Below are 57,237 nucleotides of genomic sequence, written 5' to 3'. Positions count from 1 at the left end.
TCACACGAATCGGAACAGGCGGGATGAAGATCTCCGAGGGGAGAGGGTGCGGCATGCTCCCCGGCCAGGGCTGCGCCGCATCCCGCTCCCGAGGAAGACGATCCCCCCAGGGCTGAAGCACCTGCCGCTCTGCGAGACGGCGCCCACCGGCGATGACCGGAGTCACGACCGCCCGGTGACCGAGCAGAGCCTGCACCCGCGAGACGACATGGTGCAGGCGCTGCTCGGGCCCCTGCCCGAAGAGCCCCGGCTGATGGTTCGCACTGTCATCGATCCGGGTCGGGGTGATCCGCACCTCGCAGATCCCGGCCCCGACACGCACTTCCGTCGATGCGGAAGGGGCCAGCGCCTCCAACTGCCAGCGCACCCGATCCACCAGATCGCCGGAATCGAAGGACGTCGGATGCAGCCACTCGCGTGAATCGAGAGAACCATCGTCATCCGTCATGTCGATGCGCACCTCGGTGCACACCTGTGAGCGCTCGGCGAGAGCAGCGATGACGGCATCGGCGGTCTGTCTGACGGCGAAGGCGATCTGATCCGCCTGGGTCAGCGGGGCATCGAAGTCGACCCGACGGGCAAGATCGGGCTCGGGCGGCTGCGGCTCCCCGGCCCGCGAATCCGCACCGCCCGCCAGAGCATGCAGCCGTGCGCCGCGCTGGCCGAGGCGATCGAAGACGGCGCGCGCATCGAGCGCTGCCAGATCTCCCAGAGTCCGAACGCCGAGCTTCTCGAAGAACGCGGCGGCATCCGGCTCGGACAAAGCCTCCACGGGGAGCGGTGCGAGGAAGGGGCGCGCCTCACCGGGAGGGACCACGAGCATGGGATCGGCGAGACGGGCGGCCTGCTCGGCGGTGAAGAGACCATCCGCGACACCGGCACGTGCCGAGGGATGCCCGTTCTCTGCGAGCACCTCGATGAGGTGCATCGCGGCCTCGCGCTCGCCGCCGTAATAGCGCGCCGCGCCCCGTGCCCGCAGAGCCACGAGCCCCGGACGCAGCGGATGGATTCCCGGCACCCGCTCCTCCAAGATCCGCAACAGAGGGAGGAAGAGTCGTTCATCCCGCATCGGGTCCGCCGGGAGCATCCGCAGATCCGGCGCCTTCATCTGCGCGGCCCGGCGCCGATCCCCGCGCCGCACGCCCCGCTGCCTGGCCGCACCCGAACAGGCCACGACGACGTTCGCCTGCACGATGGCCACCGGTTCCGTCGCTGCCTCGGCCCCGAACGCCGCGCGCACGGGCCAGTCGGGTACCCAGAGCACGAGATGCCGCTGCGGACCGCTCATCCGGCCGCCGCCCAGCGGCGCTCGGCCTCAAGCTCCGCCGAATGCGGGCGAGCAGCGAGAGGGCGAACCGGTTCGGGGACGGCATCGACCCGGCCGAGAGCACTCGGCAGATGCACCTGGATGCGTCGGGGTGACTCCTGACGCCGCCCCGAGGAGCGCAGCGTCACCGTGCGCTCGGCGAGCAGGCCCCAGCCGGAGCCGAGGCCGCTCCACTCGGTCTTCTCGACCGTGATCGTCGCCTCGCTCTGCGGCCAGCGGGCCGTCACCAGCAGGGTGCAGCCGCGGTCCCGCAGACGGGCATTCAGCCGCGAGATCTCCGCATCGGAAACACGGCTGCGCGGATGAACGGCGATGAGCGGTACGACTTCGGACAGCGTCGTCGCAACCGTCAACCAGCGCGGCCCCGGCTCGGGAACGAGGATCACCCGCTCCAGATCGACACCGAGAGCCTGCAAGGACTCGACACCGAGGGTCGGCATGCCGATCACGGCGCACCAGGTTCCTCGTTGCGAGGGTGCGGAGAGCAAAGCGCCGAGCAGGCTGGGGGAGGGGGAGAGCGAATAGGACGACCCCGTCCGCAGGCCCGCATCCGGCAGCAGCCCCTCGAGAGCGGGATCGAGGGCATGGAAGGGCACGTCGCTGCGCCTGCGCTGCATTCGCGCGATCTCGCCGCGCAGACGGTTCACCTCATGAGCGCGGGAGAGCGCGCTGCCGGGAGAAAGCGCCGACGGGGCGATAAATGCGGTGCCCATGCATCCATCCTCGAATATATCTACGAATAAAGCAACATTGATGAAGATGCTAATTCGTACATCCGACATTCGCTCTGGTGCGCATCGAAGGGGTTATCCACAGCGAAGAATCACCGCGACCCGGCATCTCGTACCCTTCCGGCATGCCACTCGACCTCCGGGAAATCCTCATCGTCATCGCCCATGCCGCGCTCGCCGCGGTGGGCCTCTGGTTGGTCGCGATCGACGCCCGAACGCATCGGCTGCCGAACCGGATCGTGCTGCCGGCGACGGCCGTGGCGCTCGTCCTCATCGCGGTCGATGCGGCGTTCGGCGGATCCTCCGCACAGCTGCTCGGGAGCCTCCTCGGGATGTTCGCACTCGGCGGCTTCTACCTGCTCCTGCGGGCGATCAGTCGGGGCGGCATAGGCGGCGGCGACGTCAAGCTCGCCCTGCTGATCGGCCTCGTGCTCGGATGGAACGGCTGGGCCGCGCTCGTGATCGGAGCCGCCGCAGCGTTCGTCCTCGGCGCCGTTTACGCGCTTCTCCTCATGACGATGCGGCGGGCCGATCGCACCACCCGCATCCCGTTCGGCCCCTGGATGATCGCCGGCGCGATCATCGGCCTCGCGGCGGCATGACGGCTCGGGGAGGGGCACGGGATTAGGGTGAGAACATGGCAGCACTTCCCGGGAACGACGTATCCGACGAGCCCATCCGCACATTCGAGATCGAACGCAAATACGATGTCGATGTCTCGACGCCGCTTCCCTCCTGGGAGACGATTCCGGGTGTTCTCACGGTGAGCGAGGGAGAGCTGCGCGAGCTCGACGCGCGCTATCTCGATACCGCCGACGTCGCCCTGTCGCGCGCCGGTGTGGCGCTTCGCCGACGCACGGGCGGCCCGGATGCCGGGTGGCACATCAAGGGCCCGCGTGAGGGCGATGGCCGGATCGAGCTGGGTTGGCCCTTGGGTGAGGAAGGCGATCTGCCGGATGCTGTGGCCGAGGCCATCGCGCGCTGGACCACCGAACCGCTGACGCCCCTGGCGCGCATCGAGAACAGCCGCACCGCCTACTTCCTCGCCGGGGCATCCGGTGTCATCGCTGAGTTCGTCGACGACCGGGTCCGCGCAACGGATCTGCGCACTGGCATCCAGCGCGAATGGCGCGAGTGGGAGATGGAGCTGGGGCCCGCAGCCGCGACCGATGAAGGCGGTCGGGAAACCTTCTTCGCCGCCGTGGATGAGGCGATCGCGGCCGTCGGCGGGCGGGACGCGCGCTCCGACTCGAAGCTGGCCCGCGCCCTGGGCGTCTGACTCGGAGCGAGCACCGGCACAAGCCCCTTCCCCCGGAGCATCCGGTCGTGCTTGCCTATCGGCATGACACGACCCGTCCGGCTCCGCTCCCTGCAGACCCTCGTTCCGGAGATGGCACTTGCGCAGAGCAGGGTGCGCGACCTCTTCGCCGCCCAACCGGGCCTGGGCCGCCTCGCGCAGCGGATCATCGCGACGTCCTTCGAATCCTCGGGAATCGAACCCGGCACACGGTTCTCGCCGAGCTCGCCGGCGGGGTCCCGGATGCGTGCTTCGTGGACTCCGAGACCGGGACATTGCGCGATCCGGGAACCCGGATGCGCAACGCGATCTACACGTGGGAGGCAGGACTGCTGTTCGTCGAGGCCGCACGGCGCGCCCTCGACGGCGACAGTGCGATCAACCCCGTCGATGTCACCCACGTCATCACCGTCTCGTGCACCGGCTTCTACGCGCCGGGACCGGACCACGAGATCGTGCGTGCACTGGGCCTTCGGGACGATGTGCGCCGGCAGCACCTCGGATTCATGGGATGCTACGCGGCGCTGCCCGCTCTGCGGATCGCGCGGGACTTCTGCCTCGCCGACGCGGATGCCGTGGTGCTGGTCGTCTGCGCGGAGCTGTGCACGCTGCACCTGCGGTCGTCGGAGGATCCGGAATCCATCGTGGCGATGTCGCTGTTCGCCGACGGCGCCGCAGCGGCGATCGTGACTGCGCGTGCGGTACCTGATGAGAGCACGGGGCTTCTCCTCGACGGGTTTCATACGGCGTCCATCCCTCAGGGACGCGACGATATGGCCTGGACGATCGGCGACCACGGATTCGAGATGGTGCTCTCGCCGGCGGTGCCGCGTGCGTCGCGGACGGCGTCGCGCACTGGGCGATCCATCCGGGCGGCCGGAGCATCGTGGACCGCACAGCCGCGGCGCTCGGGCTGGACGAGACGCACGCGGCACCGGCGCGGGATGTGCTGCGCCGCTTCGGGAACATGTCCAGCGCCACGGTCCTCTTCGTGCTGCGGGAGATCCTCGACGGCGCAGCGAAGCCGGGGGAGCGCGTGACGGCCATGGCGTTCGGGCCGGGACTGACGGCCGAGACCGCACTGATGACGGTGTCTCCGACGGTGCCGGCATGATCGGGGACCTCTCCCGTCGTGCCATCCACGAGCGCGAACTCATGGACGACCCCGATGCCGACCTTGACATGCTCGAACGCACCTATCGGCGCTTCGCCATCGTGAACGCCGTCGTCTCGCGTCGGCGGAGGGTCTATCGCCGGGAGATCCGCCCGCGGGTCGCACGGAACTCTCCGGTCCGCGTGCTCGATATCGGATCAGGCGGCGCTGACATGGCCCGGGCGATCGTCCACTGGGCGCATCGGGACGGAGCATCCGTCGACGTCACGGCTCTCGATCTCGACCCGCGCGCCGTCTCCTGGGCGCGCGCGAACGATACCGGCGACGCGGTGCATCACCGGTGCGCCTCCTCGAGCGCACTGGCGGATGCCGGAGAGAAGTTCGACGTCGTGCTCTCCAACCACCTGCTGCATCATCTCGACGAGACCGATCGTGCCGCGCTCCTCGACGACTCGGAACGGCTCGTGGCGCCCGGCGGCGTCGCGCTGCACTGCGACATCGAACGCAGCCGACTCGCCTATGCCTCCTACGACCTCGGGACGGCGCTGTTCGCGCGCACCGTGCTCGCGGGCTCATTCATCCGCGCGGACGGACTGACCAGCCTCCGGCGGTCCTATACGGCCGCCGAACTCGTTGCCGTCGCCCCGCCCGGATGGCACGTTGAACGCACCTTCCCCGCTCGTCTGGCGCTCCGACACGAACAGCCCGCATGATTCTTCGGAAACGCCGAAGGCCCGGCCGCGCATTCGCGTGACCGGGCCTTCGGGGTGACAGGTGTCAGAAGTTGATCATGTGCCCTGCGAGGCCGTGGAAGCCCTCCTGCAGAGCCTCCGACAGCGTCGGGTGCGTGTGCACGTTGCGCGCCAGCTCCAGAGCGGTGAGGTCCCACTTCTGCGCCAGCGTCAGCTCGGGCAGCAGCTCGGAGACATCCGGTCCGATCATGTGTGCGCCGAGGAGCTCGAGGTGCTCGGCGTCCGCGATCATCTTGACGAAGCCGACGGGCTCGCCGAGGCCGTGCGCCTTGCCGTTGGACATGAACGGGAACGAGACGACCTTGATCTCGCGTCCGGTCTCCTTGGCCTGTGCCTCGGTGAGACCGAAGGATGCGACCTGGGGCGAGCAGAACGTCGCGCGCGGCATCATGCGGTAGTCGCCCAGCGTCTGGGTCTCGGCGCCGCCGATGGTCTCGGCGGCCACGACGGCCTGCGCCTCGGCCACGTGGGCGAGCTGCAGCTTCGCGGTGACGTCGCCGATCGCGTAGATGCCGTCGACGTTCGTGCGCATGTGGTCGTCGATGTCGATCGCGCCGCGCTCGGTGAGCTTGACACCGGTCTTCTCCAGGCCGAAGCCCTCGACGTTCGGGGCGAAGCCGACCGACATGAGCACCTTGCCGGCGTCGATGGAGGCGCGGTTGCCGTCCTTGCCGGTGTAGGTGACGGTGACGGACGAGCCGTTGTCGACGATGGTCTCGACCTTGGTGGAGGTCAGGATGTCGACGCCGTAGTTCTTGTACTGCTTGGCGATCTCCTTCGACACATCGGCGTCCTCATTGGGAAGCGCACGGTCGAGGAACTCGATGATGGTGACCTTGACGCCGTAGTTCGTCAGGACGTAGGCGAATTCCATGCCGATGGCACCGGCGCCGACGATGACGATCGACTCGGGCAGCTCGCGGCTGAGGATCTGCTCCTCATAGGTGACGACGTTCTCGCTGAGCTCGACGCCTGGGAGCAGGCGCACCTTCGAGCCGGTGGCGATGATGACGTTGTCGAAGGTGACCTCTTCGGTCGAGCCATCGGCCTTCGCGACCGAGATGGCCTTCGGGCCGGTGAACGTGCCGCGACCGTTGTACTCGGTCACCTTGTTCTTCTTCATGAGGAAGTGGATGCCCTTGACCCGGCCCTCGGCGACCTGACGGCTGCGGTCGAACGCTTTGCCGAAGTCCATCGTGATCTCGCCGGAGATCCCGAAGAAGTCGGCCTTGTGGTTGAGGGTGTGGGCGAGCTCGGCGTTCTTCAGGAGAGCCTTGGAGGGGATGCAGCCCACGTTGAGGCAGACACCGCCCCAGTACTTCTCTTCGATGATCGCGGTGGAGAGACCGAGCTGCGCGCTACGGACCGCAGCGACATAACCGCCGGGGCCCGCGCCGAGGATGACGACGTCGTAATGAGGCATGTTCTCAGCTTATCGCTCCGACGGGGCGTTCGACGCGGAATTTCCGCGGCCTCGTCGGCGCAGCAGCACCACGAGAACGACGATGCCGACGAGGACGATGATGATGACGGCGATCCACAGCGGTGACAGGGATGCCGCGTCCTCTGCGACGGGCGCCTCAGACGGTTCCTCCGCAGAGGTCGCGTCGTCCGCGGGCGTCTCGGGAGAGGCCGTGGCTTCCTCCTCGGCAGGCTCAGCGGTCGGCTCGACGATCGTGCTCTGCTCGACCGTGAACGAGAACTCGCCCGAAGTCGGGTGCCCATCGCTGGAGACGACCTTCCACAGCACCCGGTAGGCGCCGGCGGATGCCTCGGAGGCCAACTGCTGCGTGACGATCGCGCCGTCGATCGTCGCCTCGCCGTCCGAGACGGACGTGCCGGACTCGTCCAGCACGACGATCTGCGTGGAGCCCTCGCCGCCGATGAGTGCGGCGCTGAAGGAGAGCGAGATCTCCGCCGGCAGCGTCTCGACGCTCGAGTCGGCATCGGGGGAGGAGCCGATGAGCGCATCATGCGCCGCGGCCGGAGACGGGGCGGAGAACAGGAGGAGGGCGGCGGCGAGAAGAACGCCGATGAAGGCGATCGCCGGGGACAGCGGAGTCAGGAGTCGAGTGCGCACGCCCCCACCATAGGAAAAATTCCGATGCATGGGCGGTGAGTGCTCCGCGGCCTCGCTCGAGCGCCCGGGAATCCGATAGTCTGAGGGAAGAGGAGGGCCACCGTGACAGATAACGAAGACCGATCCGCACGCGAATCGGCTATTCACCGCAGCGGAGAGCAGCGACACGACGCCACACAGACGTTCGGACACGACTCCGATCTCTCGTTCGTTCCGTTCGGGGTCGAGCTCACCGACGTGGAGCAGTCGGCGATCGCCGCGCTTCCGGCGGGTGCGGCGCTCCTGCTGGTCCGCTCCGGCGCGTTGGCCGGCGCGCGCTACCTGCTCGACACCGATGTCACGACGATCGGTCGTCACCCCGAGGCCGACATCTTCTTCGACGATGTCACCGTCTCGCGACGTCATGCGGAGATCACCCGTTCCGGCGAATCCTTCGAGATCGTCGATCAGCGCTCCCTCAACGGCACCTACGTCAACGGCGAGCGGGTCGATCGCAGCGCCCTGGCGAACGGCTTCGAGCTGCGCGTCGGCAAGTTCCGCCTCAACTTCTTCGCATCACCGGTGGATCTCGCGGCGGCGAATTACTGATGGCGTCACTCCATGCCCGCGACCGCTCTGCGACCGCGGGGCTTCTGAGCATCGGTCAGGTGCTTGCGAGGCTGACGCCGGAGTTTCCCGATCTGACCTCCAGCAAGCTCCGATTCCTCGAGGTGCAGGGAATCGTTTCCCCCTCGCGGACGGAATCGGGCTACCGCAAGTTCTCGGCATCCGACATCGATCGCCTGCGCCTCGGACTCACCCTGCAGCGCGACCATTACCTGCCGCTGAGCGTCATCCGCGAGCAGCTCGACGAGGCGGAGGCGAACGGCGATTCCAGCGCCGCGCTGACGCCCCCGCCGTCGATCGCCCCGGCGCCGCGGCGGTACCGTCGTGACGAGCTGCTCTCCGCGGCCGGTGCCGGTCCGCAGATCCTGAACGATGCGATCAGCACGGGGATCATCGCTGCGGCCGAGACGTATCCCGAGTCCACGGTAACGCTGCTGCGCGGACTCGTCGCATTGGACCGTCACGGCATCGAGCCTCGCCACCTGCGCACTCTGCGCCAGAGCGCCGAGCGCGAGGTCTCGTTGATCGAGTCCGCCCTGTCGTCGATCCTGCGCCGCACGGATGCGACATCCCGCGGAAAATCTCGTGAGATGGCTCCGGAGCTGGCCACGAAGATCGACGAGGTGCGTTCGATCTTCGTGCAGGAAGCGCTCGCCCGAGTGCTTTCGTAACGAACTGATTGCGACACACCTTCGCCCCGTGCCGGATATCGTTGCCGGTGCCCGGGCTCTGCCCTAGCGTGGAGGTAAGCGCTCCAGAGAGGACTTCATATGAATGCGGATGAGCTTGCAGGCGACCCGCGGTTCGTGAGCGAACTCCTCTTCACGGACGGCTTGCCCGCGATGGATGACGAGGTCGGTTATCGCGGAGCCGTCGCGGCGCGCGCCGCGGGCATCACCTACCGCCAGCTGGACTACTGGGCCCGCACCGAGCTCGTCGTACCCACCGTGCGCGGAGCCAACGGTTCCGGTTCGCAGCGCATGTACGGCTTCCGCGACATCCTCGTGCTCAAGCTCGTCAAGCGACTCCTCGATACCGGAATCTCCCTGCAGCAGATCCGCATCGCCGTCGATCAGCTCCGTGCCGCCGGTATCCGCGACCTCGCGGGGACGACGCTCATGAGCGATGGCGCATCGGTCTACCTGTGCACCTCCAATGACGAGGTCATCGATCTCGTCAGCCGCGGTCAGGGCGTCTTCGGTATCGCCGTGGGCAAGGTGCTCCGCGAGGTGGAATCCACTCTCGTCGAGTTCGACCCGCAGGAGTCCGACCCCGCTGACGAGCTGGCTGTGCGCCGGGCCAAGCGCACGGCCTGAGCCGTCCCTCCGTCCGGCAGGATCAGAAAAAGCGCTCAGCGGATGCTGAGAGCTTTTCTCGTTGGGATCAGGCGGGCTGGCCGTTCTCCGGCACGGGGATGCGCCCGGTGCGGATGATGCGGTCGAGCAGCTGGTCGAAGTCTCCCGCGAGTTCCTGAGCGGAATCTCCCGGCCAGACGTGGAGCGGTTTCGCCGCACCCTGCGCCTGCTGCAAAGATGTGCGCTCGGGCAGCTGCGGGCTGAGGACGAGAGGTCCGAACATGTCGCGCAGCTCCTTGATGCGGAACTGGTGCTCGATCGACTGGGGCCGAACGCGGTTCACGACGATTCCCAGGGGCTGCAGGCGGGGGGAGAGGCCGCGGCGGATCTCCTCGATCGCGCGCAGTGCGCGGTCGGCCGCCGCCACCGAGAACAGTCCCGGCTCGGTGACGACCATGACGCGGTCGGACGCGGCCCATGCCGTGCGGGTGAGCGCGTTCAGCGATGGGGCGCAGTCGATGAGGACGAGATCGTACTCGTTCTCGACCGAGGCGAGGGCCTCCTCGAGCTTCCACACATCGCGCACGCTCGGGTGCGGGCCATCGAAATTGATGGCCGAGGGGCTGCCGATGAGGACATCGATCTTCCCGGGATGGACCTTGGCCCATCCGCTGGAGGTGATCGCCTGGCGGACGACCTTCTCCTTCGGGTTCTCGAGAACGTCGGCGATGTTGAGCCTGCCGGCGATCTGGATATCCATGCCCGTGGACACATCGGACTGCGGGTCGAGGTCGACGACGAGCGTCCGGACGCCCCGGGCGAAGGCCGCGGAGGCCAGGCCGAGAGTCACGGTCGTCTTGCCGACGCCCCCCTTGAGAGAGCTGACGCTGAGTACGTGCACGGACACCACGTTACCGTCCCCTAGGCTTGGAAAACACTCAGCCCCGCCCATGTGCGCGGAATCGCACGTGCATGAGTCAACAACGAGGTGTGCATGTTCCAGAAGATCCTGGTGGCGAATCGTGGAGAAATCGCGATCCGTGCCTTCCGCGCGGCCTATGAGGTGGGGGCGCGCACCGTTGCGGTCTTCCCGTATGAGGATCGCGGCTCCCAGCATCGGCTGAAAGCGGACGAGGCCTATGAGATCGGTGAACGGGGCCACCCGGTGCGCGCGTATCTCGACGTCGACGAGATCATCCGGGTCGCGCTCGAGTCCGGCGCGGATGCGATCTACCCCGGGTACGGATTCCTCTCCGAGAACCCGGAGCTCGCGGCGAAGGCCGCAGCTCATGGGATCGTCTTCATCGGCCCGCCCGCCCGCGTCCTCGAGATGGCGGGGAACAAGGTCGAGGCGAAGCACCATGCGATCGAGGCGGGGGTCCCCGTGCTGCGATCGACCGAGGCATCCGATGATGTCGACCTGCTCGTCTCCCAGGCCGCCGAGATCGGGTTCCCGCTCTTCGCCAAGGCCGTCGCCGGGGGCGGCGGACGCGGCATGCGACGCGTCGAGAGCGCCGGTGAGCTCGCCCCGGCACTGGCCGAGGCGATGCGCGAGGCCGGGAGCGCCTTCGGCGATGCGCGCATGTTCCTCGAACAGGCCGTCGTGCGGCCGAGGCACATCGAGGTGCAGATCCTCGCCGACAAGACCGGGGAGACCGTTCACCTCTTCGAGCGAGACTGCTCCGTGCAGCGCCGGCACCAGAAGGTCGTGGAGATCGCCCCGGCGCCGAACCTCGACGACAGCATCCGCACCGCGCTGCACAGCTATGCCATCGCCTTCGCCCGCTCCATCGGATACGAGAACGCGGGCACCGTCGAGTTCCTCCTCGAGACCGCCGGCGAACGCGCCGGCGAGGTCGTCTTCATCGAGATGAACCCGCGCATCCAGGTCGAGCACACCGTCACCGAAGAGGTGACCGACGTCGACCTCGTCCAGGCGCAGATGCGGATCGCCGCGGGGGCGACCCTGGACAGCCTCGGCCTGCAGCAGGAGGAAATCCACCTGCGCGGCGCCGCTCTGCAGTGCCGGATCACGACGGAGGACCCGACCCAGGGCTTCCGCCCGGACACCGGCAAGATCACGACCTACCGCTCGCCCGGAGGGGCAGGCATCCGTCTGGACGGCGGTACCGTGCACCAGGGCGCCCAGATCAGCCCGCACTTCGATTCGATGCTCTCCAAGCTGACCTGTCGTGGCCGGGACTTCGAAGCCGCAGTCGATCGGGCCCGTCGTGCCCTGGCCGAGTTCCGCATCCGCGGTGTATCCACGAACATCCCCTTCCTCCAGGCGCTGTTGGATGACGATTCGTTCGTCTCCGGGGACATCAGCACCTCATTCATCGATGAGCGCCCCGACCTGTTGCGCGGGCGGGTCTCGAAGGACCGCGGCACGAAGCTGTTGAACTGGCTCGTCGATGTCACGGTGAACAAGCCCCATGGCCCGCGCCCGGTTGCCGCGGACCCGATGACGAAGCTCCCGCGCCTCGATCTCTCGGCAGAGCCCGTCGCCGGATCCCGGCAGAAGCTCCTCGAGCTCGGCCCCGAAGGGTTCGCGCGGAGCCTGCGGGAGCAGGCGCCGCTGGCGATCACCGACACGACGTTCCGCGATGCGCACCAGTCGCTGCTGGCCACCCGGGTGCGTACCCGGGACCTGGTCGCCGCCGCCCCCTACCTCGCACGTCTGGCCCCGGAGCTGCTCTCGGTCGAGGCCTGGGGCGGGGCCACCTACGACGTGGCGCTGCGCTTCCTCGGCGAAGATCCGTGGGAGCGGCTCGACAAGCTGCGCGCGGCGCTGCCGAACGTCAACATCCAGATGCTCCTGCGAGGTCGCAACACCGTCGGATACACCCCGTACCCGACCGCGGTCACCGAAGCGTTCGTCGCCGAGGCCGCCCGCAGCGGTGTCGACATCTTCCGAATCTTCGACGCGCTCAACGACGTGGAGCAGATGCGTCCCGCGATCGATGCCGTGCGCGCGACGGGCACCGCGATCGCCGAAGTCGCCCTGTGCTACACCGGTGATCTGATGAACCCCGCAGAGGACCTCTACACCCTCGACTACTACCTCGCCCTTGCGGAGCAGATCGTCGATGCCGGTGCGCACATCCTCGCGATCAAGGACATGGCGGGGCTCCTGCGTCCGGCCGCCGCCGCCCGACTGGTCACGGCGCTGCGCGAAAGATTCGACCTGCCGGTGCACCTGCACACGCATGACACCCCCGGCGGCCAGCTGGCGACGCTTCTCGCCGCCAGTGCGGCCGGCGTCGACGCCGTCGACGCCGCATCCGCGCCGCTGTCGGGCACGACGAGTCAGCCCTCGCTGTCCTCCCTGGTCGCTGCGCTCGCGCACACCGACCGCGACAGCGGTCTCGACGTCGCGGCCGTTTCTGATCTCGAACCGTACTGGGAAGCCGTGCGCAACCAGTACGCGCCGTTCGAGTCGGGGCTTCCCGGTCCCACCGGACGCGTCTACCATCACGAGATCCCGGGCGGTCAGCTGTCGAACCTGCGTCAGCAGGCCAAGGCGCTCGGGCTCGCAGATGATTTCGAACTCATCGAGGACATGTACGCGGCGGCCGACCGCATCCTCGGCCGTCTGCCGAAGGTGACCCCGTCGTCGAAGGTCGTCGGCGATCTCGCGCTGCACCTGGCCGCTGTCCGCGCCGACCCGGCCGATTTCGAGATGAACCCGGAGAAGTACGACGTGCCCGATTCGGTCGTGGCCTTCCTCGCCGGCGAGCTCGGAGACCTGCCCGGCGGATGGCCGGAGCCGTTCCGCTCGAAGGTCCTCGCCGGCCGCACGGCCCGCACCGGGATCACCGAGATCTCCGCAGACGATGAGCGGGCCCTCGCCGGAACACCGGCGGAGCGCCGTGAACGACTCAACGCCCTGCTCTTCCCCGCGCCGACGCGCGAGTTCGCCGAGCGGCGAGAGATCTTCGGCGACCTCTCCGTCCTCGAGACCGGGGACTACCTCTACGGGCTCGTCCCCGGGCAGGAGCACCTCGTCGAGATCGACCGCGGCGTGCAGCTGTACGTCGGCCTCGAGGTGATCGGCGAAGCGGATGACCGGGGCATGCGGACGGTCATGACGACGCTGAACGGGCAGTTGCGGCCGGTCTTCGTCCGGGACCTCGCGATCGCCGTGGATGCGCACGAGGTCGAGAAGGCCGACACCTCCCAGGCCGGTCAGGTCGCTGCTCCGTTCTCGGGAGTCGTGACGCTGAAGGCGACCGTGGGCGATGCCGTCCGCGCGGGCGAACCGGTGGCATCCATCGAGGCGATGAAGATGGAAGCCGCGATCACGGCGCCCGTCGACGGGGTCGTCGAGAGGCTCGCGATCGGGGCCACGCAGCAGGTGGACGCGGGAGACCTTTTGGTCGTCATCACTCCAGCGAAGTAATCTTGTGCGAGCGACACGCTCGCACAAGCTTGGAGTGACACCGTGAATTCGAACAACAGCAGCGACTCGTCCGACGACGAGCAGTTCGGCGTGCTCGACGAGTCCGCCTCGTTGGACACGACGTCTCTCGGCGTGATCGGCATGACCGCACAGGTCAATGTCGTCATCCCGCAGGATGACGACGATGATCTGGTCGATGACGAGGTCGTCGACGGAGAGCTCCCCGCTGAGCTCGTGCTCGACGGCCCCGTCATCGATCCGTCAGCCGGCGAGCAGCCGGTCGCAGCCGATGTCGTCGTCGAATCGTCGGCCGTGGAGTCGGAGGCCGTCGAAGAGCCGCTCCTCGCCCCGATCGTCATCGAGGTCGCGCCGGAGGAGGCTGTCGATGAGCCCGCCGTCCTGGCGGAGCCGGTCATCGAGGACGCGCCTGCGGCGACGGCATCCGAAACCGTTGCTCCGTCGAAGCGCTCCTCCTCGGAGAGTGCGACCTCGGCATGGATCACCGCGGCGATGAAACAGAGCGCTCCGGCGCCTGTGGAGGAGCCCGTCATCGATGAGCCCGTCGATGTCGAACCTGTCGTTGAAGAACCCGTTGCCGACGTTCCCGTCGTCGACGACCCGTCCGTCCCGGAGCGAACCTCCGCGGAATCGGCGGATGAAGAAAAATCCGCGCCGACCGACCCCATCGTGCCGGAATCCCCCCTCGATAATGAGATGACGTACCAGCCCGTGAGCACCCCCTCCGAACGATCCGAGCCCACCGAACGCGCCCTCACCCAGCGCCCGGCGACCCCCCGCCCGGAGGTCGCCATGACGTCGAAGCGTCTGGGGGAGCAGCTCGGACAATCGGCGCGCGAGTCGGCCGACCTGCTGACCGCCGATCGTCTCCTCGACCCTCGTCAGATGACCAAGCCCGAGCCCGAGGGCGGGTGGAGCCACTTCCTCTATTCGATCTCCGGTCACCGGATCAATATCGGCGACGGCAAGCGTGCCCGTGAGCGCAAGGCGCTGAGCGCACGCATCGCCGCGCCGATCGCGGGCGGGGCACGATTCGTGCCGGTGCTCTCGCGCAAGGGCGGCGTCGGCAAGACCACGATCACGACGCTGCTCGGCATGGCTCTGGCCGATGCGCGCAACGACCGCGTCATCGCCGTCGATGCGAACCCCGACCGCGGCACGCTCGCCGATCGCGTCGCCCGCGCGCAGAGCCGCTCGATCCGTGATCTCGCTCGCATCCACGATGAGATCACGGGGTATCACGACATCTCCGCGATCGTCGCCCGTGATACGACGCGTCTGGACGTGCTCGCCTCCGACTCCGATCCTCGGATCGCCGATGCCTTCAGCGACGAGGACTACCGTGACGTCGCCGAGGTCGCCGCACGCTACTACTCGCTCGTGCTCACCGACACGGGAACGGGCATCGTGCACTCGGTCATGGGCGCTACGCTCGACCTGGCGGACCAGATCGTCATCGTGTCCGGCCTCAGCGTCGACGAAGCGCGTCTCGCCTCCGAGACACTCACGTGGCTGGAGAGCAACGGATACGAGGAGAAGGCGCGCAACGCGATCATCGTGCTCAACCAGTCGACGCCGGGCAGTCCGCTCGTGCGTCTGAACGAGCTCGAAGCCCACTTCGGGACGCGTGCGAAGAGCGTCGTGCGGATGCCCTACGACGCGCAGATCGCCGGTGGCGGGCCGATCGTCTACTCGAACCTGCAGGTCGAGACGCGTCGCGCGGCCCGCGAGCTCGCGGCTCTGCTGATCGACGGCCTGCGCACGAGCGGCGTCTGATGGCGGTCCGTGAGATCCGGATCTTCGGCGACCCGGTGCTGGGCACGGTCTGCGCACCGGTCGACGAGATCGATGACGGCGTGCGCTCACTCGTCGCCGATCTTCTCGACAGCGTGAAGCTGCCGGGACGTGCGGGCGTAGCCGCACCGCAGATCGGCGTCGCCGTGCGCGCATTCAGCTACAACATCGACGGCGACATCGGCTACATCCTCAACCCCGTTCTGACCGAGGTGCGCGGCGAGCCCGTGCCCACCGGTGAGGGCTGCCTCTCGGTGCCCGGCCTCTGGCACGATGCGATGCGCCACCCCTGGGCGCGCGTCGAGGGCATCGACCTCAACGGGCAGCCAGTCGTGCTCGAAGGGGAGGGCTTACTCGCACAGGCGCTCCAGCACGAGACCGATCACCTCGACGGGAAGCTCTATCTCACCCGACTGAGCGCCGAGGACCGCAAGGCCGCCATGCGAGAAGTGCGCGAGAGCGACTGGTTCTGACCTCGCATCCCGTGCACATGACGAACGCCCCGACGATGTCGGGGCGTTCGTCATGTGGGGCGCGGGCTCAGCCGATCGCGACGTTGGTGGTCTGCACCGGTTCGTCGTAGATCGCGGAGACCTCATCGGCGAAGTCGGTCATGATGACGTTGCGCTTGATCGACAGCTTCGGCGTGAGATGGCCGCTGGCCTCGGTCCACTCGGAGTCGAGGATGCGGAACTTGCGGATGGACTCGGCCCGCGAGACCGCCTTGTTGGCGATGTCGACGGCGCGCTGCACCTCGGCGCGGACGGCATCGTTCTTCGCGGCATCCGCCAGCGACATGTCGGCGGGCAGAGCGTTGTTCGCCAGCCACGTCGGCAGCATCTCCGAGTCGAGCGTGATCAGAGCCGAGATGAACGGCTTCTGATCGCCGACGACGACCACCTGGCCGACGATCGGGTTCGCTCGGATCGGGTCCTCGAGGGCGGCGGGGGAGACGTTCTTGCCGCCGGCGGTGACGATGATCTCCTTCTTGCGACCGGTGATCGTGAGGAAGCCCTCGGAATCGAAGCTGCCGATGTCGCCCGTGCGGAACCATCCGTCGTGGAAGGACTCGGCCGTCGCCTCGGGGTTGTTCCAGTACTCCTTGAAGACGTTGATTCCGCGGACCTCGATCTCGCCGTCCTCTCCGAGACGGATGCCCACACCGGGCAGGGCCGGACCGACGGTGCCGATCTTCGACTTGTCGGCGAGGTTGACGGTCGCCGGAGCGGTGGTCTCGGTGAGTCCGTATCCCTCGAGGATGACAACGCCGAGGCTGTGGAAGAAGTGCCCCAGGCGCGGGCCGAGAGGCGCGGACCCGGATACCGCGAAGCTGACACGGCCGCCCATGGCCGCGCGCAGCTTGCCGTAGACGAGCTTGTCGAACAGCGCGAATTTGATGCGCAGACCGAGCGGCACCTTCGCGCCCGCCTCGAGCAGGCGGGAGTGCTCGACGGCGGCGGCGGCCGCGGCGCGGAAGATCTTGCCCTTGCCGCCGGCCTCTGCCTTCTGCTCGGCGGAGTTGTACACCTTCTCGAAGACGCGCGGGACCGCGAGGAGGAAGGTGGGCTTGAAGGATCCCAGCGCTGGCAGCAGCTGCTTGGTGTCGGGCTGGTGGCCGGTGCGGACGCCGGCGTGCACGGCGAGGATCGAGATGAACCGTGCGAACACGTGCGCCGTCGTGATGAACAGCAGCGTCGAAGCATCGGGCGCGGAGACGACCGGGTCGAGGGCCTTGGCCGAGTTTCGGGCCAGCTCGACGAAGTTGCTGTGCGTCAGCACACAGCCCTTCGGGCGGCCCGTCGAGCCGGACGTGTAGATGAGGGTGGCGAGGTCGGAACCGACGGCGATGCTGCGGCGGCGCTCGATCTCGGCATCCTCGATGTCGAGACCCGCCGCGGTCAGGGCATCGATCGATCCGAGGTGCATCTGCCAGACCTCGCGGACGAGGGGCAGGTCGCCGCGCACCTCGTCGACCTTCGCGAAGTGGTCGGCGGATTCGACGATGAGGGCGATGGCGCCCGAATCCTCGAGGATCCACTGGATCTGGGCGGGGGAGCTCGTCTCGTAGATCGGAACCATGACGGCGCCGGCATAGAAGAGGGCGAAGTCGACGAGGGACCACTCATAGGTGGTCCGGGCCAGGAATCCGACCTTCTCGCCGGGCTGGATCCCGGATGCGACGAACCCCTTGGCCAGAGCGATGACGGCCGTCTGGAAATCGGCGGCGGAGATGTTGCGCCAGCCCGCGCCGTCGGGGACGGAGAACAGTGCACGATCAGGGGTCGCCTCAACGCGCTTGGCCAGCAGATCGCTGATGTTCGCCTCGGGATCAGCAGGGACGATCGCGGGGACTTCGAATTGAACCACGGCAACTCCTTCGGTACCGGTCGGGTACGGGTTTCTCCAGAGTCTAGGGCACGGAGGGCGCGCTCGATGGGTTGAATTGGGATTCAGTCGCACAATTTCTGGCACTCAGTCACGGTTGGTGAGATCCCTGGCCGGTGCGGTGCGGGGGCGCCGGCCGGGGTGCGGGATAGACTGCCAGACGATGTTCTACTGGCTGATGAAGTACGTCGTGATCGGCCCCGTGATCAAGGCGATCTTCCGCCCCTGGATCGTGGGGCGCGCGAACGTGCCCAAGAATGGTGCCGCGATCCTCGCGAGCAACCACCTGTCGGTGTCCGACTCGATCTTCCTGCCCCTGCTGATCGACCGCCGCATGTCCTTCCTGGCCAAGAGCGACTACTTCACAGGTCGCGGCATCAAGGGCTGGGCCACCCGCAACTTCATGAAGGCCACGGGGCAGATCCCCATCGACCGCTCCGGCGGAAAGGCCTCGGAGGCATCGCTGAACACGGGCCTGCAGGTTCTCGGATCTGGGGACCTCCTCGGCATCTACCCCGAGGGAACGCGCAGTCCCGACGGCAAGCTCTACCGGGGCCGGACGGGCATCGCGCGCATGGCGCTGGAATCCAAGGTGCCGGTGATACCCGTGGTCATGGTCGACACCGATACGGCGATGCCGATCGGCCGGACGATCCCGCGAGTGGTGCGGGTGGGCATCGTGATCGGAGAGCCTCTGGACTTCTCCCGCTACGCCGGCATGGAGAACGACCGCTACATCCTGCGCTCGGTCACGGACGAGATCATGGTCGCGCTGCAGCGCCTGGGTGAGCAGCAGTACGACGACGTGTACGCGTCCTCTGTGAAAGAGCGGATGCCGCGCCGTAACTGACGGTCCGCAGCCCGCACGGCGCCCAGTAAGCTGGGGCAATGCATCAGCAGCACGACGCCCTGGACGCCTGGCGCACCCTCCCGATCAAGCAGCAGCCCACCTGGCCCGACACCGACCGCGTCGCGGACGTGTCGCGTCAGATCGCGGCGCTCCCGCCGCTCGTCTTCGCAGGAGAGGTCGACAACCTCCGCGACCGCCTCGCGCGTGCAGCATCCGGTGGAGCATTCCTGCTGCAGGGCGGCGACTGCGCCGAGACCTTCGCCGGCGCGACCGCCGAGCAGATCCGCAACCGGATCAAGACGGTTCTGCAGATGGCCGTCGTCCTCACCTACGGCGCATCCATGCCGGTCGTGAAGATGGGCCGGATGGCGGGGCAGTTCGCCAAGCCCCGCTCGAGCGACAGCGAGACGCGCGGCGATGTGACGCTGCCCGCGTACCGCGGCGACATCGTCAACGGCTACGACTTCACCGAGGCATCGCGCACGGCCGATCCCGGCCGTCTGCTGCAGGGGTACCACACGGCGGCATCCACGCTGAACCTCATCCGGGCGTTCACACAGGGCGGTTTCGCAGACCTGCGCGAGGTGCACTCCTGGAACAAGGGCTTCGCCACCAACCCCGCCAACCAGCGCTATGAGCGCATGGCGGTCGAGATCGATCGAGCCATCAAGTTCATGGAGGCCGCGGGAGCGGACTTCGACGAGCTCAAGCGCGTCGAGTTCTTCACGGGGCACGAGGGCCTGCTGATGGACTACGAGAGCCCGATGACGCGTATCGACTCGCGCACAGAGACGCCGTACAACACATCGGCGCACTTCCTGTGGATCGGCGAGCGCACGCGCGATCTCGATGGCGCGCACGTCGATTACTTCTCCAAGATCCGCAACCCGATCGGCGTGAAACTCGGCCCGACGACCACACCGGAGACGGCGCTCGCGCTGATCGACAAGCTCGATCCGAACCGCGAACCCGGTCGCCTGACGTTCATCACCCGCATGGGTGCCGGCAAGATCCGCGATGCTCTGCCGCCGCTTCTGGAGGCCGTACGCGATTCCGGCGCTCAGCCGCTGTGGGTCACCGACCCCATGCACGGCAACGGCATCACGACGCCGACCGGTTACAAGACGCGCCGCTTCGACGATGTGGTCGACGAGGTGCGCGGCTTCTTCGAGGCGCATCGCGCCGTGGGCACGTTCCCCGGCGGCATTCACGTCGAGTTGACCGGCGACGACGTCACCGAGTGCCTGGGCGGTTCCGAGCACATCGACGAGGCAGCTCTGGCGACTCGTTATGAGAGCCTGTGCGACCCGCGCCTGAACCACATGCAGTCGCTGGAGCTCGCCTTCCTCGTGGCCGAGGAGCTCGAGAAGCGCTGAGCAGCAGAACGTTCAGAAGCCGTCCGGATGCCGTGGAAGCGGATCCGGGCGGCTTCGTCGTTTTCCCGAGCGGATGCGGGCGAGCGGCGCCGGCTCGTGACGGGAGGGCTCAGAGGCCGCTGCTGCGGATCAGCAGGGTGATCTCGGTGCCCGCGCGGCGCATCGATCCGCCTTCGGGATCGGTGCCGCGCACCTCCGTGAGCCCGTTCGGGAACGGCGTCCACAGGGCGTTCCAGGTCGGCTCGAAGCCAGCATCGCGGATGCGCTGCGCGGCGTCGTCGCGGTTGAGCCCGGTGACATCGGGAACCTCGAAGAGCTGAGGTCCGAGCGAGATCACGAGCGGCATGGTATCGCCGGGGCGCCAGTTGCCGCCTTCTGCACGGTCGCCCGTGCGGATGACGACGCCCTCGGCGATCGAGTCGCTGTACTCCTCGGCGAGGTCGACGGAGATCTGCTTGTCGCCGAGCTGCGCGGTCGCCTCGGCGCGAGAGAGTCCGACGACATCGGGGAGTGCGCCCAGCGACACGACGAGGCGAGCACTATCGGCTTCGAAGATTTCGCAGCCGTCGCCGCACTCATAGGCTTCGCCGCCCGCGCGAGGCGTGATGGTGGCATTGATGACGACATCGGGCTCGGCATCCGAATACAGCAGCAGATCGTCATCGGCGACGTCGACGTGCAGCTCATCGAGATAGGCGCGGGCATCGTCTGCGGTCATGCCGTTCAGCGGATCGAGCCGGTGCTGGGCGGGGCCGGAGGAGACGAAGACGGTGACCTCGGTGCCCTTGTCCTTGCGTTCGCCATCGGCGGGATCCGTGCGGATCGTCAAGCCCGGTTCGATATCGATCGAGCTCTCGTCGGCCGGAACTGCGACGAAGCCGTCTTCGGCCAGTGCGGCAGCCGCGGCGTCATAGTCGAGACCTGCGACGACGGGAACCGCGACAAGCGAACCGGGGCCCGAGCCGAACCACCAGCCCACGCCGCCGGCGATCGTCGCCAGCAAGAACACGAGGGAGAAGACGAGCGCGCCGCGAGCGCGCCGTTTGGCGGTGCGGCGGCGCAGCACGGTGGCGTTGTCGATGGGCTGCGGAATCGGGCCCGTCGGCTCGAGCGTCTGTGCGACCATCGTGGCCGGCATGACCTGGGTGAGGTCGCTGGAGTCGCTCATCGACTTGATGGTCTTGGTCGGTGCTGTCGTCGCCGTCGGGGCGATGTCGAGTTCGCGCTCGATCTCGCGGAGCCGGTCGAGCATCTGCTGAGCATCGTCGGGGCGCTCATCGGGTGCCTTCTCGGTCGACCACAGGACGAGCTCATCGAGCTGCTCGGGAACGGCGGGGTTGCGCACGCTCGGGCGCGGCACCGATTCGGTGGCGTGCTGGAAGGCGATCTGCATGGGCTGCTCGCCCTTGTAGGGCTGCTCGCCGGTGAGCATCTCGTAGAGGAGTATACCGAGCGCGTAGATATCGCTACGGGCATCCGCCGTGCCGCGGGTGACGAGTTCGGGGGCGAGGTAGGCGATGGTGCCCAGCAGCTGCTGCCCGGTGGCGGTGTTTGCGGTCGTGGCGCGGGCGAGTCCGAAGTCCCCGATCTTGATGCGGCCGTCCTCGGCGAGGAGGACGTTCTCGGGCTTCACGTCGCGATGCACGATCCCGGCCTTGTGCGCGGCGGCGAGCCCGGAGAGGATCGCATGCATGATCGTGATGGTCTGCGCGATCGTGAGCCGCCGCTGCTCGCGCATGAGCTCCCGCAGGGTGATGCCGGGCAGGTATTCCATGACGAGGTAGGCGAGTTCGCCGTCCTGCCCCTGATCGAAGACGTTGACCACATTCGGATCGGCGAGCCGGGCCGCGGCTCGGGCCTCCTGGATGAAGCGGCTCTGGAACACCGAGTCGTCGCTGAGGTGGCCGTGCATGACCTTCAGCGCGATGCGTCGCTCGAGTCGGAGGTCGGTGGCGACGTACACGGTGGCCATCCCGCCGCGGGCGATGCGCGCCCGGACCCGGTACCGACCGTCGACGAGCCGCCCGATGAGCGGGTCGGCTTGCTGATTGGTCGTCACGTACGAATTCTATGGAGAAGTGGCTGTGAGGCCCGGGAACGCCTCACCTTTTGCGCGGGGAAAGCCGCGAGAATCAGCCGTACAGCTCGAGCCAGCGGTATGCGGCCTGCTCCCAGAGCCCGTAGCGCTCCGGGTAGGCGGAGATCTGCACCGCCTGGGCGGCATCGCTGAAGGGCATCTCCTGCCAGCCGGGAATGTCGAGGAGGCCGCGTGTGGTGGTTCCGTCGGCGTTGTGCGCGCCGAGGAAGAACGAGCGGATGCTGTGCCCGCGGTCCATGATCTGAGAAGGGTCGCCCCATCCGGTGCTGGGGCGCTGCTGGAAGAGGCCGAGCGAATCGCGATCGCCCCAGTCGAGATTGCGCATCCAGGATTCGACCATCGAGGTGCTCAGGGCGATCGCGATGCCTCGTTCGGGGACGCCGAGCTCGCGGCCGATGCGGATGATGAGGGCGGCGTTCTCCGCCTGGGACGCGTTGAGCGCGGCGGTTGTGTCGGGCGCTGCGGATGCCGCGGGGGCGGCGTCCGCGGACGGCGCCGGGGGAGCGATCCGGAGGATCTGGCCGGGGTAGATGATCGATGCGGGCGTGAGCGAGTTCGCCGCGAGGATCGCCGCGACGCTCGTGCCGTGGTTCTCGGCGATCGCGAAGACCGTGTCACCCGCGACGACGGTGTGCGTCCCCGTCGTCGCGGACTTCGGTGCGGGAGAGGCGGAGGGCGAGTGGGAGGTCAGCCGGATGGTCTGGCCCGGGTAGATGACGGATCTCCAGCTGAGATCGTTCCAGGCGAGGACGTCGGCCGTGGCGAGGCCGAAGGAGGCAGCGATCGCGGCCACGGTGTCTCCCGGGCGCACCGTGTGGAACTCCGGGAGGTTTGTGCCGGTGGCCGCGGCGGTTGGAGCGGATGCGGCCGGGCGGGGCAGCGCTGTGGCGTCGAGCTGGTGCGTGTCGCCGGTGGAAGCCGGTTCGACTGCTGTCGCGGGCGATGCGCTCATCGCGCTCGCTATGACGCCGAGAACCGCAGCGGGGACCCCGATCTGAGCGTGTCGTGGCGTGGTCGTTTTCATGGTTCCCCCGTCTTTTGACTCCTGAAACGCTGACACGCTCGTCAACGCATGTCAACCAATGTGGCGGATGTGGCGGTAGTGAACTGTGTCGCAGGGCGTCTCGTCAGCCGGGAGATGAGATAGTCGGAGGGTGTCTGAGACTGCTCCCGAAACCCCGGCCTTCGACTGGCTGACCATGCCCGACCTCGTCGAGGTGCTCGATGAGCCGCTGGGGCGGGTGCGGCGTCTGATCGCCGAGCAGTACCTGATCGGCTCGCAGCGCCACGGCGCGTTCGCCGTTCCCTCGATCTTCATCGTGAACGGCAGCCCGCTTCCGTCCCTGCGCGGGACCATCATCGTGCTGCAGGACGCCGGTTTCTCGGATGATGAGGCGATCGACTGGCTGCTGGCCGAGGAGGCCGAGCTCGGACGCTCGCCCATGGCGGCGCTTCTGGACGGACACAAGAGCGCGGTCCGCCGCGTGGCGCGCACGCTCGCCTGAGGCCCGACGCTCAGGACGATCGGACGGTCGCCGCTAACCCGAGATCGCGCAGGTCGTCGACTGCGGCCGCTTCGAGGCGCGCCCCGACCAGTGCTGCTTCGGCGGAACGGGCGTGCTCCGTGATCATCTCCTCGACGCGGTCGAGAGCGTCCGCCGCACGGATCACGGACTGCATCCTCTGAACCTGCTGCTCGGTGAGCGACCGATCGCCGAGCATCGCATCGAGCTCCTCGCGCGCCGGCCCGTCGAGCCGTTCACGCGCGAGCGCGATGAGGACGGTGCGCTTGCCCTCACGCAGATCGTCACCGGCGGGCTTTCCGGTCACGGACTCGTCGCCGAAGATCCCGAGCACGTCATCGCGCAGCTGGAAGGCCACGCCGATCGGGTGCCCGAAGCCGCGCAGTGCGGCGATCTGCTCCGCATCGGCGCCCGCCAGGGCCGCCCCGAGCACGAGGGGCTGCTCGATGCTGTATCGGGCGGACTTCAGCGAGACGACGCGCAGGGCGCGCGCGGCATGGGTCGAGGCGTCGTTGACGCGCCACGCGGATTCCTCGGCGATGTCGAGGAACTGGCCGGTTGTGACGACGCGTCGCATGCGGGCGTACTCCTCCCGCACCGCAGCGGCGTGCGGGTGCTCGGCGATCGCCTGCTCCATCAGGTCATCGCTCCAAGCGACCAGCAGGTCGCCGAGCAGGATCGCGGATGCGCGTCCGAACGCCTCGGCGTCGCCGGCCCAGTCCAGATCCCGGTGCTGCTCCTCGAGAGCGCGATGCGCGGCGGGACGGCCGCGACGCGTGTCGGAGTTGTCGATCAGATCATCGTGGACGAGGGCCGCGGACTGGAAGATCTCCAGGGCCGCGCAGAGGTCCCACAGGGCAGCCGTCTCGGCGGCCTCGGGGAGCGCCTCGCGCGCCACGGACAGCCAGCCGCTGTGGCAGAAGCGAGCCCGTAGGCGCTTGCCGCCCAGGAGCGTCCCGCGCGCGGCCTCGAGGAAGAGGGCGGCGTCCGGGCCGTAATCGTCGGACTCCTCTCGTCGCTGGGCGAAGAAGCGCTCCAACCGGTCGGCGACGGCGTCCTGAACGAGTGTCGAAGAAGTCACGATCCTCAGCTTAGGTTCTCAGCCGATGGCTAGCCTCGGGGGACCGGACGCGGCTAGACTGGAGGTCACCGACATGAGGGGAGACGTCATGCCACTGTCAGAACAGGAGCAGCGTCTGCTTGATGAGATGGAACGCCATCTCCTGCACAACGACGCGGACATCGTCAGTGCTCCCTCCGGGGATCGCACGCTCAGCTACCGAAACCTCGTATACGGTGCGCTTCTGCTGCTCGTCGGCATCGCCGCGCTGGTCTCCGCCGTCGCGCTCGGCAGCACGATCGGCGCGGTCGGGAGCATCGTGGTCGGCGTGATCGGATTCGCGGCGATGGTCGTCGGCGTGATCCTCGCGGCCACACCCGTCCGTCGTACCGGCCCGACCGCGGTTCCCTCGGGATCCTCCGCGAAACGACCTGCGCCGGGGTCGGCATCCTTCATGGATCGCATGAACGATCGATGGGATCGCCGCCAAGACGGCCGCTGAGCCTCTCCCTTCCAGAACCCGGATGCCATTGGCATCCGGGTTTTTTGTTTCTTCCGGCGTGCCGTTCGAAACGCCCCATTTCCCTCCACTCGCCCTCCCCGTGGAGATTCCCCGGTATTCCGGGGTTTTTGAGGTGCCAATCATACAGATCATCGAGACCGGTGGAGTCCAGCCATAGGAAAGTGGGGATAAGTGGAGTAAAGTGGGGCAAACCTCGAGGTTGGCCGGACACAGAGGGGGTGATGGCCGATGTTGTTGGGGACGCATACTCCGAAGCTCGATGACAAAGGTCGTGTCATCCTTCCGGCGAAATTCCGTGAGGATCTCGGCGGCGGCATCGTGGTCACCCGCGGCCAGGAGCGATGCCTCTACGTCTTCAGCACCGCCGAATTCGAGGCGATGCATGAACGCATCCGGCAGGCGCCGCTCACCAACAAGCAGGCTCGGGACTTCCTGCGCATGTTCCTCTCGGGAGCGAGCGCGGAAATGCCCGACAGCCAGAACCGCATCACGATCCCCGCTCACCTGCGCCAGTACGCCGGTCTCCAGAAGGAGCTCGTCGTCACCGGCGTCGGCGCGCACGCCGAGATCTGGGATGCCGCCGCCTGGAACGCCTACCTCGAAGCAGGCGAGGAGAACTATTCAGAACTGGAACAGGAGGTGATCCCGGGCCTCTTCTGACCTTCGGCTGTGATGCCCCGCCGCTCCCGCCCCGACACACTTCCCCGGTGCCGGGTCGCGAAGCGGAGGGGAATCAGAGCCGAAGATCACCGGAAAGAATCATGGACATCCGAGACATCCACACACCCGTCCTCCTCGACCGCTGCGTCGAACTCCTCGCCCCCGCGCTCCAGCACGACGGCGCGATCCTCGTCGACGCGACGCTCGGCATGGGCGGCCACTCCGAAGCGCTGCTCGAGCGGTTCCCGAACATTCGGCTGATCGGCCTTGATCGTGACACCGACGCGCTGCGCATCGCAGGACAGCGTCTGGCGCGCTTCGCCGACCGGGTGACCCTCGTCCACACGGTGTACGACGAGATCGCCCTGCACGCGCAGGGAGCCTCCGGCATCCTGATGGACCTCGGCGTCTCCTCCCTTCAGCTCGACGAGGCGGAGCGCGGATTCGCGTACTCCAAGGATGCTCCGCTGGACATGCGCATGGACCAGACCGCCGGCATCACCGCGGCCGAGGTCCTGTCGACCTACAGCGAGGGGAACCTTCGCCGGATCTTCGAGCGCTACGGCGAGGAGAAGCTGGCGGCCCGCTACGCCCGGTTCATCGTCCAGGCCCGCGACGAGAAGCCCCTCGTGCGATCGCAGGACCTCGTGGACCTCCTGCAGGCGGCGACGCCCGCGGCCGCGCAGCGGACGGGGCATCCCGCCAAGCGCGTCTTCCAGGCGCTGCGCATCGAGGTCAACGCCGAACTGAGCGTCCTCGCCGACGCGATTCCCGCTGCCATGGGCTCTCTCGCGGTCAACGGGCGCATCGTGATCATGAGCTACCAGTCGCTCGAAGACCGACTCGTCAAGCAGGCCTTCGCGGCGGCATCCGCTTCGACCGCACCTGCCGGCCTCCCCGTCGAGCTGCCCGAGCACGCGCCGCGCTTCCGCACCCTGACGAAGGGGGCGGAACTCGCCGACGAAGAAGAGAAGGCGCGCAACCCCCGGGCCATCCCGGTCCGCCTGCGCGCCGCCGAGAGAATCCGGGAGTCGATATGAGCCGTGCCACAGCGGCAGCAGCGCTGCCCGTGCCGAGCAAGCCCGCGGCTCGACCCGCGCGTCGGCTCACCACCGTCACGGCCCCGGCCCGCAAGCGCCGGCCGAAGCTCATCTATGCGCTCATCGCGCTCGGGGGAGCGGCGGCGATCGGAGCGGCCCAGGTCGGACTGTCGCTCGCGATCACTCGCGACTCGTTCGTCCTCGCCGACCTCACCTCCCAGCAGCGTGAGCTCGACCTGCGCTCCAGCGCCCTCAGCGACGATCTGGCCGGTCTCGCCTCGCCGCAGCGTCTGGCGACCAAGGCCGATGAGCTCGGAATGATCGTCGCCGGTTCCGCGTCCTACCTCCGGCTGAGCGACTCGGCCGTCCTCGGTGCGGACGCCGGAGCCGGCTGGTACTCCAGCGTCGATCCCACCGGGACCGGCGCGGTCCAGAACGCGCTTCTCGAGGCGAAGGCGGCCGCGGCGGCCGAGAGCAGCGAAGCCGCGGAGGAGGAGACTCCCGCTCCCGTCGAGTCGAACCTCCCGCCCACGCTCGATGACGGACTCCCCAGCCCGACCACCCGCTGACCAGATGATTGAGGGAACCCCATGACGTCACGAGCAACGCGAGGACCCCGGCGCCGGACGGTCTTCGCCCTCGGAACGATCCTGTGCGTGCTGGTCGCCTTCGTCATCCGCCTCGTCGACATCCAGGTGGTCAGCGCCAACGACCACATCGCGGATTCCCTGGAGGTCGGAAAGCTCGGCTCGACGCAGACGCTCACCGGTGCCCGCGGCACGATCGAGGACGAGAACGGCATCGTGCTCGCTTCGAGCGTGAAGATCTACGACGCGCAGCTGAGTCCGAGCCTCATCGAGGAGGTCGACGGAAACGAGAAGAATCCGCCCGAGCACCCCTGGGAGGAGGCATCGGAGCTGATCGCCGAGATCACCGGGCAGGACGCCGCCGATCTGCGCGCCGGTGTCGCAGCGAACCTCGAGAACAATCCCGACTCGCAGTACTACCTGCTCAAGAACGGGCTGAGCACCGCCGACTACTTGAAGCTGCGCGACCTGGGCCTGGTCTACCTGTCGATGACACCGCGCGAGACGCGGCTGTATCCGAACGGGGCCGTCGCCGGAAACATCGTCGGATACCTCGACAGCGCGGGTGAGGCCCAGTCCGGTGTCGAGCAGCTCGAATCCGCCTGTCTCGCGCCCACGAGCGGGGAGCGCACCTATCTGCGCGGGACCGACGGCGTGATCATTCCGGGGAGCGACCGCACGGTTCCCGCGGAGGACGGCGGCACCGTCACCCTGACGATCAACAGCGATCTGCAGTGGTACCTGCAGCAGATGATCGCCGAGGAGGCGCACACCCAGAACGCCAAGGCGGGTTCGGTCACGGTGGTCGAGGTCAAGACCGGAAAGATCCGCGCCGCCGCCGAATGGCCCTCGCTTGACCCGAACGACCTCGATTCCTCGAGCCCGGAGGACTGGGGAACGCGCATCTTCACCCGCACGTTCGAGCCGGGATCGACCTTCAAGGCGATCACGGCGGCCACCCTGCTCGAAGAGGGGGTCGTCAACGGGAACACCACGGTCTCGGCATCCAGTCATGAGAAGTTCGCGAACGGAGCGGTCATCAACGACGCCTTCGTGCACGGCGCCCATCAGTACACGCTCGCCGGATCCATGATCGACTCCTCGAACGTCGCACTGGCGAAGTTCGGCACCATGATCGATGCGCAGACGCGCCGCGAGTATTTGGAGCGGTTCGGCGTCGGAGAGACGACGATCGACTTCCCCCGCGAGGAGCCGGGTCTGCTGCACCCGGTCGAGAACTGGGACAGCCAGTCGCTGTACACGACGACCTTCGGACACTACTTCACCGTCACGGCGCCGCAGCTGGCCGGCGCCTATCAGGCGCTCGCGAACGGCGGCGAGAAGATCGACCTCTCGCTCGTCGAGTCCTGCACGCTCGACGATGGAACGGTCGTGCCCGCTCAGGCCCCCGAGCACGAGCAGATCATCTCCGAATCGACGGCGGATCAGGTCTCCCGCATCCTCGAGAACGTCTCGGTCCAGGGCGGGCTCTCCGACAGCATCAAGGTCCCGGGATACCGTGTGGCGACCAAGACCGGAACCGCGCAGGTGCCCGATGGCAATGGCGGCTACAAGGACGGGATCTACTTCACGAGCATGGCCGGCTTCGCCCCGGTGGACGATCCGGAGTACGTGGTCGTCGTGACACTTGACGAGCCGACTAGAGTTGTCTCGTCAGCAGCGACCGCGGATGCCTTCCAGAAGGCGATGACTCAAGTGCTCAAGGCCTACCGCGTGTCGCCGTCCTCCGAACCGATGGACGAGCTGCTTCCCAAATTCAAGTAGCCGGCACGAGCGTGCCGCACCTGGAGATTTCATGATCGCCCTGTCGCTCGCAGAGATCGCCGCCATCACCGGCGGCGACCTGCGCATCGACGGCACCGACACCGCGCAGACCGTGGTGGACGGGGTCGTCGACACGGATTCCCGAAAGATGGTTCCCGGGGGCGTCTTCGTCGCCAAGCCCGGTGCCGACACCGACGGACATCGCTTCGTCGACGCCGCGGTCGCCGCGGGGGCTGTGCTCGCCCTCGTGGAGCGCCCCGTGGATGCGCCGGTCTCGCAGATCGTCGTGCCGGATGCCGTCACCGCCCTCGCCGACCTGGCGCGCGCCGTCGTTGCACGGGTTCGGGATCAGGGCGATCTGAGGATCGTCGGCATCACCGGGTCCAACGGCAAGACGACGACGAAGAACATGCTGGCCCGCATCCTCTCGGACGAGGGTGAGACGGTCTCGCCGATCGCGTCGTACAACAACGAGGTCGGGGCTCCGCTGACGATGCTGCGCGTCACCCCGACGACGAAGTTCCTCGTGAGCGAGTTCGGAGCGGCAGAGCCGGGGAGCATCGCGCACCTGGCGGGTCTGGTCGAGCCGGACATCGCCGTCGTCCTGATGGTCGGCATGGCGCACGCCGGAGGCTTCGGGGGCATCGAGGCCACGGCGAAGGCGAAGTCGGAGCTCGTGACCGCCGCCCGCTCCACCGGCACGGCCGTGCTGAACATCGACGACCCCCGGGTCGCCGCTATGCGCGAGATCGCCGCCGCGCGCGGCATGAGCGTCGTGGGCTTCGGGCAGGGCGCGACCGCGGACCTCCGAGCCGAGGAGATCTCGGTCGCGGCGGACGGCACGCGCACCGCGATCGTCGTCGACGGCGAGACGCTGCCGCTCCACCTGCAGGTGCTCGGCGCGCACCACGTCAACAATGCCCTGGCCGCGATCGCCGCCGCTCGCGTTCTCGGCGTCGCGCCGGCCGTCGCGGCCGCGCGCCTCGAGACGCTCGAGATCGCGGAGCGCTGGCGCATGCAGCCCCTGGGCAATGATCGGGTGCGCATCATCAACGACGCGTACAACGCCAGCCCCGATTCCATGGCCGCGGCGCTGCGCACTCTGGCGCAGATCAGCGGAGCCGAGGAGCGCACCGTCGCGGTTCTCGGCGCGATGAGCGAGCTCGGCGAGGATGCCGGTGAGGAGCACGACCGCATCGGGCTGCTCGCGGTGCGTCTGAACATCCGCCGGATCGTCATCGTCGGCCCGGAGGCACGCCGGCTCTACCTCGCCGCGGTGGGCGAGGGCTCATGGGACAGCGAAGCCGTCCACCTGCCCGACCAGGACTCCGCATTCGATTACCTGCGCACCGAGCTGCGCGACGGCGACCGTGTGCTCGTGAAGTCATCCAACTCCGTCGGGCTCCGACACCTCGGCGACCGTCTGGGAGAATTGTTCTCGTGAGATCACTCCTCATGGCTGCGGCCATCTCGCTCGCCTTCACTCTTTTCCTGACCCCGGTCTTCCTGCGGCTGTTCCGCCGCTGGGGGTGGGGACAGGTCATCCGCACACCGGAAGACGCGAGCAACCCGAGCCACGAGGCCAAGCGGGGAACGCCCACCATGGGCGGCATCATCTTCATCCTCGGCACGATCGTGGGCTACTTCACCGGCGTCTACGCGGGCGGGAGCACGCCGGCGCTGTCGGCGATCCTCGTGCTGTGGCTCATGCTCGGCTTCGGCATCGTCGGTTTCATCGACGACTACATGAAGGTCAAATCCCAGCGCAGTCTCGGCCTGTCCGGCTGGCGCAAGGTCTTCGGCCAGCTCCTCGTCATGATCCCGTTCGGAGTCGTGGCCCTGAACTTCCCGAACCAGTTCGACCAGACTCCGGCGAGCGGCTACATCTCGCTGTTCCGCGACATCCCCTGGCTCAACCTGTTCGCCTTCGGGGTGATCATCGGCTGGATCGTCTACCTGGTCTGGATCGCGCTCGTCGGCATCGCGACCTCCAACAGCGTGAACCTGACCGACGGGCTCGACGGCCTCGCCGCCGGAGCCGGTGTCTTCGTCGTCAGCGCATACAGCCTCATCGCCTTCTGGCAGTTCAAGCAGTCCTGCTTCAGCGCCACGGGTGCCGAGGCAGATGTCCTCGAGGCATGCTATTCAGTGCGCGACCCCTTCAACCTCGCGATCGTCGCGGCCTCTTTCGCCGCGGGGCTCGTCGGCTTCCTCTGGTGGAACGCACCCAAGGCCAAGGTGTTCATGGGCGATGTCGGATCGATGTCGATCGGCGGCGTGATCACGGCGATGGCGATCCTCACCCGGACCGAGCTGCTTCTGCTGCTCATCGCGGGCATCTTCGTCCTCTCCTCGGGGTCCGTGATCCTGCAGCGCGCGTACTTCAAGATCACCCGGGGCAAGCGCCTGTTCCTCATGAGCCCGTTCCACCACCATCTCGAGATGCGCGGGTGGCCCGAGGTCACGATCGTCGTGCGGCTCTGGATCATCGCGGGTCTGCTCGCGGTGTCGGCGATCGGCCTCTTCTACGTCGAATGGCTCAGCCTCGCATGAGCAGCCGCCTCGACTCGCTGACCAGCTGGCGCGCCGACTGGGCGGGGCTGCGCGTCGCCGTCCTCGGACTCTCGGTGACCGGCTTCTCCGCCGCCGACACCTTGACCGAGCTCGGCGCCGAGGTCCTCGTCCTCTCGGAGTCCGCCTCCGAGGAGTACGAGCGCCTCGTCCCCGTGATCGGTGCGCAGCTGGCGATCGGAGAACTGGATGAGGCACCGGCGGCGCTCGTCGCGTTCGCGCCGGACGTGGTCGTCGCCTCGCCGGGCTTCGCGCCCTCGCATCCGCTCATCCGCTGGACGCAGGAGCAGGGAATCGCCCTGTGGGGAGACGTCGAGCTGGCATGGCGGGTGCGCGACAAGGTCGTGCGCGATGACGGAACGCCCGCCGACTGGGTGCTCATCACCGGCACCAACGGCAAGACGACCACCACGCAGCTCGCCGCGACGCTGATGCGCGAGGGCGGGTTGCGGGCGGCGCCGTGCGGCAACATCGGGATTCCGGTCCTCGACGCCGTGCGAGACCCCGCAGGGTTCGATGTTCTCGTCGTCGAGCTCTCCAGCCACCAGCTCTGGTACATCGGACAGAGCAGCGCCGCCGGCGAGCTCGAGCCCCACTCATCGGTCTGCCTGAACCTTGCCGACGACCACCTGGTCTGGCATGGCAGCGCCGACGCGTATCGCGCTGCGAAGGCCTTCGTGTACCGGAACACGCGCGTCGCCTGCGTCTACAACAAAGCCGACATCGCGACGCGGGAGATGGTTGAGGAGGCCGATGTGCGCGAGGGGGCGCGGGCTATCGGATTCGATCTCGGCGTTCCCGGGCCGAGCGACTTCGGCATCGTCGACGGCATCGCCGTCGACCGGGCCTTCATCGAGGACCGGCGCAACAGCGCCCTGGAGCTCACCACGATCGACGATCTGGTCGCCGTGGGCCTCTCGGCACCGCACATCGTGCAGAACATCCTCGCGGCGAGTGCTCTCGCACGCGCCGTCGGCGTCCCTGCCGAGGCCATCCACCGTGCGCTGCAGGGCTTCCGACTCGATGCGCACCGCATCCAGGTCGTCGCCCGCCACGCCGGCATCACCTGGATCGACGACTCCAAGGCGACGAACCCGCACGCCGCAGCATCCTCGCTGCGCGCCTACCCGGGAGCCGTCTGGGTGCTCGGCGGCGATCTCAAGGGCGTCGACCTCTCTGACCTCATCGCGGGAGCCGGACGCACGGCGGGCGCCGCGCTCATCATCGGTGTGGAACGCGCCGAGCTGGTCGCGGCATTCGAGCGACACGCGCCCGACGTGCCCGTGATCGAGGTCGTCAGCGCTGAGACTGAAGAGATCATGACACGCGTGGTCGAAACGGCCGCGGGGATCGTCGCAGACGGGGGCACGGTTCTCCTGGCCCCTGCCGCGGCATCCTTCGACCAGTTCGACAGCTACGCGGATCGTGGTCATCGCTTCGCCGAAGCGGTGCGCAGGTGGATCGACCGGGGGAGTGCTGATGACTCAGACGGCTCGCCCGTCGCGGAGTGAGTCCCGGGGACTCGCCGCGCGGGTCACACTGGGGCGAATCTTCACACCGCCGTCGACCGAGTTCCTCCTCATCGCATCGACCGCACTGCTGCTGACCTGCTTCGGCATCGTCATGGTCATCTCGGCGACGAGCGCCGTCGAGATGGGCGTCATGGACACCGCTCTCAAGCAGGCGATGTTCGCCGCCGTCGGAATCCCACTGATGTTCCTCGTCAGCCGGGTCCCGATCTCGGTGCTGAAGAAGATCGCCTGGCCGGCGCTCATCGCGGGGATCGCGATGCAGCTTCTCGTCTTCACACCGCTCGGCGTGGCCGCTGATGGAAACCGCAACTGGATCAAGGTCGCGGGCATATCGGCGCAGCCGTCTGAATTCCTCAAACTCGCCCTGGCGATCTGGATCGCCTACGTGCTGCTGCGCAAGCGCGCTCTGCTGGGCGTGTGGAAGCACGTGTTCATCCCGGTCGTCCCCGTCAGCGTCCTCGTGATCGGCACGGTCATGGCGGGCCACGACCTGGGCACGAGCATGGTGCTCGTCCTCATCCTGCTCGGATGCCTGTTCTTCGCCGGGGTCAGGCTGCGGCTGTTCGTCATCCCCGTTCTGCTCGGTGTCGTCAGCGTCGCGCTGCTCGCCGTGATGAGCCCGGACCGCATGCGACGAATGACGGCGAGCTGCGAGGACATGACCCTCTACGAGACCGACTGCTACCAGTCGATCCACGGGGTCTGGGGGATGGCCAACGGCGGGATCTTCGGCCTCGGACTCGGCAACTCCCAGGAGAAGTACGGCTGGCTGCCCGCGGCGGCGAACGACTTCATCTTCGCGATCGTCGGTGAAGAGCTGGGATTGATCGGCTGCATCGTCGTGCTCGGGCTCTTCACGTTCTTCGCCATCGGCGCCTTCCACATCATGCGCAAGACCTCCGATCCGTTCATCCGCGTCGCAGCAGGCGGCATCACGGTCTGGATTCTCGGACAGGCACTCATCAACATCGGGGTCGTGCTGCGCATCGTCCCCGTGATGGGCGTTCCTCTGCCGTTCATGTCCCAGGGCGGCACTGCGCTGATCGCGGTCCTGCTGGCGTGCGGCGTGCTGCTCGCATTCGCGCGGACGATCCCGGCGCCCGAGCGGGAACAGGTCGGTGGAAAGGGGTAAGGTCACCTGGTGACCTCGTACCTTCTCGCCGGCGGTGGCACCGCCGGCCACGTGAACCCTCTGCTCGCCGTCGCCGATGGGCTTCGTGCCCGCGACCCCGAGGCGGACGTGCTCGTCCTGGGAACGAAGGAAGGACTGGAAGCGCGTCTGGTGCCCGAGCGCGGCTATGAGCTGCTGATCGTCGACAAGGTGCCGTTCCCGCGCCGGCCGAACCGCCAGGCGCTGGCCTTCCCCGCTCGTTTCCGTCGTGCGATCGCGCAGGTCCGCGGGCACATCCGCCGCCACCGGATCGATGTCGTCGTCGGTTTCGGTGGTTATGCCTCCGCGCCGGCGTACATCGCTGCGCGCCGTGAGGGCGTGCCCTACGTGGTGCACGAGGCCAACGCGAAGCCCGGCTTGGCGAACCGACTCGGTGCGCGGCGTGCAGCCGGACTCGGCGTGGCCTTCGACGGGACCCCGCTCTCCGGCGCCGAGGTCGTCGGGATGCCCCTGCGCCGTGAGATCGTGGAGCTCGACCGGGTCGCGACCCGCGCGGAGGCGGCCGAGCACTTCGGTCTGGACGCCGAGCGCCCGGTCCTCCTGGTCTTCGGCGGCTCCCTGGGAGCGCAGCGCCTGAACGAGGCTCTGGCTGGCTCCTGGGCGGATGTCATTGCCGCCGGCTGGCAGCTGCTGCACGTCACGGGCGAGCGGAGCGAGCTCTCCGATCCCGAGGTGCCCGGTTATGCGCTTCGCCGCTATGTCGATCGCATGGATCTCGCGTTCTCCCTGTCCGATCTCATCGTCTCCCGCGCCGGATCCGCGACCGTCAGCGAGATCAGCGCGCTCGGCATCCCCGCCGTGTACGTTCCCTATGCGGTGGGCAACGGCGAGCAGAAGCTGAATGCGGCCTCCGCCGTGTCCGCGGGAGCCGCGATCCTCATCGAGGACGCCGGCCTCACCGGTGACAGCATCCGAGATCAGGTGATCCCACTGCTGAACGACCGAGAGCGCATCGCCGCGATGGCGAAGGCGGCCGAGGGCGTCGGCACGCGCACCGGCACCGAGAACATGATCGGATTGATCGACCGGGCCGTGGCGCGCTGAGCCTTATCCACAGCCCGGCGTGCCCCGAACCCCCGATCAGGGGCGCGAATTAGAATGAATGCGACATGATCAGACCTGACCTCTCCCTCCCGATCCCGGAGTCCATCACCGCCGCGCACTTCATCGGCATCGGCGGATCCGGCATGAGCGGACTCGCCCAGATGTTCCTCGACGCGGGCATCCGCGTCTCCGGCTCCGACCGCTCCGACAGTGACGCGCTCCGTGCGCTGGAGGCCGCGGGGGCGACCGTCCACGTCGGACACGACGCCGCTCACCTCGGTGAGGCCGATACCGTCGTCCACACCGGAGCGATCTGGCCGGAGAACCCCGAGTTCGTCACGGCGAAGGAGCGCGGCCTGCACGTGATCCACCGCTCGCAGGCGCTGCACTGGCTGATCGGCCGGCGCCGCCTGGTCTCGATCGCGGGGGCCCACGGCAAGACGACCTCGACGGGCATGCTCGTCACATCGCTGCAGGCCCTGGGCGCAGACCCCAACTTCGTCAACGGCGGCGTCATCGAGCAGCTGGGCGCCTCGAGCGCATCGGGCGCCGATGAGCTGTTCGTCGTCGAAGCCGATGAGTCGGATGGCACATTCCTCCTCTACGACACGGCGATCGCCCTGATCACCAATGTCGATCCCGACCACCTCGACCACTACGGCTCCGACGAGGCCTTCCACGATGCGTTCATCCGATTCGCGGATGCCGCCTCCGAAGCCGTCGTCATCTCCAGCGACGACCCCGGTGCGCTCCGCGTGCTGGCCGGGCTGTCGCACGAGAACGTCACGACCTTCGGTCTGGCCGAGGACGCGGATGTGCGACTGACCGAGATCTCGACCGCCGGTCCCGTCTCGGCGACGATCACGTATCGCGGATCCTCCGAGCGGTTGCAGCTGGCGATCCCCGGCGCGCACAACATCATCAACGCCGCGGGAGCCGTCGCCGTGCTGCTCATGCTCGGCTACGAGCTGGCCGAGTCGGTGCGCGCCGTCGAGGGCTTCGCGGGGACCGTCCGCCGCTTCGAGCTTCACGGAGTGGAGCGCGGGGTCAGCGTCTTCGACGACTACGCGCACCACCCGACCGAGGTCAAGGTCGCGCTCGAAGCAGCGCGCAGCGTGGTCGGCGACGGACGCCTGATCGCGATCCAGCAGCCGCACACCTATTCGCGCACTCAGCACATGTACCGGGAGTTCGCGGAGGTCCTCGAGGCCTATGCCGATCACACGGTGATGCTCGACGTCTACGGCGCCCGGGAAGATCCCGTGCCCGGTGTGACGGGCGAGCTCGTCAGCGGTGCTTTTCAGGATGCTGCCAACGTGCACTACGTCGCCGATTGGCAGGAGGCCGCCGACTACACGGCGACCGTGGCCCGCGAGGGCGATTACGTCATCACTCTCGGCTGCGGCAACGTCTACCTGATCATCCCGCAGGTGCTCGACGCCCTCCGCGGCACCGCCGAGGCCTGAGCATGCGTCGCCCGGCACCGCTGCCGTCGACGGCGGAGCGCGAGGAACCGGCCCCGTGGCGGGGCCCGTCGCGCTCCGGTGCCGGTGAGGAGCAGCCGGATACGCCGGACCCCATCGACATCCGGGATCCGGGAGCAGATGAAGCCTCCGGAGAGGCGGCTCCCGATGCGAGCGTCGAGGATGCTCCGGACGACGAGCGAGTTCTGACGAGCCGTGACGTCTGGCGCGCGGCGCGTGCGCGCCGCAAGACCTTGCGGGCCGAGATCCGCCGGTTCACCCAGAGGTCGAGACGGCGGCGGATGCTGTGGCTGGGCGTGACGGGCGCGATCCTCCTTCTCATCGGGGGCAGCGTCGCCGCCGCTTACAGCCCGCTGTTCGCCGTGCGCCGGATCACGGTGGCGGGGGCATCGACGCTGGATGCCGGGCTCATCGAGTCGGCGCTGTTCGAGCAGATGGGAACGCCGCTCGCCCTCGTCGACGAAAGTGAGATCAAGGCGGCGCTGATGGCCTTCCCGCTGATCGAGAGCTACGCGCTCGAAGCCCGCCCGCCGCACGATCTAACGGTCAGGATCGTGGAGCGCACACCGGTGGGGGTGCTGGAATCGGATGCCGGATTCACCCTCGTCGACGCCGCCGGAGTCGCACTCTCGACGACGCCGGACCGACCGGAGGGGCAGCCGATCCTGAACGTCGTGGGCGGGCCGGGCTCGGATGCCTTCGAGTCCGTCGGCCTCGTGGTGCGGTCCCTGCCCGAGGACGTGCGAGCCGGGGTCGTGGAGGTCGCGGCGAGCACACTGGACGATGTCACGATCACGCTGGACAACGGACTGGTCGTCGTGTGGGGGAGCGCGGAGGAGTCGGTCCTGAAGGCGCAGACCCTGAGCGGCGTGCTCACCGCGAAGCCGGACGCCCGGAGCATCGACGTCTCGTCGCCGCTCGCCCCCGTCGCGGGATGACGAGGAGCCCGGTGATACGCCGACACGCCGTGTCGTTGCACGCGCGCGGGCGGATGGCGCATACCTTCGATCTGAGAGAACGCAATACCGGGAAATACTTTACACCTCTAGTTGAGGTTTAAGGTTCACATTCTTCCAGGCTCGACATATCGGAGGCCGGCCATGAGCCAGAACCAGAACTACCTCGCCGTGATCAAGGTCGTCGGCGTCGGCGGTGGCGGCGTCAACGCCGTCAACCGCATGATCGAGCTCGGCCTGCGAGGCGTCGAGTTCATCGCCGTCAACACCGACGCGCAGGCGCTGCTTATGAGCGACGCCGACGTCAAACTCGATGTGGGCCGTGAGCTCACCCGCGGACTGGGAGCCGGAGCGGATCCCGAGGTCGGCCGTCGCGCCGCAGAGGATCACGCGGAGGAGATCGAGCAGGCGCTCACGGGCGCCGACATGGTCTTCGTGACCGCCGGCGAGGGCGGCGGTACCGGCACCGGAGGCGCGCCGGTCGTGGCGCGCATCGCCAAGTCGATCGGCGCACTGACCATCGGCGTCGTCACGAAGCCGTTCTCCTTCGAGGGGCGTCGTCGTCAGAGCCAGGCGGAGGCGGGTGTCGCCAAGCTCAAGGAAGAGGTCGACACGCTCATCGTCGTCCCGAACGACCGCCTTCTGGAGATCAGCGACCGCGGCATCTCGATGATCGAGGCATTCGCGACCGCCGACCAGGTGCTCCTCGCCGGTGTGCAGGGCATCACCGATCTCATCACCACGCCCGGTCTCATCAACCTCGACTTCGCGGATGTCAAGAGCGTCATGCAGGGCGCAGGATCCGCGCTCATGGGCATCGGCTCCGCTCGGGGAGCGGACCGCGCCATCAAGGCCGCAGAGCTCGCCGTCGAGTCTCCTCTGCTGGAGGCATCCATCGAAGGTGCGCACGGCGTGCTGCTGTCGATCCAGGGTGGATCGAACCTCGGCATCTTCGAGATCCACGACGCCGCCGACCTCGTCAAGGAGGCCGCGCACCCCGAGGCGAACATCATCTTCGGAACAGTTATCGACGACACTCTCGGCGACGAGGTGCGGGTGACGGTCATCGCCGCGGGCTTCGACGGCGGTGAGCCGTCTCTGCGTCTGGACCCGATGGTCGTCTCCCGCCCCGCAGCGGCGACGACGCTCCCCGAGATCACGCTCTCGGACGAGACGACCGCCGAGCCGGCGGTCAGTGAGCCCGAAGAGAACCAGCCCGCGCCGCGCATCGCGACGACGAGCCTGGAACCGGCGTTCTCGGACGACGACATCGACATCCCGGAATTCCTGAAGTAAACAGGGGTACAGGAGACGCAGTGACTGACCTCGGCACGCGGCTGTCCGCGATCGATGCTCTGATCGCGGAAGCCGCGCGCACGAACGGGCGCGACCCCGGGGAGATCACCCGGATCGTCGTCACGAAGTTCCATCCTTATTCGGTCGTTCGTGATCTTCACGATCTCGGCGTTCGCGATGTCGGGGAGAATCGGCAGCAGGAGCTGACGGAGAAGACCGCGGAACCGCCGCTGGATGGTTTGCGCTGGCACTTCATCGGCCAGGCGCAGACCAAGAAGGCGGGCGCGATCCGGCGATCCGCCCAGGCCGTTCACTCGGTCGATCGGGAGAAGCTCGCTGATGCGTTGCATCGCGCGGCCGTCGACGACGACCGGCTGGATGTCCTCGTGCAGATCAACCTCACGCAGGATGCCGGTCGGGGCGGAGTCGTACCAGACGAGGCGCAGAGACTCGCCGAATACGTCCTCGGGCTCCCGTCTTTGCGCCTGCGCGGCGTCATGGGAGTTGCGCCGCTCGATGAGGAGCCGGCTTCGGCCTTCGCCCGATTGCGCGAGATCTCCGACGGCATCCGCTCTCTCGAGTCCGGGGCGACATGGATATCCGCGGGCATGACCGGCGACTTCGCCGAGGCGATCGCCGCGGGTGCGACACACCTGCGCATCGGTTCCGCAATAACAGGACCCCGGCCCGACCGGGGATAACCTCGAAACAGTTCAGCCCACGTCGAACACGGAGGACACGATGGGAAATCCGCTCAAGAAGACCATGGTCTACCTCGGTCTCGCCGATGAAGAAGAAGCCTACGAGGAGCAGCTCGCCGCTGAGCCGGTTCGCACTTCGCGAGAGCGGGAGAGCGTGCGCGAGCCCGCGGCACGCGAACAGGACGAGCCGGCTCCGGCGCCGGTCACGCCGTTGCGTCGCCCCGTCGCGATCCGCCAGCCCGCGGCCGGCGCCGTCAACGAGATCCTCACGGTGCACCCCAAGCAGTACCGCGACGCTCAGCTGATCGCGGAGAGCTTCCGCGAGGGCGTTCCCGTCATCATCAACCTCTCGCAGATGTCGGATGCCGACGCGCGTCGTCTCATCGACTTCGCCAGCGGTCTGTCGATCGGTCTCTACGGGCGAATCGAGCGCGTGACGAGCAAGGTGTTCCTGCTCTCGCCCGAGAACATCGCCGTCTCCGGTCAGAGCGGCATCACGAACGCGGATCCGGAGTCTGCGGGCTTCGACCATTCCTGAGCTGTGGGGACTCTGATCTCAGCGATCGCCTCGATCGTTCATCTTCTGCTGCTCCTCTACCTGTTCACGCTGTTCGGACGCCTCATCCTCGAATACATCCCGCTGTTCAATCGCGGTTGGCGTCCGAAGGGCGCAGGCCTTGTCGCCGCAGAGGTCGTCTACACGGTGACGGACCCACCGATCAAGCTGTTCCGGCGGTTCATTCCTCCGTTGCGCCTCGGAACGCTGTCGCTGGACTTCGGATTCACGTTCACAATGCTCGCCGTGCTGATCCTCATGTCGATCGTGCGCGCGTTCATCTGATAGCGTCTCCGACACCCCTGGCGCGATCGACATCGCGCCGCTTGCGAGCGAGGACTATGCTTGCTCCAAGGTGCGCGCCCCGGGTACGCGCCGCATCAATACCGAGCCATACTTCAGTCACTGGCAACAGAACTCATCGAAAGAGGAGCCGAGAAATGGCACTTTCCCCGGATGACGTCGTCACCAAGCAGTTCCAGCACGTTCGATTCAAGGACGGCTTCGACCCGGACGAGGTCGATGACTTCCTCGACGAGATCGTCGTCGAATGGCGCAAGGCCCTCGAAGAGAACGCAGAGCTGAAGGCAAAGCTCGCCTCTTACGAGTCTGGTCAGGCGGCTCCGGCCGCAGCAGCGCCCGTGCAGGCGGCTCCGGTCGCCGCGAGCGCTGATGGAGCGTCCTCCTCCACGGCAGGCATCATCGAGCTGGCTCAGCGCCTGCACGACGAGCACGTCGCCGAGGGTGAGATGAAGAAGAACCAGCTCATCTCCGAAGCGAGCATCGAGGTCGAGCGCATCCGCACCGACGCGCAGATGCAGCAGCGCGAGGAGATGAACCGCTTCGAACGCGAGCGCAATGCACTCGAGGCCCGCATCAGCGAGCTGCGCAACTTCGAGCGCGACTACCGCACTCAGCTGCGCGGCTACATCGAGGGCCAGCTCCGCGACCTCGACGAGAAGGCGAACGTCACCGACTCGACGTCGGTCTCCGCTATCGGTCTGTAAGGCGTCCTCTTGCCAGGACGTCGTCCCTTTCGTCGGTCGGCGGCCGGCATCACCGTCGCGATTCTCGCGATCGTGGTGCTGGCCGCCGATCAGTTCGTGAAGCATCTCACCATCACGCATCTGCCGCTCCACGAGGTCGTGCCCGTCCTCGGCGAGTTTTTCCAGCTGTACTACATCCGCAATTCGGGGGCAGCCTTCTCCCTCGGCAGTAACGTCACGTGGATCTTCACGATCGCTCTGACGCTGGTCGCTGCGGCGATCATCTGGAAGGCCTTCGCGCTGAGCTCGCGTCGGTGGGCCGTGGTTCTCGGCCTCCTCCTCGGCGGTGTGCTCGGCAATCTCACTGATCGTCTCTTCCGCGAGCCCGGATTCGCGGTCGGCCACGTCGTCGACATGATCTCGATGCCGTGGATGATGCCGGCGATCTTCAACGTCGCGGACATCTTCATCGTCTGCGGCATGATCGCCGTCGCGCTCCTCGTCGTTCTCGGCATCCGATTCGACGGCACGCGCGAGAAGGACGACGCGGCCCAGGATGCCGTCTCACCCGTCGGCGGAGAGCAGGAAGTCTGATGGAATCCCGGTCTCTCCCCGTTCCGGACGGGCTGGAAGGCGCACGCGTCGACGCTGCTCTGGCGAAGATGCTCGGATTCTCGCGCACGTTCGCAGCTGAGGTAGCGGAAGCCGGAGGAGTGAGCCTCGACGGCGCCGTGCTCGGCAAATCCGACCGGCTCCGGGCCGGCGGCTGGCTGATGGTCGAGTGGGCGCCGAAGGAGGAGCCGAAGATCATTCCGGTCGTCGTTCCCGAGCTCGGGATCGTTCACGATGATGACGACATCGTGGTGATCGATAAGCCGACCGGCGTCGCCGCCCATCCCTCGCAGGGCTGGGAGGGCCCGACCGTTCTCGGCGCTCTCGCCGGCGCTGGTTTCCGCATCGCGACCAGCGGTGCGGCCGAGCGCGCGGGCATCGTGCACCGTCTCGACGTGGGCACGAGCGGGCTCATGGTCGTCGCCAAGACCGAGTCCGCGTATTCGGCGCTCAAGCACGCTTTCAAGGTGCGCACGGTCGAGAAGATATACCACGCTGTGGTCCAGGGGCATCCCGACCCCCTGGCGGGAACGATCGACGCGCCGATCGGTCGGCACCCGAACCATTCCTGGAAGTTCGCGGTCACCCCGGACGGCAAGGATTCCGTCACGCACTACGAGACGCTCGAGGCGTTCCCCGGGGCGTCGCTGCTGGAGATCCACCTCGAGACCGGCCGCACGCACCAGATCCGAGTCCACATGTCGGCGCACCGGCATCCCTGCGTGGGCGACCCGCTGTACGGCGCGGACCCGACGATGTCGGAACGTCTGGGCCTGACCCGTCAGTGGCTCCACGCACACAAGCTGGCCTTCACGCATCCCGGAACGGGGGAGTGGGTCGAGTTCGAATCGGCCTACCCCGCCGACTTCGTGCACGCGTTGGAGATCCTCCGCGGCGAATAGTCGTTCGGACCCGCGCGAGTCCATACCAAAATTCCAATGTCCTCGCGCCGACGTAGACTCGACTCGTGGCATCCGACTCCTTCGTTCACCTGCACGTGCACAGCGAGTACTCGATGCTCGACGGTGCGGCCAAGATCCAGGCGATGACGAAGGCGGCGGCCGATTACGGCATGCCCGCCATCGCCGTCACCGACCACGGCAACACCTTCGCGGCCTTCGAGTTCTACAACGCCGCGAACAACGCCGGAGTGAAGCCGATCATCGGCCTCGAGGCGTACGTGACTCCGGGCACCCACCGCAGCGACAAGACCCGTGTGCAGTGGGGAACGGCCGATCAGAAGCGCGACGACGTCTCCGGCTCGGGCGCCTACACCCACATGACGATGTGGAGCCAGTCGACCGAGGGCATGCACAACCTCTTCCGACTGAGCTCGCTCTCGAGCATCGAGGGCTATTACTTCAAGCCGCGCATGGACCGCGAGATCCTGCAGAAGTACAGCAAGGGCCTGATCGCGACGACCGGTTGCCCCTCGGGCGAGATCCAGACCCGTCTGCGTCTCGGGCAGTACGACGCTGCGCGCGAGGCAGCAGCGGAGTTCCAGGACATCTTCGGCAAGGAGAACTATTTCGCCGAGATCATGGATCACGGCCTCTCCATCGAGCGGCGCATCATGAGCGATCTGCTGCGCCTGGCGAAGGATCTCGGCATCCCTCTGGTCGGCACGAACGACTCGCACTACACGCACCAGCACGAGGCCGATGCGCACGAGGCGCTGCTGTGCGTGCAATCGGGCTCCACCCTCGACGACCCCAACCGCTTCAAATTCGACGGCGACGGCTACTACATCAAGCCCGCCGCCGAGATGCGCCAGCTCTTCCGGGATCACCCCGAGGCCTGCGACAACACGCTGCTCATCGCCGAGCGCTGCCAGGTCGAGTTCAACACCTCTGCGAACTACATGCCGCGCTTCCCGGTTCCCGAGGGCGAGACGGAGGACAGCTGGCTGATCAAGGAGGTCGAGGCGGGACTGCACTACCGGTACCCGAACGGCATCCCCGACAAGGTCCGCAAGCAGGCCGAGTACGAGACCGGCATCATCCTGCAGATGGGGTTCCCCGGCTACTTCCTCGTCGTCGCAGACTTCATCAACTGGGCCAAGGACAACGGCATCCGCGTCGGTCCCGGCCGTGGCTCCGGCGCCGGTTCCATGGTCGCCTACGCGATGAAGATCACCGACCTCGACCCGCTCGAGCACGGCCTGATCTTCGAGCGGTTCCTGAACCCCGACCGCGTCTCCATGCCCGACTTCGACGTCGACTTCGATGACCGGCGCCGTGGCGAGGTCATCGACTACGTCACGGCCAAGTACGGCGATGAGCGCGTTGCGCAGATCGTCACATACGGAACCATCAAGTCGAAGCAGGCTCTGAAAGACGCCGGGCGCGTGCTCGGCTTCCCGTTCAGCATGGGCGATCGCCTCACGAAGGCCATGCCTCCTGCCGTCATGGGCAAGGACATGCCGCTGACGGGAATGTTCGACACGGCGCACCCCCGCTACAAGGAGGCCAGCGAGTTCCGCGCGCTGATCGAGACCGATCCCGAGGCGAAGACGGTCTTCGACCGGGCGCTCGGGCTCGAGGGGCTGAAGCGCCAGTGGGGTGTGCACGCCGCCGGCGTCATCATGTCGAGCGAGCCGATCATCGACATCATCCCGATCATGAAGCGCGAGCAGGACGGCCAGATCGTCACGCAGTTCGACTACCCGTCCTGTGAGTCGCTCGGTCTGATCAAGATGGACTTCCTGGGGCTGCGCAACCTCACGATCATCTCGGATGCCCTCGACAACATCCGCACCAACCGCGGTGAGGAAGTCGATCTCGAGCACCTCGAGCTCGACGACAAGCCCGCCTACGAACTGCTCACCCGCGGAGACACGCTGGGCGTATTCCAGCTCGACGGCGGGCCGATGCGATCGCTGCTGCGCTTGATGAAGCCCGACAACTTCGAGGACGTCTCGGCCGTCATCGCGCTGTACCGACCGGGTCCGATGGGTGCGAACTCGCACACCAACTACGCCCTGCGCAAGAACGGGCTGCAGCCGGTGACCCCGATCCACCCCGAGCTCGAGGAGCCCCTCAAGGACATCCTCGACATCAGCTACGGCCTGATCATCTATCAGGAGCAGGTCATGGCGATCGCGCAGAAGGTCGCCGGCTTCAGCCTCGGCCAGGCCGACATCCTGCGCCGCGCGATGGGCAAGAAGAAGAAGTCCGAGCTCGATAAGCAGTACGAGGGCTTCGCGGGCGGCATGAAGGAGCGCGGCTTCGGCGAAGCCGCGATCAAGGCGCTGTGGGACATCCTCCTTCCGTTCTCCGACTATGCCTTCAATAAGGCGCACTCCGCCGCCTACGGTCTCGTCTCCTATTGGACCGCGTATCTGAAGGCACATTATCCGGCCGAGTACATGGCGGCGCTGTTGACGAGCGTCGGCGATTCGAAGGACAAGATGGCGCTCTACCTCAACGAGTGCCGTCGCATGGGCATCAAGGTCCTCCCGCCCGACGTCAGCCAGTCGATCAACTTCTTCGCAGCAGTCGGAGAGGACATCCGCTTCGGGCTCGGTGCCGTGCGCAACGTCGGCTCGAACGTCGTCGACGGGATCATCGAGGCGCGCAGGGACGAGAGGTTCACGTCGTTCCATGACTTCCTCAAGAAGGTTCCGCTGCACGTCTCGAACAAGCGCACGATCGAGTCGCTGATCAAGGCGGGAGCGTTCGACTCGATGGGTGATTCGCGTCGTGCGCTGATGGAGATCCATGAGGATGCCGTGGATGCGGCCGTCGGCCAGAAGCGCAACGAGGCGCAGGGAGCCATCGGGTTCGACTTCGACAGCCTCTACGACGAGACCGAAGAGGCGCCACCGGCGAAGGTCCCAGACCGTCCCGAGTGGATCAAGAAGGACAAACTCGCCTTCGAGCGGGAGATGCTCGGCCTGTACGTCTCCGATCACCCTCTGGCAGGGCTCGAGGTCGCCCTCGCCAAGCATGCATCGATCTCGATCCACAACCTGCTCGCCTCGGAAGACCTGCAGGACGGCGACCAGGTGACGGTCGCGGGCCTGGTGACGAGCGTCCAGCACCGCGTTGCGAAGGCCAGCGGGAACCCGTACGGCATGATCACGGTCGAGGACTTCAATGGTGAGATCACGGTCATGTTCATGGGCAAGACTTACACCGAGTTCCAGCACACGCTGCAGCAGGATGCGATCCTCGCCGTGCGCGGACGCGTGTCCCGGCGCGATGACGGAATGAATCTGCACGCGCAGTCGGCGTTCGCTCCGGATGTCGGATCCTTCGACGCCTCGGGGCCGCTGGCCCTCGTGCTCGCGGAACAGCGTGCGACCGAGCGCGTCATGCACGACCTCGCGGAGGTGCTGCGCCGGCACAGCGGCGAGACGGAGGTCATGCTGCGCGTGCACCGCGGTGCCACGGCGAAGGTCTTCGAAGTGCCGATGCCCGTCACCGTCTCCGCCGACCTGTTCGGCGACCTGAAGTCGCTGCTCGGTCCGACGTGCCTGGGCTGATGGAGCCCTGGCTGTGGATAGAGGCTTTTCGGCACCGTTCACGGGGTAATATCGTGACCCATCGATGCCGGACCCGTCGGCGCACATCAGATCTGAAAGGAAACGTCGTTTCATGAGCACGGATTCTTCCCGCGCAGAGAACGAACCGGTCGACGAATGCGCGGCACCCGTGGTCCGCGAGACGCACGACGAGGCGTTCACCGATGACGACGGTGTGCTCTACGACGACGAAGTCACCCCGGAGTACGGGATCCTCGGATTCACGTTGCGCGAGCTCCTGATCGTCGGATTCTGGCTCGTCGCCTTCGTCGCCTCCTTCTTCCCGCTGCACGGAATGCTGAGCCCCACCTCGATCTGGGGCCAGACGCTTAGCTGGATCCAGCCGATCGGCCTGCCCACGCTCGCGGTCTTCCTGATCGTGCTGCGTCGGTTCTCCCCGGACGGCATCCGGAGGGTCGGTTCTCTCGGCATCGACCAGTTCGCCTCGGCGGTGTTCTCCTTCGGCGCGTTCTACTGGGCGATGATCATCGTCGAGCGCCTGATGATCCGGGACGTTTTCCTGGTGTCGTGGGTCATGGTCGTCGAGTTCCTCGCACTGCTCGCGCTCGTCGCGGTCACCGTCTTCGCCCCGCTGATCCCCGGTTTGCAGGAAGACTTCCGCGGTCGTCTCGTGACGCTGGCCCACCGCAACGCGAATCCCGTTCGACCGGTCATCGCGCGCCCCCGTGCGCCGCGTCCCGTCAAGCCCGTGTCGGCTCCGTCGATCGCACCCACAGAGGACGCACCGCACGATGACTCCTCCAGACCGGACGCCGTCGAGGTCGGCTCGTCCGATGACGATGACGACGACGTCGAGATCGTCGAGGTCAACGACACGGACGACATCATCCGTCTGGGAAGCCTGGAGAGCGTGCCCCTGACAGCACATGCCTCGGCCGGGGCGCTGGGAACTTCCACCGCTGCCGATGACTCCGATCCCGATTACGTCCCCGGTTATGCCCGTCGCCGCCGCTCGACCGCGCTGCCCGCCATTCCCGGTGATGCCGAAGCAGCCCGAGTCGCATCCGGCGATGAAGCCGTCGCCGGCGATGCCGACAAGACCGGCATCATCCCGACCGCTGATTCGCAGCCGTTCTGGGCCCTTGCCGCGACCGAGCGTGATGTCCTCGACGAGAGCGGCGAGAAACTGTTCACGATCGGCCCAGACGCTTGGGCCCTGGTAATTGAGGACCGTGGCGGCGCCTACGTCATCCGGAACGATGACGGCCGCATCGGCTATCTGCACGACATCGAAGACATCACGAAGGGCTGACGTGCGCACCATCGATCTGAGGGGCAAGACCCTCTCCGCCGCAGACATGCTCGCGGCCGTCCCGCGCGCCGCGCAGGCACGCGCCGAGGCGCTCGAGACCGCCGCGCGCATCGTCGAAGACGTGCGCACCGGGGGAGAGTCCGCGCTGCGTGCGCAGGCCGAGCAGTTCGACCGGGTCACCGGCCACGCGATCCGCGTCCCCGCTGAGCACATCGCGGACGCCCTCGCCGCCGTCTCGCTCGAGGTGCGCACGGCCCTCGAAGAGTCCATCGCCCGCGTGCGGCAGGGCTCCGAGGCACAGGTGCCCGCACCGCGGGTCACCGAGATCGGCCCCGGCGCGCGCATCACGCAGCGCTGGCAGCCTGTGAACCGCGTCGGCGTGTACATCCCGGGCGGCAAGGCCCCACTCGCCTCGAGCGTTGTCATGAACGTCGTCCCCGCGCAGGTCGCCGGGGTCACCGAGATCGCACTGGCTTCCCCTCCGCAGCACAGCGAGGACGGCCGCATCCACCCGACGATCCTCGCCGCCGCCGGCCTCCTCGGCGTCACCGAGGTCTACGCGATCGGCGGCGCGGGCGCGATCGGAGCCTTCGCGCACGGCGTCGAGGGCATCGGCCTCGACCCGGTCGACGTCGTCTCCGGCCCTGGCAACAACTACGTCGCATCCGCCAAGCGGGCGGTCGCCGGCGTGGTCGGCACCGACTCCGAGGCGGGCGCGACAGAAATTCTCATCGTCGCGGACGGCGAGGCGGATGCGCGCCTCATCGCCGCCGACCTCATCAGCCAGGCCGAGCACGACGAACAGGCATCCGCAGTGCTCGTCACCGATGACGCAGACCTCGCCGAGCGCGTCGCCGTCGAGGTCGCCGACCTCGCGGCCCGCACGCGACACAGCGAGCGCGTCGGCGTCTCGCTCTCAGGCCCCCAGTCGGCGATCGTGCTTGTCGACGATCGAGCCATGGCGACCGCGTTCAGTAACGCCTACGCTCCGGAGCACCTCGAGCTGCACCTCGTGGACGCGGAGGAGGCGGCATCGGCCTTCACCAGCGCCGGCGCGATCTTCGTCGGCGACCAGACGCCGGTCAGCCTCGGCGACTACATGGCCGGCAGCAACCACGTGCTGCCCACCGGCGGTCAGGCGCGCTACGCACCGGGCCTGGGCGCGTACACGTTCCTGCGCCCGCAGCAGGTGATCAGCTACGATCACGCTGCCCTCGCCGCGGTCCGCGCTGGCGTCGTGGCACTGGCGAACACCGAAGTGCTTCCGGCGCACGGCGACGCGATCGAGGCGCGCTTCGGCGCGTCGGAGGGCTGAGCGACTACGCTGACAGATTATGCACTGCCCGTTCTGCCGCCATTCTGATTCCCGCGTGATCGACTCGCGCACGAGCGATGACGGGCTGTCGATCCGCCGGCGCCGGCAATGCCCGGAGTGTGGCGGTCGGTTCACGACGACAGAGACGGCGAGCCTCAGCGTCATCAAGCGCAGCGGTGTGATGGAGCCGTTCAGCCGGGAGAAGGTCATCTCCGGTGTTCGCAAGGCCTGCCAGGGGCGCCCGGTCACCGAGGCCGACCTCGCGGTCCTCGCGCAGCGGGTGGAGGAGGCGGTGCGCCAGACCGGCGTCTCGCAGCTCGACGCGAACGAGATCGGCCTCGCGATCCTCGGGCCGCTCCGCGATCTCGATGAGGTGGCCTATCTCCGCTTCGCGAGCGTCTACCAGGCGTTCGATTCCCTCGAGGATTTCGAGAGCGCGATCGGAGATCTCCGGGCCGACCACATCGCTGCGCAGCGGGAGAGCGCCGACAGGTAATCTGGCAGGGATGTATCCGCTGCTCTTTCGCGCTGTCCTTTCGCGCTTCGACCCCGAGTCCGCCCATCACGCCGGCATGGCGGTGATCCGTGCGCTCGGGGCGCCCCCGTTCTCATGGATCACCCGCGCGGTCGCCGCGCCCGGCCCCGGTCTCCAGGTGCAGGCGCTCGGCCTCACCTTCGACTCACCATTCGGCGTGGCGGCCGGCTTCGACAAGAACGCCATCGGCGTGCGCGGTCTCGCCGCCCTCGGTTTCGGTCACGTCGAGGTCGGCACGGTGACGGCTATCCCGCAGGAGGGCAACCCGAAGCCGCGTCTGTTCCGTCTGGTCGAGGATCGTGCGGTCATCAACCGGATGGGCTTCAACAACGCCGGCGCGGATGCTGCGGTCCGCCGATTGGAGAAGCTGCGTCGACGACGTCCGAAGACGGTCGTCGGCGTGAATATCGGCAAGAGCCGGGTCGTCGACGTCGAGAACGCGACGGCGGACTACGTGTCCAGTGCCCTCGCCCTCGCGCCGCTGGCCGACTATCTCGCCGTCAACGTCTCCTCGCCGAACACTCCGGGGCTCCGGGGTCTGCAGGCGGTCGAAACTCTTGCACCGCTGCTGCGCGCTGTGAAGATCGCGGCCGATCGGACTCCGCTGCTGGTGAAGATCGCCCCCGACCTGTCGGACGACGAGATCCAGGCGATTGCCCGCATGGCTGTCGCCGAGGGGCTCGACGGCATCATCGCCCACAACACGACGATCTCGCGGGATGGCTTGCGCACAGATGCCGCCACCGTCGAGGCAGCGGGTGCGGGAGGGCTCTCCGGCGCGCCGTTGCGGGAGCGCTCGATGGAGGTTCTTCGCGTCGTCCGCGATGCGGTGCCCTCCGACTTCTGCGTGGTCTCCGTCGGGGGAGTGGAGACGGCATCCGATGTTCGCGAGCGCTTGGACGCCGGCGCCACCCTCGTTCAGGGCTACACGGCCTTCCTGTATCGCGGACCGCTCTGGGCTCGCCAGATCAATCGCGGTCTGCGCCGGCGCTGACTCTGCCGTCGGAACCCAGAACGCCCGCCGACGATGTCGGCGGGCGTTCTGCTGTGCTTCGGCGGATCAGGCGGGATACTCGCCGCGTTTGACCTGCGGTTTGGGCAGACGCATGAAGCGCATCTGCAGCGAGCGCATGGCGGCGTACCAGCCCAGGCCCTTCTCGACTTGGTCGGCGCCGAAACGTGCCCGGGCCTTGCGCTTCACGCGGTTGCCGAGGATGATCATGCCGGCCACCGCGACGAAGATGAAGCACCACAGGCCCACGAACGCATAGGTCGAGAACGTCGGGTCGGGGATGAGGGCGACGAGGATCACGACGACCATGAGAGCCATGACCCACTCCGAGATGTGCCACCCGGCGTCGACGTAGTCGCGCACCCACCGGCGCTGCGGGCCCTTGTCGCGCTGGGGCAGGTACTTGTCCTCACCGGCGGCCATACCGGCCTGAGCGCGTTCGCGCTGCTCGCGCAGCTGCGCCTTGGCCGCTGCGCGAGCCTCCTTTGTGTCGGCGACTAGCGGGCGTCGCCGGGCGGCCTCCTGCTCGGCGCGGCTCGGGGTCGGACGACCCTTGCCGGTGGACGGCGTCTCGGGGGAGTCGTCGTTCGTCGACGGGGTGGAAGTGGACACGGCTCTCCTCAGTGACGGATCAAGTTCGGCCTTAAGATTACTCGCATGACATCTGTGCCGCCCAATGCAGACCCCGCCGTCGAATCCGCCGTCACCGAAGCGGTCGCCCTCGGCGTTCCCGCCGCTCTCTCCGACCTGGGCGATCTCGTCCGGATCCCCGGTATCGCCTGGCCGTCCTTCGATCAGACGCAGCTCGTGCGCAGCGCTGAGCACGTAGCGTCGCTGGCACGCGATACGGGCGTTTTTGACAGCGTGGAGGTGCTGCGCGCAGCCATTCCCGGAACGGATGAGGTGGGGCAGCCGGCCGTCCTCGCAACCCGCGCGGCACGTAACGGAAGGCCGACGATCCTGCTGTACGCGCACCACGACGTCCAGCCTCCCGGTGCGGACGAGCTCTGGGAGACCCCGCCGTTCGAGCCGACGGTCCGTGACGGACGCCTGTACGGCCGCGGAGCTGCCGATGACAAGGCCGGCATCATGGCCCACATCGCGTCGCTGCGTGCTGTCGCCGAGACCCTCGGTGACGACTTCGACCTCGGCGTCTCTATGTTCATCGAGGGCGAGGAGGAATACGGATCGCGATCGTTCGGTCAGTTCCTCAGCGACAACGCTGACGCGCTGCGCGCGGATGCGATCGTCGTCGCGGATTCGGGCAACTGGGACTCCGAGACACCCGGGCTCACGGTCTCCCTCCGAGGCAATGCCCGCTTCACCTTGACCGTGCGCACACTGGCGCACGGATCGCACTCCGGCATGTTCGGCGGCGCGGTCCCGGATGCCATGATGGCGACGATCCGACTGCTTTCCTCCCTGTGGGCTGACGACGGCGCCGTGGCGGTCGCCGGGCTCGCAGAGCGCGACACGCCGACGCCGGAATATTCCGAGGCGACCCTGCGGGATGAGGCCGGCCTGCTTCCTGGGGTCTCGCCCGCAGGCCGCGACAGCATCCTCAGTCGAATCTGGAACAAGCCCTCCGTCACGGTCATCGGCATCGATGCGACCAGCGTCGAAGCGGCATCCAACACCCTCGCGCCCGAGGTGAGCGTCGTCGTCAGCGCCCGCGTCGCACCGGGACAGTCAGGGGAGGAGGCCTACGCAGCCCTGGAGAAGCATCTGCGCGAGCGTGCACCGTTCGGTGCGGAGCTGACGTTCTCCGACGTCGATCTCGGCAACGGTTTCCTCGTGGATACGAGCGGCTGGGCCGTGGGACTCGCGCGCCAGGCGATGGCCGACGGCTACGGCGTCGAACCGGTGGACCTCGGAGTCGGAGGCTCGATCCCCTTCATCGCGGATCTCGTTCACGAGTTCCCGGAGGCGCAGATCCTCGTCACGGGCGTCGAGGACCCCCACTCGCGTGCCCACAGCCCGAACGAATCCCTGCACCTGGATACCTTCCGCCACGCGATCGCGACCGAGGCGCTCCTGCTGACGCGCATGAACGCCCTCATCCGCGACGAGCTCTGAGATCCGGCGCGCACCCGCCCTCGTGCGGGTGCGCGCCGGTAGAATCAGAACAACCATCCGCGGTCATCCGCGGCCTGTCACAAGGAGCGACATGAGCGACACCACACTCACCACGGAGACCGAGAACACCGCGCCCCACGGTGTCACCCTCACGGAGGCCGCGGCCAACAAGGTCAAGACCCTGCTTTCGCAGGAAGGCCGCGATGACCTGCGTCTTCGCGTCGCGGTTCAGCCCGGCGGATGCTCCGGCCTGATCTACCAGCTCTATTTCGACGAGCGCTACCTCGAAGGCGACGAGACCGTCGACTTCGACGGCGTCGAGGTGATCGTCGACAACATGAGCGTTCCCTACCTCGATGGCGCGGCCATCGACTTCAAGGACACGATCTCCGAGCAGGGATTCACCATCGACAACCCCAATGCTGCGGGCAGCTGCGCCTGCGGAGACAGCTTCCACTGAACATCCCCTGTGCCGGACCTGCGTGGTTGGCATGAATCAGGTGTGCGCTTGCCCTAGACTGGTAGGTGCCCTGTCCGCGATCTTGAAAGGTGCATCGTGCCCTCGAAACGCCGCCTTCGTTGGGCCGCCATTCCTACGGGAATTGCGGCAGCTGTGGCCCTGGCGGGATGTACTCCCACCCAGCTCCACGGATTCCTCCCAGGCTTCGTGGAAGACGGCACTGCCGCCACGAACCAGACGGATCGGGTTGCCGATCTGTGGGTGAACTCCTGGATCGTCCTTCTGGGCGTGGGAATCATCACCTGGGTCCTGATGGGTTGGGCCGCCGTCGCATACCGCCGCCGCAAGGGGCAGACCGGACTCCCGGTCCAGATGCGATACAACATGCCCATCGAGATCTTCTACACGGTGATCCCGCTGATCCTCGTGATGGGGATGTTCTTCTTCACTGCGCGTGATCAGGCCGCCATCGAAACCCAGTGGGGCGACGATGCCGATGTCGAGATCACCGCGATCGGCAAGCAGTGGGCGTTCGACTTCATGTACGCCGGCGACAACGACGACCTCTCCGACGCCGTGTGGACCATGGGCATTCAGGCCCAGCCCGACGCCGACGGCAACATCGACCAGGAGCAGCTGCCCACGCTGGTCCTCCCGGTCGATCAGAAGGTCCACATCAGCCTGCAGTCGCGCGACGTCATCCACTCCTTCTGGATCATCGACTTCCTGTACAAGAAGGACATGTACATCGGCAAGGACAACGACTGGTCCTTCATTCCGACGCGCGTCGGCGAGTACGCCGGAAAGTGCGCCGAGCTGTGTGGCGAGTACCACTCGATGATGCTCTTCAACGTCAAGGTCGTCGAGCAGGACGAGTACGACGACTACGTCGCTTCGCTGCGTGATCTCGGCAACACCGGAGACATCTCCAAGGCGTACGACCGTCTCAACAACCTTCCCGGAACTGGTGCTCAGTCCGGATCGGGCTCCGAGGAAGAGGGAGAGTAAGCCTCTATGTCCACGAATTCTGCCAACGGTGATCTCCACGGATCACGCCCCAGTGGCACTCCGGCGCGTCAGGCGGCTCTGCTGAGCTCGTCGCGCACGTCGGAGAAGGGCAACATCTTCGTCAAGTGGATCACTTCCACCGACCACAAGACGATCGGGTACATGTACCTGATCTCCTCGGTCATCTTCTTCCTCCTCGGCGGTGTGATGGCTCTTGTCATCCGCGCTGAGCTCTTCGCTCCGGGAATGCAGATCATCCCGACGAAGGAGCAGTACAACCAGCTGTTCACGATGCACGGCACGATCATGCTGCTGATGTTCGCGACGCCGCTCTTCGCGGGCTTCGCGAACGCGATCCTGCCGCTGCAGCTGGGCGCGCCCGACGTGGCATTCCCGCGTTTGAACGCCTTCGCATTCTGGCTTTTCTCCTTCGGATCGATCATCGCGATCGCCGGATTCCTCACGCCGCAGGGTGCTGCGTCGTTCGGTTGGTTCGCTTACCAGCCGCTCGCAAATGCATCGTTCTCTCCGGGAGTCGGAGGAAACCTCTGGATGGTCGGACTCGGAATGTCCGGATTCGGTACGATCCTCGGCGCCGTGAACTTCATCACGACGATCATCACGATGCGTGCACCGGGCATGACGATGTGGCGCATGCCGATCTTCTCCTGGAACACGCTCGTCACGAGTCTCCTGATCCTCATGGCCTTCCCGGTCCTCGCAGCAGCCATGTTCGCTGCGGCATCCGACCGCATCCTCGGCTCGCACGTCTACGACCCGGCGAATGGTGGCGTCCTGCTCTGGCAGCACCTGTTCTGGTTCTTCGGCCACCCCGAGGTGTACATCATCGCTCTGCCGTTCTTCGGCATCGTTTCCGAGATCTTCCCGGTCTTCAGCCGTAAGCCGATCTTCGGCTACAAGACTCTCGTGTACGCGACGATCGCGATCGCGGCGCTGTCGGTCTCGGTCTGGGCTCACCACATGTACGTCACGGGATCGGTTCTGCTGCCGTTCTTCGCTCTGATGACCATGCTCATCGCAGTTCCGACGGGTGTGAAGATCTTCAACTGGATCGGAACGCTGTGGCGAGGTTCCGTAACGTTCGAGACGCCGATGGTGTTCTCTCTCGGCTTCCTCGTGTCGTTCGTCTTCGGCGGTCTGACCGGTGTCATCCTGGCCGCGCCTCCGCTCGACTTCCACATCAGCGACTCGTACTTCGTGGTCGCCCACTTCCACTACGTCGTCTTCGGCACTGTCGTCTTCGCGATGTTCGCCGGCTTCTACTTCTGGTGGCCGAAGTGGACCGGACGCATGCTCAACGAGCGTCTCGGCTACGTCCACTTCTGGATGCTGTTCATCGGCTTCCACATGACGTTCCTCATCCAGCACTGGCTGGGCGTCGATGGCATGGTCCGCCGTTATGCCGATTACTCGGCTGCTGACGGCTGGACGTGGGGCAACCAGATCTCCACCATCGGATCGATCATCCTCGGCGCCTCCATGATCCCGTTCTTCCTGAACGTCTGGATCACTGCCCGCAAGGCGCCCAAGGTCATGGTCAACGACCCGTGGGGCTACGGCGGTTCGCTCGAGTGGGCGACCAGCTGCCCGCCGCCGCGACACAACTTCACGTCGATCCCGCGCATCCGCAGCGAGCGTCCTGCGTTCGACCTGAACCACCCCGAGGCTGCGGAGCACCCCGTCGCCGCACCGGAACCGGCTCTGGCCGGTGCTAGCGGAGAGGCCAAGTAAGCCATGCGTTCAAACGTCGTCATCTGGTGGATCCTCGCGGTCTTCTTCCTGATCGTCGCCGCCGTCTACACGGTCTGGCACGTCCTCGCCTACCCCGAGCTCGTCGGCGCTGCGCGTGTCGAGTGGGTCGGTACGGTCGCGCTGCTTTTCGGAGCAGTCATGGGCGCGATGGTCGCTGTGTACCTCCAGCGCGTACACAAGTCACAGGGCGGCGAGCTGCCCGAGGACATCCTGACGTCGGACATCGACGACGGTGACCCCGAGGTCGGCGAGTTCGCCCCGTGGTCCTGGTGGCCCATGGTCCTCGCAGCATCTGCAGGTGTGTTCCTCGTCGGCATGGCGGTGGGAACCTTCCTCCTGCCGATCGGGCTCGCGATCTTCGTCATCGCGATCGTCGGCTGGGTCTACGAGTTCTACCGCGGCAACTTCGCCCGCTGACTCTCGCATCAAGAACGCCCCGGACAAGATTGTCCGGGGCGTTCTGCGTTGTGGCGGTGCGGTTCACGGCGGGTCTTTGCGGGGTCGAAGCAGAGTGCACCCTTGTGCAGCACAGGCCCGTATGCAGGTGTGTGGGAGAAGGGGATATACACGGCAGATGCCGGCGAGTTTGACCGTCTGAGGCGGGGACGTCCACAGGGGAGAAGCATCCGCGGGCATACCCTGGCGAGACATCGGCGATGTTGAGTGCTCGATCACCTGGACGACAAGCCAGGACCATGGGATCTGAGCGGTAGTCATTTCGGTACTGCGAGCGATCGAGGCAGAACATCCGCCCTTCGTTGATGGCGCTCATCGAAATTCCCCAGAGTTGCTCATCGGAATTCCTCAGGTCGCGTGGTCAGGTTAGCGCAGGTTCGTGCCGGTTGTGGCGCGGCGGAGTTCGTCTGCGGCGGTGGCGTGGTGGCGGAGTCGGTAGGAGGCTCCGTCGAGGGTGATGACGACGGATCGGTGCAGGAGCCGGTCGAGCATGGCTGCGGCGACGGTGGTGTCGCCGAGGATCTCGCCCCAGGCTCCAACGGGCCGGTTCGTGGTGATCACGATCGAGGTTTTCAGGTAGCGCTGGTTGATG

At 67.1% G+C, this 57,237-nt stretch carries 52 protein-coding genes and 1 pseudogene (1 of these 53 only partly in view); 42 read left to right on the top strand and 11 right to left on the bottom strand.

Going from position 1 to position 57,237, the window contains the following annotated elements:
* Window positions 1-1,288, bottom strand: the 5' portion of a protein-coding gene (locus ACWAUG_RS08675; protein WP_460802158.1) for a DNA polymerase Y family protein. It extends 239 nt beyond the left edge of the window; only the first 1,288 of its 1,527 coding nucleotides appear in the window; it begins with the start codon at window positions 1,286-1,288; its stop codon lies off the left edge, out of view.
* Window positions 1,285-2,040 carry a hypothetical protein gene (locus tag ACWAUG_RS08670; RefSeq protein WP_298039330.1) on the bottom strand — a complete coding sequence of 252 codons (756 nt, stop codon included), beginning with the start codon at window positions 2,038-2,040 and terminating at the stop codon, window positions 1,285-1,287. Before ACWAUG_RS08670 ends, ACWAUG_RS08675 begins: the two co-directional genes overlap by 4 nt.
* A 143-nt stretch (window positions 2,041-2,183) precedes the next feature.
* Between ACWAUG_RS08670 and ACWAUG_RS08665 the strand changes: the two genes are divergently transcribed.
* The 4 genes and pseudogenes from ACWAUG_RS08665 (at window position 2,184) to ACWAUG_RS08650 (ending at window position 5,182) form a co-directional block, all read left to right on the top strand.
* Complete coding sequence (locus ACWAUG_RS08665; RefSeq protein WP_298039327.1) at window positions 2,184-2,660, top strand: prepilin peptidase; 477 nt, start codon at window positions 2,184-2,186, stop codon at window positions 2,658-2,660.
* 35 nt (window positions 2,661-2,695) lie between these two features.
* Window positions 2,696-3,337, top strand: coding sequence for a CYTH domain-containing protein (locus tag ACWAUG_RS08660; RefSeq protein ID WP_460802157.1), 642 nt, complete (start codon window positions 2,696-2,698; stop codon window positions 3,335-3,337).
* A gap of 63 nt (window positions 3,338-3,400) precedes the next feature.
* Window positions 3,401-4,469: pseudogene (locus tag ACWAUG_RS08655) on the top strand (type III polyketide synthase).
* Window positions 4,466-5,182, top strand: coding sequence for a methyltransferase domain-containing protein (locus ACWAUG_RS08650; protein WP_460802156.1), 717 nt, complete (start codon window positions 4,466-4,468; stop codon window positions 5,180-5,182). Before ACWAUG_RS08655 ends, ACWAUG_RS08650 begins: the two are co-directional and overlap by 4 nt.
* 64 nt (window positions 5,183-5,246) lie before the next feature.
* Here ACWAUG_RS08650 and lpdA read toward each other — a convergent pair whose 3' ends face one another.
* Both lpdA and ACWAUG_RS08640 read right to left on the bottom strand, forming a co-directional pair.
* On the bottom strand, window positions 5,247-6,644 hold the full coding sequence (lpdA, locus tag ACWAUG_RS08645) for a dihydrolipoyl dehydrogenase (RefSeq protein WP_460802155.1): 1,398 nt from the start codon (window positions 6,642-6,644) through the stop codon (window positions 5,247-5,249).
* A 9-nt stretch (window positions 6,645-6,653) separates the two neighbouring features.
* Window positions 6,654-7,301: a copper resistance CopC family protein gene (locus tag ACWAUG_RS08640; protein WP_298039318.1), complete on the bottom strand. Its 648-nt coding sequence runs from the start codon at window positions 7,299-7,301 to the stop codon at window positions 6,654-6,656.
* Window positions 7,302-7,403: 102 nt separating this feature from the next.
* Here ACWAUG_RS08640 and ACWAUG_RS08635 point away from each other — a divergent pair, with 102 nt between their 5' ends.
* The 3 genes from ACWAUG_RS08635 to ACWAUG_RS08625 all read left to right on the top strand — a co-directional run bounded on the left by ACWAUG_RS08635 (window position 7,404) and on the right by ACWAUG_RS08625 (window position 9,223).
* Window positions 7,404-7,889 (top strand): FHA domain-containing protein, encoded by a 486-nt coding sequence (locus ACWAUG_RS08635; RefSeq protein WP_298039315.1) that lies wholly within the window; start codon window positions 7,404-7,406, stop codon window positions 7,887-7,889.
* Entirely contained in the window at window positions 7,889-8,578 is a 690-nt protein-coding gene (gene ftsR / locus ACWAUG_RS08630) for a transcriptional regulator FtsR (protein ID WP_298039313.1), read from the top strand. The genes ACWAUG_RS08635 and ftsR overlap by 1 nt, the downstream gene beginning before the upstream one ends.
* 99 nt (window positions 8,579-8,677) lie before the next feature.
* A complete protein-coding gene (locus ACWAUG_RS08625; RefSeq protein WP_298039311.1) occupies window positions 8,678-9,223 on the top strand; it encodes a MerR family transcriptional regulator in 546 nt (181 codons plus the stop codon).
* Between the two features lie 67 nt (window positions 9,224-9,290).
* Here the strand turns inward: ACWAUG_RS08625 and ACWAUG_RS08620 are convergent, their stop codons facing one another.
* Complete coding sequence (locus ACWAUG_RS08620; protein ID WP_298039340.1) at window positions 9,291-10,103, bottom strand: ParA family protein; 813 nt, start codon at window positions 10,101-10,103, stop codon at window positions 9,291-9,293.
* Window positions 10,104-10,196: 93 nt separating this feature from the next.
* Between ACWAUG_RS08620 and ACWAUG_RS08615 the strand changes: the two genes are divergently transcribed.
* The 3 genes from ACWAUG_RS08615 to ACWAUG_RS08605 are packed head-to-tail and all read left to right on the top strand — an operon-like array spanning window position 10,197 to window position 15,889.
* A complete protein-coding gene (locus tag ACWAUG_RS08615) occupies window positions 10,197-13,604 on the top strand; it encodes a pyruvate carboxylase (RefSeq protein WP_460802154.1) in 3,408 nt (1,135 codons plus the stop codon).
* Window positions 13,605-13,646: 42 nt separating this feature from the next.
* A complete protein-coding gene (locus ACWAUG_RS08610; RefSeq protein ID WP_460802153.1) occupies window positions 13,647-15,398 on the top strand; it encodes a MinD/ParA family ATP-binding protein in 1,752 nt (583 codons plus the stop codon).
* The gene (locus tag ACWAUG_RS08605) at window positions 15,398-15,889 is read left to right on the top strand and encodes a peptide deformylase (RefSeq protein WP_298039302.1); all 492 of its coding nucleotides are present in this window, start codon (window positions 15,398-15,400) and stop codon (window positions 15,887-15,889) included. Before ACWAUG_RS08610 ends, ACWAUG_RS08605 begins: the two co-directional genes overlap by 1 nt.
* A gap of 67 nt (window positions 15,890-15,956) precedes the next feature.
* Here ACWAUG_RS08605 and ACWAUG_RS08600 read toward each other — a convergent pair whose 3' ends face one another.
* Window positions 15,957-17,783, bottom strand: coding sequence for an AMP-dependent synthetase/ligase (locus tag ACWAUG_RS08600; RefSeq protein WP_460802152.1), 1,827 nt, complete (start codon window positions 17,781-17,783; stop codon window positions 15,957-15,959).
* A 181-nt stretch (window positions 17,784-17,964) separates the two neighbouring features.
* On the opposite strand from ACWAUG_RS08600, the gene ACWAUG_RS08595 reads away from it, so the two are divergent.
* Both ACWAUG_RS08595 and ACWAUG_RS08590 read left to right on the top strand, forming a co-directional pair.
* Window positions 17,965-18,651, top strand: a complete 687-nt coding sequence (locus ACWAUG_RS08595; protein WP_460802151.1) for a lysophospholipid acyltransferase family protein — start codon at window positions 17,965-17,967, stop codon at window positions 18,649-18,651.
* 38 nt (window positions 18,652-18,689) lie between these two features.
* The gene (locus ACWAUG_RS08590; RefSeq protein WP_298039294.1) at window positions 18,690-20,027 is read left to right on the top strand and encodes a class II 3-deoxy-7-phosphoheptulonate synthase; all 1,338 of its coding nucleotides are present in this window, start codon (window positions 18,690-18,692) and stop codon (window positions 20,025-20,027) included.
* Between the two features lie 109 nt (window positions 20,028-20,136).
* On the opposite strand, the gene pknB is transcribed toward ACWAUG_RS08590, so the two are convergent.
* Window positions 20,137-22,086 carry a Stk1 family PASTA domain-containing Ser/Thr kinase gene (gene pknB, locus ACWAUG_RS08585; RefSeq protein WP_460802150.1) on the bottom strand — a complete coding sequence of 650 codons (1,950 nt, stop codon included), beginning with the start codon at window positions 22,084-22,086 and terminating at the stop codon, window positions 20,137-20,139.
* A gap of 73 nt (window positions 22,087-22,159) precedes the next feature.
* Entirely contained in the window at window positions 22,160-23,149 is a 990-nt protein-coding gene (locus tag ACWAUG_RS08580) for a LysM peptidoglycan-binding domain-containing protein (RefSeq protein WP_460802149.1), read from the bottom strand.
* Between the two features lie 130 nt (window positions 23,150-23,279).
* On the opposite strand from ACWAUG_RS08580, the gene ACWAUG_RS08575 reads away from it, so the two are divergent.
* Complete coding sequence (locus tag ACWAUG_RS08575; RefSeq protein WP_366938978.1) at window positions 23,280-23,630, top strand: Rv2175c family DNA-binding protein; 351 nt, start codon at window positions 23,280-23,282, stop codon at window positions 23,628-23,630.
* Window positions 23,631-23,640: 10 nt separating this feature from the next.
* On the opposite strand, the gene ACWAUG_RS08570 is transcribed toward ACWAUG_RS08575, so the two are convergent.
* A complete protein-coding gene (locus ACWAUG_RS08570; protein ID WP_298039287.1) occupies window positions 23,641-24,729 on the bottom strand; it encodes a polyprenyl synthetase family protein in 1,089 nt (362 codons plus the stop codon).
* A gap of 88 nt (window positions 24,730-24,817) precedes the next feature.
* Between ACWAUG_RS08570 and ACWAUG_RS08565 the strand changes: the two genes are divergently transcribed.
* From ACWAUG_RS08565 to ACWAUG_RS08450, 24 genes are all read left to right on the top strand, one after another.
* A complete protein-coding gene (locus ACWAUG_RS08565; protein ID WP_298039284.1) occupies window positions 24,818-25,210 on the top strand; it encodes a DUF3040 domain-containing protein in 393 nt (130 codons plus the stop codon).
* A 249-nt stretch (window positions 25,211-25,459) separates the two neighbouring features.
* Complete coding sequence (gene mraZ / locus ACWAUG_RS08560) at window positions 25,460-25,891, top strand: division/cell wall cluster transcriptional repressor MraZ (protein ID WP_298039282.1); 432 nt, start codon at window positions 25,460-25,462, stop codon at window positions 25,889-25,891.
* A 101-nt stretch (window positions 25,892-25,992) separates the two neighbouring features.
* Window positions 25,993-26,931 carry a 16S rRNA (cytosine(1402)-N(4))-methyltransferase RsmH gene (gene rsmH, locus ACWAUG_RS08555; protein ID WP_298039279.1) on the top strand — a complete coding sequence of 313 codons (939 nt, stop codon included), beginning with the start codon at window positions 25,993-25,995 and terminating at the stop codon, window positions 26,929-26,931.
* Window positions 26,928-27,500, top strand: coding sequence for a hypothetical protein (locus ACWAUG_RS08550; RefSeq protein WP_298039276.1), 573 nt, complete (start codon window positions 26,928-26,930; stop codon window positions 27,498-27,500). The genes rsmH and ACWAUG_RS08550 overlap by 4 nt, the downstream gene beginning before the upstream one ends.
* A 21-nt stretch (window positions 27,501-27,521) precedes the next feature.
* Complete coding sequence (locus tag ACWAUG_RS08545) at window positions 27,522-29,303, top strand: peptidoglycan D,D-transpeptidase FtsI family protein (protein WP_460802148.1); 1,782 nt, start codon at window positions 27,522-27,524, stop codon at window positions 29,301-29,303.
* Between the two features lie 31 nt (window positions 29,304-29,334).
* Window positions 29,335-30,747 carry a UDP-N-acetylmuramoyl-tripeptide--D-alanyl-D-alanine ligase gene (locus ACWAUG_RS08540; RefSeq protein ID WP_298039271.1) on the top strand — a complete coding sequence of 471 codons (1,413 nt, stop codon included), beginning with the start codon at window positions 29,335-29,337 and terminating at the stop codon, window positions 30,745-30,747.
* A complete protein-coding gene (gene mraY / locus ACWAUG_RS08535; protein ID WP_298039268.1) occupies window positions 30,744-31,856 on the top strand; it encodes a phospho-N-acetylmuramoyl-pentapeptide-transferase in 1,113 nt (370 codons plus the stop codon). The genes ACWAUG_RS08540 and mraY overlap by 4 nt, the downstream gene beginning before the upstream one ends.
* A complete protein-coding gene (gene murD, locus ACWAUG_RS08530) occupies window positions 31,838-33,385 on the top strand; it encodes a UDP-N-acetylmuramoyl-L-alanine--D-glutamate ligase (RefSeq protein ID WP_460802147.1) in 1,548 nt (515 codons plus the stop codon). Before mraY ends, murD begins: the two co-directional genes overlap by 19 nt.
* Window positions 33,354-34,538, top strand: coding sequence for a peptidoglycan glycosyltransferase FtsW (locus tag ACWAUG_RS08525; protein WP_298039263.1), 1,185 nt, complete (start codon window positions 33,354-33,356; stop codon window positions 34,536-34,538). Before murD ends, ACWAUG_RS08525 begins: the two co-directional genes overlap by 32 nt.
* 9 nt (window positions 34,539-34,547) lie before the next feature.
* The gene (locus tag ACWAUG_RS08520; RefSeq protein WP_298039261.1) at window positions 34,548-35,621 is read left to right on the top strand and encodes a UDP-N-acetylglucosamine--N-acetylmuramyl-(pentapeptide) pyrophosphoryl-undecaprenol N-acetylglucosamine transferase; all 1,074 of its coding nucleotides are present in this window, start codon (window positions 34,548-34,550) and stop codon (window positions 35,619-35,621) included.
* A 65-nt stretch (window positions 35,622-35,686) separates the two neighbouring features.
* The gene (gene murC, locus ACWAUG_RS08515) at window positions 35,687-37,087 is read left to right on the top strand and encodes a UDP-N-acetylmuramate--L-alanine ligase (RefSeq protein ID WP_460802146.1); all 1,401 of its coding nucleotides are present in this window, start codon (window positions 35,687-35,689) and stop codon (window positions 37,085-37,087) included.
* 2 nt (window positions 37,088-37,089) lie between these two features.
* On the top strand, window positions 37,090-38,043 hold the full coding sequence (locus tag ACWAUG_RS08510) for a cell division protein FtsQ/DivIB (RefSeq protein WP_298039257.1): 954 nt from the start codon (window positions 37,090-37,092) through the stop codon (window positions 38,041-38,043).
* Window positions 38,044-38,205: 162 nt separating this feature from the next.
* Complete coding sequence (gene ftsZ, locus ACWAUG_RS08505; protein WP_460802145.1) at window positions 38,206-39,357, top strand: cell division protein FtsZ; 1,152 nt, start codon at window positions 38,206-38,208, stop codon at window positions 39,355-39,357.
* Window positions 39,358-39,377: 20 nt separating this feature from the next.
* A complete protein-coding gene (locus ACWAUG_RS08500; RefSeq protein WP_298039023.1) occupies window positions 39,378-40,058 on the top strand; it encodes a YggS family pyridoxal phosphate-dependent enzyme in 681 nt (226 codons plus the stop codon).
* A gap of 40 nt (window positions 40,059-40,098) precedes the next feature.
* The gene (locus ACWAUG_RS08495; protein ID WP_460802144.1) at window positions 40,099-40,596 is read left to right on the top strand and encodes a cell division protein SepF; all 498 of its coding nucleotides are present in this window, start codon (window positions 40,099-40,101) and stop codon (window positions 40,594-40,596) included.
* 3 nt (window positions 40,597-40,599) lie between these two features.
* A complete protein-coding gene (locus ACWAUG_RS08490; protein ID WP_298039028.1) occupies window positions 40,600-40,899 on the top strand; it encodes a YggT family protein in 300 nt (99 codons plus the stop codon).
* Window positions 40,900-41,054: 155 nt separating this feature from the next.
* On the top strand, window positions 41,055-41,621 hold the full coding sequence (locus ACWAUG_RS08485; RefSeq protein ID WP_298039030.1) for a DivIVA domain-containing protein: 567 nt from the start codon (window positions 41,055-41,057) through the stop codon (window positions 41,619-41,621).
* 69 nt (window positions 41,622-41,690) lie between these two features.
* Entirely contained in the window at window positions 41,691-42,194 is a 504-nt protein-coding gene (lspA, locus tag ACWAUG_RS08480; RefSeq protein WP_298039128.1) for a signal peptidase II, read from the top strand.
* Window positions 42,194-43,114: an RluA family pseudouridine synthase gene (locus ACWAUG_RS08475; protein ID WP_298039033.1), complete on the top strand. Its 921-nt coding sequence runs from the start codon at window positions 42,194-42,196 to the stop codon at window positions 43,112-43,114. Before lspA ends, ACWAUG_RS08475 begins: the two co-directional genes overlap by 1 nt.
* A gap of 65 nt (window positions 43,115-43,179) precedes the next feature.
* Complete coding sequence (gene dnaE / locus ACWAUG_RS08470; protein ID WP_298039035.1) at window positions 43,180-46,698, top strand: DNA polymerase III subunit alpha; 3,519 nt, start codon at window positions 43,180-43,182, stop codon at window positions 46,696-46,698.
* Between the two features lie 112 nt (window positions 46,699-46,810).
* Window positions 46,811-48,010, top strand: a complete 1,200-nt coding sequence (locus ACWAUG_RS08465) for a hypothetical protein (RefSeq protein ID WP_460802143.1) — start codon at window positions 46,811-46,813, stop codon at window positions 48,008-48,010.
* 1 nt (window position 48,011) lies between these two features.
* Window positions 48,012-49,325 (top strand): histidinol dehydrogenase, encoded by a 1,314-nt coding sequence (gene hisD, locus ACWAUG_RS08460; RefSeq protein ID WP_298039039.1) that lies wholly within the window; start codon window positions 48,012-48,014, stop codon window positions 49,323-49,325.
* A gap of 19 nt (window positions 49,326-49,344) precedes the next feature.
* On the top strand, window positions 49,345-49,821 hold the full coding sequence (gene nrdR, locus ACWAUG_RS08455; RefSeq protein WP_298039042.1) for a transcriptional regulator NrdR: 477 nt from the start codon (window positions 49,345-49,347) through the stop codon (window positions 49,819-49,821).
* Window positions 49,822-49,831: 10 nt separating this feature from the next.
* Window positions 49,832-50,854, top strand: coding sequence for a quinone-dependent dihydroorotate dehydrogenase (locus ACWAUG_RS08450; protein ID WP_298039044.1), 1,023 nt, complete (start codon window positions 49,832-49,834; stop codon window positions 50,852-50,854).
* A 66-nt stretch (window positions 50,855-50,920) separates the two neighbouring features.
* On the opposite strand, the gene ACWAUG_RS08445 is transcribed toward ACWAUG_RS08450, so the two are convergent.
* Window positions 50,921-51,484, bottom strand: a complete 564-nt coding sequence (locus ACWAUG_RS08445; protein ID WP_460802142.1) for a DUF3043 domain-containing protein — start codon at window positions 51,482-51,484, stop codon at window positions 50,921-50,923.
* A gap of 45 nt (window positions 51,485-51,529) precedes the next feature.
* Here ACWAUG_RS08445 and ACWAUG_RS08440 point away from each other — a divergent pair, with 45 nt between their 5' ends.
* From ACWAUG_RS08440 to ctaF, 5 genes are all read left to right on the top strand, one after another.
* Window positions 51,530-52,948 (top strand): dipeptidase, encoded by a 1,419-nt coding sequence (locus ACWAUG_RS08440; RefSeq protein ID WP_298039050.1) that lies wholly within the window; start codon window positions 51,530-51,532, stop codon window positions 52,946-52,948.
* A 91-nt stretch (window positions 52,949-53,039) separates the two neighbouring features.
* Window positions 53,040-53,408, top strand: coding sequence for an iron-sulfur cluster insertion protein ErpA (gene erpA, locus ACWAUG_RS08435; protein WP_298039052.1), 369 nt, complete (start codon window positions 53,040-53,042; stop codon window positions 53,406-53,408).
* A 96-nt stretch (window positions 53,409-53,504) separates the two neighbouring features.
* The gene (gene ctaC, locus ACWAUG_RS08430; RefSeq protein ID WP_298039055.1) at window positions 53,505-54,416 is read left to right on the top strand and encodes an aa3-type cytochrome oxidase subunit II; all 912 of its coding nucleotides are present in this window, start codon (window positions 53,505-53,507) and stop codon (window positions 54,414-54,416) included.
* Window positions 54,417-54,422: 6 nt separating this feature from the next.
* Window positions 54,423-56,168: an aa3-type cytochrome oxidase subunit I gene (gene ctaD, locus ACWAUG_RS08425; protein WP_298039057.1), complete on the top strand. Its 1,746-nt coding sequence runs from the start codon at window positions 54,423-54,425 to the stop codon at window positions 56,166-56,168.
* A gap of 3 nt (window positions 56,169-56,171) precedes the next feature.
* On the top strand, window positions 56,172-56,606 hold the full coding sequence (gene ctaF / locus ACWAUG_RS08420) for an aa3-type cytochrome oxidase subunit IV (RefSeq protein ID WP_298039063.1): 435 nt from the start codon (window positions 56,172-56,174) through the stop codon (window positions 56,604-56,606).
* A gap of 405 nt (window positions 56,607-57,011) precedes the next feature.
* Here the strand turns inward: ctaF and ACWAUG_RS08415 are convergent.
* Window positions 57,012-57,237 (bottom strand): ATP-binding protein (locus ACWAUG_RS08415; protein ID WP_460802140.1); only part of this gene is annotated, 226 nt, incomplete at its 5' end.

The sequence above is a fragment of the Microbacterium sp. GXF6406 genome (genome assembly GCF_054798215.1).
The sequence above is the reverse complement of the archived record's forward strand: the minus strand, read 5'-3'. Positions and strand labels throughout refer to the sequence as shown.

What these genes read in the sequence shown, in the direction of transcription:
- ACWAUG_RS08670 (WP_298039330.1), bottom strand. Translation starts at nt 2,040, where the DNA reads ATGGGCACCGCATTTATCGCCCCGTCGGCGCTTTCTCCCGGCAGCGCG.
- ACWAUG_RS08665 (WP_298039327.1), top strand. Translation starts at nt 2,184, where the DNA reads ATGCCACTCGACCTCCGGGAAATCCTCATCGTCATCGCCCATGCCGCG.
- ACWAUG_RS08660 (WP_460802157.1), top strand. Translation starts at nt 2,696, where the DNA reads ATGGCAGCACTTCCCGGGAACGACGTATCCGACGAGCCCATCCGCACA.
- ACWAUG_RS08650 (WP_460802156.1), top strand. Translation starts at nt 4,466, where the DNA reads ATGATCGGGGACCTCTCCCGTCGTGCCATCCACGAGCGCGAACTCATG.
- lpdA (WP_460802155.1), bottom strand. Translation starts at nt 6,644, where the DNA reads ATGCCTCATTACGACGTCGTCATCCTCGGCGCGGGCCCCGGCGGTTAT.
- ftsR (WP_298039313.1), top strand. Translation starts at nt 7,889, where the DNA reads ATGGCGTCACTCCATGCCCGCGACCGCTCTGCGACCGCGGGGCTTCTG.
- ACWAUG_RS08625 (WP_298039311.1), top strand. Translation starts at nt 8,678, where the DNA reads ATGAATGCGGATGAGCTTGCAGGCGACCCGCGGTTCGTGAGCGAACTC.
- ACWAUG_RS08615 (WP_460802154.1), top strand. Translation starts at nt 10,197, where the DNA reads ATGTTCCAGAAGATCCTGGTGGCGAATCGTGGAGAAATCGCGATCCGT.
- ACWAUG_RS08605 (WP_298039302.1), top strand. Translation starts at nt 15,398, where the DNA reads ATGGCGGTCCGTGAGATCCGGATCTTCGGCGACCCGGTGCTGGGCACG.
- ACWAUG_RS08595 (WP_460802151.1), top strand. Translation starts at nt 17,965, where the DNA reads ATGTTCTACTGGCTGATGAAGTACGTCGTGATCGGCCCCGTGATCAAG.
- ACWAUG_RS08590 (WP_298039294.1), top strand. Translation starts at nt 18,690, where the DNA reads ATGCATCAGCAGCACGACGCCCTGGACGCCTGGCGCACCCTCCCGATC.
- ACWAUG_RS08580 (WP_460802149.1), bottom strand. Translation starts at nt 23,149, where the DNA reads ATGAAAACGACCACGCCACGACACGCTCAGATCGGGGTCCCCGCTGCG.
- ACWAUG_RS08565 (WP_298039284.1), top strand. Translation starts at nt 24,818, where the DNA reads ATGCCACTGTCAGAACAGGAGCAGCGTCTGCTTGATGAGATGGAACGC.
- mraZ (WP_298039282.1), top strand. Translation starts at nt 25,460, where the DNA reads ATGTTGTTGGGGACGCATACTCCGAAGCTCGATGACAAAGGTCGTGTC.
- rsmH (WP_298039279.1), top strand. Translation starts at nt 25,993, where the DNA reads ATGGACATCCGAGACATCCACACACCCGTCCTCCTCGACCGCTGCGTC.
- ACWAUG_RS08550 (WP_298039276.1), top strand. Translation starts at nt 26,928, where the DNA reads ATGAGCCGTGCCACAGCGGCAGCAGCGCTGCCCGTGCCGAGCAAGCCC.
- ACWAUG_RS08545 (WP_460802148.1), top strand. Translation starts at nt 27,522, where the DNA reads ATGACGTCACGAGCAACGCGAGGACCCCGGCGCCGGACGGTCTTCGCC.
- ACWAUG_RS08540 (WP_298039271.1), top strand. Translation starts at nt 29,335, where the DNA reads ATGATCGCCCTGTCGCTCGCAGAGATCGCCGCCATCACCGGCGGCGAC.
- murD (WP_460802147.1), top strand. Translation starts at nt 31,838, where the DNA reads ATGGCTCAGCCTCGCATGAGCAGCCGCCTCGACTCGCTGACCAGCTGG.
- ACWAUG_RS08525 (WP_298039263.1), top strand. Translation starts at nt 33,354, where the DNA reads ATGACTCAGACGGCTCGCCCGTCGCGGAGTGAGTCCCGGGGACTCGCC.
- murC (WP_460802146.1), top strand. Translation starts at nt 35,687, where the DNA reads ATGATCAGACCTGACCTCTCCCTCCCGATCCCGGAGTCCATCACCGCC.
- ACWAUG_RS08510 (WP_298039257.1), top strand. Translation starts at nt 37,090, where the DNA reads ATGCGTCGCCCGGCACCGCTGCCGTCGACGGCGGAGCGCGAGGAACCG.
- ftsZ (WP_460802145.1), top strand. Translation starts at nt 38,206, where the DNA reads ATGAGCCAGAACCAGAACTACCTCGCCGTGATCAAGGTCGTCGGCGTC.
- ACWAUG_RS08495 (WP_460802144.1), top strand. Translation starts at nt 40,099, where the DNA reads ATGGGAAATCCGCTCAAGAAGACCATGGTCTACCTCGGTCTCGCCGAT.
- ACWAUG_RS08485 (WP_298039030.1), top strand. Translation starts at nt 41,055, where the DNA reads ATGGCACTTTCCCCGGATGACGTCGTCACCAAGCAGTTCCAGCACGTT.
- ACWAUG_RS08475 (WP_298039033.1), top strand. Translation starts at nt 42,194, where the DNA reads ATGGAATCCCGGTCTCTCCCCGTTCCGGACGGGCTGGAAGGCGCACGC.
- ACWAUG_RS08465 (WP_460802143.1), top strand. Translation starts at nt 46,811, where the DNA reads ATGAGCACGGATTCTTCCCGCGCAGAGAACGAACCGGTCGACGAATGC.
- nrdR (WP_298039042.1), top strand. Translation starts at nt 49,345, where the DNA reads ATGCACTGCCCGTTCTGCCGCCATTCTGATTCCCGCGTGATCGACTCG.
- ACWAUG_RS08450 (WP_298039044.1), top strand. Translation starts at nt 49,832, where the DNA reads ATGTATCCGCTGCTCTTTCGCGCTGTCCTTTCGCGCTTCGACCCCGAG.
- ACWAUG_RS08440 (WP_298039050.1), top strand. Translation starts at nt 51,530, where the DNA reads ATGACATCTGTGCCGCCCAATGCAGACCCCGCCGTCGAATCCGCCGTC.
- erpA (WP_298039052.1), top strand. Translation starts at nt 53,040, where the DNA reads ATGAGCGACACCACACTCACCACGGAGACCGAGAACACCGCGCCCCAC.
- ctaD (WP_298039057.1), top strand. Translation starts at nt 54,423, where the DNA reads ATGTCCACGAATTCTGCCAACGGTGATCTCCACGGATCACGCCCCAGT.
- ctaF (WP_298039063.1), top strand. Translation starts at nt 56,172, where the DNA reads ATGCGTTCAAACGTCGTCATCTGGTGGATCCTCGCGGTCTTCTTCCTG.